The organism is Aeromonas sp. s9 (genome assembly GCF_040907765.1).
GTDB lineage: Bacteria > Pseudomonadota > Gammaproteobacteria > Enterobacterales > Aeromonadaceae > Aeromonas > Aeromonas caviae.
On the sequence record NZ_JBFOCK010000036.1, the window covers coordinates 1 to 54,801 of the forward strand.

At 64.0% G+C, this 54,801-nt stretch carries 53 protein-coding genes, 1 rRNA gene and 1 pseudogene (1 of these 55 only partly in view); 27 read left to right on the forward strand and 28 right to left on the reverse strand.

Features of this window, described 5'->3' with window-relative positions; all coding sequences use genetic code 11:
* Positions 1–185: 185 nt before the first annotated feature.
* From rrf to AB5Y54_RS06595, 3 genes are all read left to right on the forward strand, one after another.
* Positions 186–300 (forward strand): 5S ribosomal RNA (gene rrf / locus AB5Y54_RS06585).
* Positions 301–676: 376 nt separating this feature from the next.
* Positions 677–994 carry a PTS system regulator TmaR gene (gene tmaR, locus AB5Y54_RS06590; protein ID WP_010672687.1) on the forward strand — a complete coding sequence of 106 codons (318 nt, stop codon included), beginning with the start codon at positions 677–679 and terminating at the stop codon, positions 992–994.
* 213 nt (positions 995–1,207) lie between these two features.
* Positions 1,208–4,291, forward strand: a complete 3,084-nt coding sequence (locus tag AB5Y54_RS06595) for a transglycosylase domain-containing protein (RefSeq protein ID WP_290437919.1) — start codon at positions 1,208–1,210, stop codon at positions 4,289–4,291.
* An 86-nt stretch (positions 4,292–4,377) separates the two neighbouring features.
* Here the strand turns inward: AB5Y54_RS06595 and yjgA are convergent, their stop codons facing one another.
* The gene (yjgA, locus tag AB5Y54_RS06600; protein WP_010672689.1) at positions 4,378–4,902 is read right to left on the reverse strand and encodes a ribosome biogenesis factor YjgA; all 525 of its coding nucleotides are present in this window, start codon (positions 4,900–4,902) and stop codon (positions 4,378–4,380) included.
* A gap of 114 nt (positions 4,903–5,016) precedes the next feature.
* Between yjgA and pmbA the strand changes: the two genes are divergently transcribed.
* Entirely contained in the window at positions 5,017–6,360 is a 1,344-nt protein-coding gene (gene pmbA / locus AB5Y54_RS06605) for a metalloprotease PmbA (protein WP_109112262.1), read from the forward strand.
* A 74-nt stretch (positions 6,361–6,434) separates the two neighbouring features.
* On the opposite strand, the pseudogene AB5Y54_RS06610 reads toward pmbA, so the two are convergent.
* The 6 genes and pseudogenes from AB5Y54_RS06610 to hemC all read right to left on the reverse strand — a co-directional run.
* Positions 6,435–6,829: pseudogene (locus AB5Y54_RS06610) on the reverse strand (DDE-type integrase/transposase/recombinase); the annotation flags it as partial.
* Positions 6,811–6,945 carry a hypothetical protein gene (locus AB5Y54_RS06615; RefSeq protein WP_010672691.1) on the reverse strand — a complete coding sequence of 45 codons (135 nt, stop codon included), beginning with the start codon at positions 6,943–6,945 and terminating at the stop codon, positions 6,811–6,813. The gene AB5Y54_RS06615 and the pseudogene AB5Y54_RS06610, both read right to left, overlap by 19 nt.
* Before the next feature lie 58 nt (positions 6,946–7,003).
* The gene (locus tag AB5Y54_RS06620; protein ID WP_069785406.1) at positions 7,004–8,167 is read right to left on the reverse strand and encodes a heme biosynthesis HemY N-terminal domain-containing protein; all 1,164 of its coding nucleotides are present in this window, start codon (positions 8,165–8,167) and stop codon (positions 7,004–7,006) included.
* Positions 8,168–8,177: 10 nt separating this feature from the next.
* The gene (locus AB5Y54_RS06625; protein WP_368153396.1) at positions 8,178–9,254 is read right to left on the reverse strand and encodes a uroporphyrinogen-III C-methyltransferase; all 1,077 of its coding nucleotides are present in this window, start codon (positions 9,252–9,254) and stop codon (positions 8,178–8,180) included.
* Positions 9,251–9,985, reverse strand: coding sequence for a uroporphyrinogen-III synthase (locus tag AB5Y54_RS06630; protein ID WP_201984881.1), 735 nt, complete (start codon positions 9,983–9,985; stop codon positions 9,251–9,253). The genes AB5Y54_RS06625 and AB5Y54_RS06630 overlap by 4 nt, the downstream gene beginning before the upstream one ends.
* Positions 9,986–10,031: 46 nt before the next feature.
* A complete protein-coding gene (gene hemC / locus AB5Y54_RS06635) occupies positions 10,032–10,961 on the reverse strand; it encodes a hydroxymethylbilane synthase (RefSeq protein WP_151027241.1) in 930 nt (309 codons plus the stop codon).
* Positions 10,962–11,283: 322 nt separating this feature from the next.
* On the opposite strand from hemC, the gene AB5Y54_RS06640 reads away from it, so the two are divergent.
* A complete protein-coding gene (locus AB5Y54_RS06640; RefSeq protein WP_042879398.1) occupies positions 11,284–13,803 on the forward strand; it encodes a class I adenylate cyclase in 2,520 nt (839 codons plus the stop codon).
* Positions 13,804–13,990: 187 nt separating this feature from the next.
* On the opposite strand, the gene AB5Y54_RS06645 is transcribed toward AB5Y54_RS06640, so the two are convergent.
* Together AB5Y54_RS06645 and cyaY are read right to left on the reverse strand one after the other, a co-directional pair.
* Positions 13,991–14,644 (reverse strand): alpha/beta hydrolase, encoded by a 654-nt coding sequence (locus AB5Y54_RS06645; protein WP_103858869.1) that lies wholly within the window; start codon positions 14,642–14,644, stop codon positions 13,991–13,993.
* Positions 14,641–14,955 carry an iron donor protein CyaY gene (cyaY, locus tag AB5Y54_RS06650; protein ID WP_010672698.1) on the reverse strand — a complete coding sequence of 105 codons (315 nt, stop codon included), beginning with the start codon at positions 14,953–14,955 and terminating at the stop codon, positions 14,641–14,643. Before cyaY ends, AB5Y54_RS06645 begins: the two co-directional genes overlap by 4 nt.
* Positions 14,956–15,028: 73 nt before the next feature.
* Here cyaY and AB5Y54_RS06655 point away from each other — a divergent pair, with 73 nt between their 5' ends.
* The 7 genes from AB5Y54_RS06655 to AB5Y54_RS06685 all read left to right on the forward strand — a co-directional run bounded on the left by AB5Y54_RS06655 (position 15,029) and on the right by AB5Y54_RS06685 (position 20,405).
* On the forward strand, positions 15,029–15,229 hold the full coding sequence (locus AB5Y54_RS06655) for a lipoprotein (RefSeq protein WP_010672699.1): 201 nt from the start codon (positions 15,029–15,031) through the stop codon (positions 15,227–15,229).
* A gap of 20 nt (positions 15,230–15,249) precedes the next feature.
* Positions 15,250–16,500, forward strand: coding sequence for a diaminopimelate decarboxylase (lysA, locus tag AB5Y54_RS06660; protein WP_039039806.1), 1,251 nt, complete (start codon positions 15,250–15,252; stop codon positions 16,498–16,500).
* A 62-nt stretch (positions 16,501–16,562) separates the two neighbouring features.
* Positions 16,563–17,393, forward strand: coding sequence for a diaminopimelate epimerase (gene dapF / locus AB5Y54_RS06665; RefSeq protein WP_029313578.1), 831 nt, complete (start codon positions 16,563–16,565; stop codon positions 17,391–17,393).
* 79 nt (positions 17,394–17,472) lie between these two features.
* Positions 17,473–18,153: a DUF484 family protein gene (locus tag AB5Y54_RS06670; RefSeq protein WP_041212252.1), complete on the forward strand. Its 681-nt coding sequence runs from the start codon at positions 17,473–17,475 to the stop codon at positions 18,151–18,153.
* Positions 18,146–19,123 carry a tyrosine recombinase XerC gene (gene xerC / locus AB5Y54_RS06675; RefSeq protein ID WP_041212253.1) on the forward strand — a complete coding sequence of 326 codons (978 nt, stop codon included), beginning with the start codon at positions 18,146–18,148 and terminating at the stop codon, positions 19,121–19,123. Before AB5Y54_RS06670 ends, xerC begins: the two co-directional genes overlap by 8 nt.
* Before the next feature lie 95 nt (positions 19,124–19,218).
* Positions 19,219–19,929 (forward strand): HAD-IA family hydrolase, encoded by a 711-nt coding sequence (locus AB5Y54_RS06680; RefSeq protein WP_201890455.1) that lies wholly within the window; start codon positions 19,219–19,221, stop codon positions 19,927–19,929.
* Positions 19,930–20,000: 71 nt separating this feature from the next.
* Complete coding sequence (locus tag AB5Y54_RS06685) at positions 20,001–20,405, forward strand: hypothetical protein (RefSeq protein WP_042880976.1); 405 nt, start codon at positions 20,001–20,003, stop codon at positions 20,403–20,405.
* A 150-nt stretch (positions 20,406–20,555) separates the two neighbouring features.
* Here AB5Y54_RS06685 and AB5Y54_RS06690 read toward each other — a convergent pair whose 3' ends face one another.
* From AB5Y54_RS06690 to AB5Y54_RS06700, 3 genes are all read right to left on the reverse strand, one after another.
* Positions 20,556–21,326: a gamma-glutamyl-gamma-aminobutyrate hydrolase family protein gene (locus AB5Y54_RS06690; protein ID WP_368153397.1), complete on the reverse strand. Its 771-nt coding sequence runs from the start codon at positions 21,324–21,326 to the stop codon at positions 20,556–20,558.
* Positions 21,327–21,689: 363 nt separating this feature from the next.
* Complete coding sequence (yidA, locus tag AB5Y54_RS06695) at positions 21,690–22,499, reverse strand: sugar-phosphatase (protein WP_201920794.1); 810 nt, start codon at positions 22,497–22,499, stop codon at positions 21,690–21,692.
* Between the two features lie 113 nt (positions 22,500–22,612).
* Entirely contained in the window at positions 22,613–24,277 is a 1,665-nt protein-coding gene (locus AB5Y54_RS06700; RefSeq protein ID WP_042864529.1) for a DUF342 domain-containing protein, read from the reverse strand.
* A 394-nt stretch (positions 24,278–24,671) separates the two neighbouring features.
* On the opposite strand from AB5Y54_RS06700, the gene AB5Y54_RS06705 reads away from it, so the two are divergent.
* Complete coding sequence (locus AB5Y54_RS06705) at positions 24,672–25,187, forward strand: metal-dependent hydrolase (protein ID WP_010672710.1); 516 nt, start codon at positions 24,672–24,674, stop codon at positions 25,185–25,187.
* Here the strand turns inward: AB5Y54_RS06705 and AB5Y54_RS06710 are convergent.
* Positions 25,184–26,359, reverse strand: a complete 1,176-nt coding sequence (locus AB5Y54_RS06710; RefSeq protein ID WP_216944976.1) for a CinA family nicotinamide mononucleotide deamidase-related protein — start codon at positions 26,357–26,359, stop codon at positions 25,184–25,186. The two genes, AB5Y54_RS06705 and AB5Y54_RS06710, sit on opposite strands and share 4 nt — an antisense overlap.
* 28 nt (positions 26,360–26,387) lie before the next feature.
* Positions 26,388–27,632, reverse strand: a complete 1,245-nt coding sequence (locus AB5Y54_RS06715) for an HD-GYP domain-containing protein (protein WP_029313584.1) — start codon at positions 27,630–27,632, stop codon at positions 26,388–26,390.
* A gap of 144 nt (positions 27,633–27,776) precedes the next feature.
* Between AB5Y54_RS06715 and metA the strand changes: the two genes are divergently transcribed.
* Positions 27,777–28,724 (forward strand): homoserine O-succinyltransferase, encoded by a 948-nt coding sequence (gene metA / locus AB5Y54_RS06720; RefSeq protein WP_010672713.1) that lies wholly within the window; start codon positions 27,777–27,779, stop codon positions 28,722–28,724.
* Positions 28,725–28,730: 6 nt separating this feature from the next.
* Here metA and AB5Y54_RS06725 read toward each other — a convergent pair whose 3' ends face one another.
* Entirely contained in the window at positions 28,731–29,249 is a 519-nt protein-coding gene (locus AB5Y54_RS06725) for a tyrosine-protein phosphatase (protein WP_223945520.1), read from the reverse strand.
* A 149-nt stretch (positions 29,250–29,398) separates the two neighbouring features.
* On the opposite strand from AB5Y54_RS06725, the gene AB5Y54_RS06730 reads away from it, so the two are divergent.
* Positions 29,399–29,869 (forward strand): Lrp/AsnC family transcriptional regulator, encoded by a 471-nt coding sequence (locus tag AB5Y54_RS06730; RefSeq protein WP_010672715.1) that lies wholly within the window; start codon positions 29,399–29,401, stop codon positions 29,867–29,869.
* 55 nt (positions 29,870–29,924) lie between these two features.
* Here AB5Y54_RS06730 and AB5Y54_RS06735 read toward each other — a convergent pair whose 3' ends face one another.
* Complete coding sequence (locus tag AB5Y54_RS06735; RefSeq protein ID WP_216944978.1) at positions 29,925–31,889, reverse strand: LTA synthase family protein; 1,965 nt, start codon at positions 31,887–31,889, stop codon at positions 29,925–29,927.
* A 258-nt stretch (positions 31,890–32,147) separates the two neighbouring features.
* Here AB5Y54_RS06735 and AB5Y54_RS06740 point away from each other — a divergent pair, with 258 nt between their 5' ends.
* Positions 32,148–32,426, forward strand: coding sequence for a DUF2442 domain-containing protein (locus tag AB5Y54_RS06740; protein WP_041214353.1), 279 nt, complete (start codon positions 32,148–32,150; stop codon positions 32,424–32,426).
* A gap of 117 nt (positions 32,427–32,543) precedes the next feature.
* Positions 32,544–34,160 (forward strand): alpha-amylase family protein, encoded by a 1,617-nt coding sequence (locus AB5Y54_RS06745; RefSeq protein WP_216944979.1) that lies wholly within the window; start codon positions 32,544–32,546, stop codon positions 34,158–34,160.
* Positions 34,161–34,215: 55 nt separating this feature from the next.
* Here AB5Y54_RS06745 and AB5Y54_RS06750 read toward each other — a convergent pair whose 3' ends face one another.
* Positions 34,216–34,746, reverse strand: coding sequence for an MgtC/SapB family protein (locus AB5Y54_RS06750; protein WP_216944980.1), 531 nt, complete (start codon positions 34,744–34,746; stop codon positions 34,216–34,218).
* Between the two features lie 24 nt (positions 34,747–34,770).
* Positions 34,771–36,213, reverse strand: coding sequence for a RimK family alpha-L-glutamate ligase (locus tag AB5Y54_RS06755; protein ID WP_010672720.1), 1,443 nt, complete (start codon positions 36,211–36,213; stop codon positions 34,771–34,773).
* A gap of 187 nt (positions 36,214–36,400) precedes the next feature.
* Between AB5Y54_RS06755 and AB5Y54_RS06760 the strand changes: the two genes are divergently transcribed.
* From AB5Y54_RS06760 to AB5Y54_RS06775, 4 genes are all read left to right on the forward strand, one after another.
* Positions 36,401–36,874, forward strand: a complete 474-nt coding sequence (locus AB5Y54_RS06760; RefSeq protein WP_042864525.1) for a GNAT family N-acetyltransferase — start codon at positions 36,401–36,403, stop codon at positions 36,872–36,874.
* Positions 36,871–37,107 carry a DUF3624 domain-containing protein gene (locus AB5Y54_RS06765; protein WP_039039791.1) on the forward strand — a complete coding sequence of 79 codons (237 nt, stop codon included), beginning with the start codon at positions 36,871–36,873 and terminating at the stop codon, positions 37,105–37,107. Before AB5Y54_RS06760 ends, AB5Y54_RS06765 begins: the two co-directional genes overlap by 4 nt.
* A gap of 42 nt (positions 37,108–37,149) precedes the next feature.
* On the forward strand, positions 37,150–37,896 hold the full coding sequence (locus AB5Y54_RS06770; RefSeq protein ID WP_041212266.1) for an SDR family oxidoreductase: 747 nt from the start codon (positions 37,150–37,152) through the stop codon (positions 37,894–37,896).
* Between the two features lie 225 nt (positions 37,897–38,121).
* A complete protein-coding gene (locus tag AB5Y54_RS06775; protein WP_216944981.1) occupies positions 38,122–38,547 on the forward strand; it encodes a hypothetical protein in 426 nt (141 codons plus the stop codon).
* 100 nt (positions 38,548–38,647) lie between these two features.
* On the opposite strand, the gene AB5Y54_RS06780 is transcribed toward AB5Y54_RS06775, so the two are convergent.
* On the reverse strand, positions 38,648–39,232 hold the full coding sequence (locus AB5Y54_RS06780) for a hypothetical protein (protein ID WP_368153398.1): 585 nt from the start codon (positions 39,230–39,232) through the stop codon (positions 38,648–38,650).
* Between the two features lie 186 nt (positions 39,233–39,418).
* Here AB5Y54_RS06780 and AB5Y54_RS06785 point away from each other — a divergent pair, with 186 nt between their 5' ends.
* On the forward strand, positions 39,419–40,594 hold the full coding sequence (locus AB5Y54_RS06785; RefSeq protein WP_236275943.1) for an iron-containing alcohol dehydrogenase: 1,176 nt from the start codon (positions 39,419–39,421) through the stop codon (positions 40,592–40,594).
* A gap of 124 nt (positions 40,595–40,718) precedes the next feature.
* Here AB5Y54_RS06785 and AB5Y54_RS06790 read toward each other — a convergent pair whose 3' ends face one another.
* From AB5Y54_RS06790 to AB5Y54_RS06800, 3 genes are all read right to left on the reverse strand, one after another.
* Positions 40,719–41,348 (reverse strand): glutathione S-transferase family protein, encoded by a 630-nt coding sequence (locus tag AB5Y54_RS06790; RefSeq protein WP_160836805.1) that lies wholly within the window; start codon positions 41,346–41,348, stop codon positions 40,719–40,721.
* A 108-nt stretch (positions 41,349–41,456) separates the two neighbouring features.
* On the reverse strand, positions 41,457–42,725 hold the full coding sequence (locus AB5Y54_RS06795; RefSeq protein ID WP_201956627.1) for an O-acetylhomoserine aminocarboxypropyltransferase/cysteine synthase family protein: 1,269 nt from the start codon (positions 42,723–42,725) through the stop codon (positions 41,457–41,459).
* A gap of 139 nt (positions 42,726–42,864) precedes the next feature.
* Positions 42,865–43,041, reverse strand: coding sequence for a hypothetical protein (locus tag AB5Y54_RS06800; RefSeq protein ID WP_080988754.1), 177 nt, complete (start codon positions 43,039–43,041; stop codon positions 42,865–42,867).
* A gap of 101 nt (positions 43,042–43,142) precedes the next feature.
* Between AB5Y54_RS06800 and sgrR the strand changes: the two genes are divergently transcribed.
* Genes sgrR through AB5Y54_RS06815 form a run of 3 tightly spaced genes read left to right on the forward strand, consistent with a single transcriptional unit; the run spans position 43,143 to position 46,072 of the window.
* Positions 43,143–44,897, forward strand: coding sequence for an HTH-type transcriptional regulator SgrR (gene sgrR, locus AB5Y54_RS06805; protein ID WP_266139944.1), 1,755 nt, complete (start codon positions 43,143–43,145; stop codon positions 44,895–44,897).
* A 35-nt stretch (positions 44,898–44,932) separates the two neighbouring features.
* Positions 44,933–45,328 (forward strand): thioesterase family protein, encoded by a 396-nt coding sequence (locus tag AB5Y54_RS06810; RefSeq protein WP_010672731.1) that lies wholly within the window; start codon positions 44,933–44,935, stop codon positions 45,326–45,328.
* 30 nt (positions 45,329–45,358) lie between these two features.
* Positions 45,359–46,072 (forward strand): hypothetical protein, encoded by a 714-nt coding sequence (locus tag AB5Y54_RS06815; protein WP_010672732.1) that lies wholly within the window; start codon positions 45,359–45,361, stop codon positions 46,070–46,072.
* Between the two features lie 54 nt (positions 46,073–46,126).
* Here the strand turns inward: AB5Y54_RS06815 and AB5Y54_RS06820 are convergent, their stop codons facing one another.
* Together AB5Y54_RS06820 and AB5Y54_RS06825 are read right to left on the reverse strand one after the other, a co-directional pair.
* Entirely contained in the window at positions 46,127–46,867 is a 741-nt protein-coding gene (locus AB5Y54_RS06820) for a lipase secretion chaperone (protein ID WP_368153399.1), read from the reverse strand.
* Positions 46,864–47,775 (reverse strand): triacylglycerol lipase, encoded by a 912-nt coding sequence (locus AB5Y54_RS06825; protein WP_199769585.1) that lies wholly within the window; start codon positions 47,773–47,775, stop codon positions 46,864–46,866. The genes AB5Y54_RS06820 and AB5Y54_RS06825 overlap by 4 nt, the downstream gene beginning before the upstream one ends.
* Positions 47,776–48,080: 305 nt before the next feature.
* Here AB5Y54_RS06825 and AB5Y54_RS06830 point away from each other — a divergent pair, with 305 nt between their 5' ends.
* Both AB5Y54_RS06830 and AB5Y54_RS06835 read left to right on the forward strand, forming a co-directional pair.
* Positions 48,081–48,506, forward strand: coding sequence for a hypothetical protein (locus AB5Y54_RS06830; protein ID WP_104456048.1), 426 nt, complete (start codon positions 48,081–48,083; stop codon positions 48,504–48,506).
* 23 nt (positions 48,507–48,529) lie between these two features.
* A complete protein-coding gene (locus AB5Y54_RS06835) occupies positions 48,530–49,144 on the forward strand; it encodes a superoxide dismutase (protein WP_041212366.1) in 615 nt (204 codons plus the stop codon).
* Positions 49,145–49,197: 53 nt separating this feature from the next.
* On the opposite strand, the gene AB5Y54_RS06840 is transcribed toward AB5Y54_RS06835, so the two are convergent.
* The 4 genes from AB5Y54_RS06840 to menC form a co-directional block, all read right to left on the reverse strand.
* Complete coding sequence (locus tag AB5Y54_RS06840; protein ID WP_274798887.1) at positions 49,198–50,136, reverse strand: vancomycin high temperature exclusion protein; 939 nt, start codon at positions 50,134–50,136, stop codon at positions 49,198–49,200.
* 156 nt (positions 50,137–50,292) lie between these two features.
* Positions 50,293–53,040, reverse strand: a complete 2,748-nt coding sequence (locus tag AB5Y54_RS06845) for a collagenase (RefSeq protein WP_368153400.1) — start codon at positions 53,038–53,040, stop codon at positions 50,293–50,295.
* A gap of 176 nt (positions 53,041–53,216) precedes the next feature.
* Positions 53,217–54,617, reverse strand: a complete 1,401-nt coding sequence (menE, locus tag AB5Y54_RS06850) for an o-succinylbenzoate--CoA ligase (protein WP_223924555.1) — start codon at positions 54,615–54,617, stop codon at positions 53,217–53,219.
* 3 nt (positions 54,618–54,620) lie between these two features.
* Positions 54,621–54,801, reverse strand: the final stretch of a protein-coding gene (menC, locus tag AB5Y54_RS06855) for an o-succinylbenzoate synthase (RefSeq protein WP_368153401.1). The gene runs 749 nt beyond the window's last position; the window shows 181 of its 930 coding nt (coding positions 750–930); the start codon falls outside the window, past its right edge; it ends in the stop codon at positions 54,621–54,623.

Here is a 54,801-nt window from a genome sequence, read left to right on the forward strand (position 1 = left end):
GGTGTGTAAGCGTAGCGATACGTTGAGCTAACCCATACTAATTACCCGTGAGGCTTAACCATACAACACCCAAGAAGTGTTTCTGGCCTTGTAGCAAGTGTGAGACTACTTACCTAATTCAGTGATAATGACAAGCAACTAGCAAAGTTGTTATTCACGTCAGCTTTCCAAGATTGAAGAATTTGCCTGGCGGCAATAGCGCAGTGGAACCACCTGACCCCATGCCGAACTCAGAAGTGAAACGCTGTAGCGCCGATGGTAGTGTGGCATTCGCCATGCGAGAGTAGGACACTGCCAGGCACCCAATACAAGAAACCCCGCTCACTCGAACGGGGTTTTTTATTGCCTGAAATTCAGCCCTCACTGGAGGGCAAGCGGGCACTATGGTGCTGTTCGTCGTTCACGTTCACTTGTTGCCCGTACCGGAAAAGTTGCGCCTGCTCTGGTCACATTGAACCCACATGTTGGCTCTCTCCGTTTTCATCATTTTTAGCGTAATAACCCAGTCGGAGCCGTTCTGTCTAAACCCGCCGCCCGCGCTGCGATTGGGGTTGTATCTGAATCATAACTCGGTAGAGTAAGGGGCATTCCGGGTTTGCCCGTGCCATGGTTTCGGTTTTTTTCTGGTATGGGACTCTCCGCCTGTTTTCATTCACCTTCACTCAGTGGTACCGATATGGAACAAGTAAACAAGTCAACCTTCAACGATGTGCTGGAATATGTGCGTATGTCCCGTCGTCAGAACAAGCTCAAGCGTGAAATTGCGGACAACGAGAAAAAGATCCGTGACAACCAGAAGCGGGTACTGTTGCTCGACAACCTGAGTGACTATATCAAGCCCGGCATGAGCATTGACGAGGTTCAGGCCATCATCGCCAACATGCGGACCGACTATGAAGAGCGCGTAGATGACCATATCATCAAAAATGCCGAGCTTTCCAAGGAGCGCAAGGAGCTGAGTACCAAGCTGAAGAGTATGAGCACCAGCAAATAATCCCGCCCCGCTCTCGTCAACACCGGCCTCTGGCCGGTGTTTCATTTTCATGCCGCAGCTCGGATCTCTTGCCGCGTTGCAACAATCGGCTCCCATTTTCACAATCGCCCTGTTAACATCGCTGCAAAGCGGTCAATAGATTTCAAGCCCTTGACTTGAAACGACTAAGCTTGATTGAAAGACAATAAATTGCGCAACCATGGTGGGGCTGATATGGGCGCATCAAAACAGACGGATTCAAATAAAGTGGCATCTCAGGATTCATCCGTACCTAATGCGGACGGGCAACAACAGCGTAAACGCCGACCCTGGTGGCGCTGGTTGTTCTGTTTTATCTTCTTGCTTTGTCTGGCTGCCGTGATCGCCCTGGTGGGTTATGAAATGAAGACCTCCCGACTGCAGTCACAGGAGATCTCCCGCTATGCGGCCACCCTGACCTATCAGATCGAACCCGGCCCCAGCAAGCAAATTGCCTTCCCCGACGACGGCCCGTTCGACAAGCGACTCGGTTATGTGCTGATGCCCATGATCCAGGAACGTCTCGTTCAGCGTGGCTACCTGGTGAGCGAACAGGTCCGTTTTTCCGATGCGCTCTACAACTACGCCAGCCACGGTTTCTTCGTGCCTTATACCGAGAAGGTCCAGGCAGGATTGACACTCTATGACTGCCGTGCAGAACCTTTCTACCAGTACAAGTATCCGACTCATTACTATCCGGATTTCAATGCCATACCGCCCTTGGTCATCCAGTCTCTGCTGTTTATCGAGAACCGTGAACTCCTGAGCAACAAGGAACCGCTGGCCAACCCGGCCGTAGACTGGCCGCGATTTGCCAAGGCGGCGCTGTCTCAGGTGGGCAAGGCGCTGGATATGCAGGATCAATCTGCTGGCGGCAGCACCCTGGCGACCCAGGTGGAAAAGTATCGTCATTCTCCCGATGGACTGACCGTTTCGCCGACCGAGAAGATCCGCCAAATGGTCTCGGCCAGCGTTCGTGCCTATCGGCTGGGGCCCGAGACCCTGGAGGCCCGCAAGCTGGTTGCCTGGGCCTACCTCAACTCGGTCCCGCTCTCTGCGGCGCCCGGTTATGGCGAGGTGCACGGTCTAGGTGATGGCCTCTGGGTCTGGTTTGGCGCCAATGTCGATGAGGTGAATCGACTGCTGGATCCCGCTCGCAACCAGGATTCTACCCTGGCCGAGCAGGGCCTTGCCTTGCGCCAGGTTGTCTCCCTGATGATCGCCCACCGCCGTCCTTCCTATTACCTGGCGCAGGGCAGAGAAGCACTGTCTACCCTGACAGACAGCTATCTGCGACTCTTCGTGCAGGAGGGAATGATCACGCCCCCCCTGATGGAGTCGGCTCTCAAGGCCAAGCTGGTCTTCCGCGATTTCCTGCAGGCACCTGCCATCACTCGAGTCAACAACAACAAGGGACTGCAGGTGGCTCGCACTCGTCTCAGTCGTCAGCTCGGGGTGCAGCTTTATGATCTGGACCGCATGGATCTGACGGCCAACACCACCCTCAATATGCCGTTGCAGAACGAGGTGTCACGGTATCTGCAGCAACTGGCAGACCCTGCATTCGCAGCCCAGGTGGGCCTGTTTGGTGAGCGCCTGCTCTCGCCGGAGAAAACGGGTGATGTGAAGTACAGCTTTACCCTGTTCGAGAAGACGCCGGAAGGGGTCAAGGTGAGGGTGCAGACCGACAACACGGACCAGCCGTTCGACATCAATGAGGGCAGCAAGCTTGAACTGGGATCCACCGCCAAGTTGCGGGTGCTGACGACCTATCTCGAGATTGTCACCGAGTTGCATGACAGCTACGGCAATATGCCGGTGGAGAGCCTGCGAAAGATCGAAGTGTCCGATCAGGACAACATCAGCCGCTGGGCCATCGCCTATCTGATGAGCGCCAAGGACAGAAGCCTGCCGGTGATGCTGGAGGCCGCACTGGACCGCAAGTATTCCGCAAGTCCCTATGAAGGCTTCTTTACCGGCGGTGGTATGCACACCTTCAACAACTTCCGCAAGGAAGACAACGGTCGCATCCCGCCCATTCGCGATGCGCTGCGGGAATCCATCAACCTGCCCTTCGTGCGCTTGATGCGGGACATTGTCCGCTACAGCCTCTACAAGGAGGGAAATCGTGCCCAGTTGCTGAAAGATGACAGGGATCCTCGCCGTACCGAGTACCTGGCCAAGTTTGCCGACAAGGAGGGCCAGACCTATCTGCTGAGGTTCTGGCGCAAATATCGTGGCAAGAGTGCAGAAGAGCAGCTCGATACCTTCCTCGATGGTCTCAAACCCAGCGCGGTGCGTCTCGCCGCCGTGCATCGCTATCTGATGCCGGAAGCCTCCCAGGCCGACTTTGCCGCTTTCCTGGCCAAGCGCCTGCCGCGGGAGAAATTGACCGAGAAGCGCATAGAGCAGCTCTATACCAATTACGGCCCTGGCAAATATTCTCTGCCGGATCAAGGTTATATCGCACGGGTGCATCCACTTGAGCTGTGGTTGCTTGCCTATCTCAAGGAGTTTGACAAGGCCACCTTTACCGATGCGGTAACCGCCAGCCGTGACGAGCGTCAGGAGGTCTACAGCTGGCTGTTCAAGACCCGTCATCGCAGTGCCCGGGATAGCCGGATCCGCACCATGCTGGAGGTTGAGGCCTTCCTCGACATCCATCAGCGCTGGGCTCGCCTGGGCTACCCGTTCGATCACCTGGTTCCGTCCCTGGCGACCGCACTGGGCAGCTCGGGCGATCGTCCTGCTGCGTTGGCCGAGCTGATGGGGATCATCCAGAACGGCGGCATTCGTGCGCCGACCCTGCGCATCGAGCACCTCTCCTTTGCCAAGGGGACCCCCTTCGCCACCGTCTTTGAGCCGGCGAACACCCAGGGGGCACGGGTGATGCCTGCCGAGGTGGCCAACGCCTTGCGCAATGCACTCTCCAAGGTGGTGGAAGGGGGGACGGCGCGGCGCATCGCCGGGGCCTTCGCCTTGCAGGATGGTACTGTCCTGGCCCTGGGGGGCAAGACGGGGACCGGGGACAACCGGATCGAGACGGTGGGTCGCTACGGCAATGTGACCAGTTCACTGGCTCGCAACCGGACTGCGACTTTCGTCTTCTACATCGGGGATGATCACTTCGGCACGCTGACGGCCTATGTACCCGGCAGCCAGTCCGACAAGTTCCGCTTCACGTCGGCGCTGCCTGTACAGGTGCTCAAGGGGATGGCCCCCCTGCTGGTCCCCTATCTGCAACCCGCTACTCACACCCAGTGCGTGGCGGGCAGCTGAGCGGATAGCGTATGAAAAAACGGGGCCATTGCGGCCCCGTTTGATTGTGTACTGCACGCGGCCCTGAGGCGGACGTGAGTCATCACTTACAACAGATCTTCAATTTCACCGCGCAGGTACTGGTACATCTCGCGATAGGCTACCGGCGGCTTGTTCAGCTCCCGTTCCTTGTTGGCGGTGCGGATCAGCTGACGCAGCTTCTGGCGATCCAGCTCGTGGAACTGGGACATCAGCTCGTTAAGGGCGCTGTCGCCTTCGGTGATCAGCCGCTCGCGCCACTGTTCGAGGCGGTGCAGGCGGGCGTTCACGGTGGAGTGACGCATCTTGATGATGGAGAGGGCCTCTTCAATGGGGGCCACATCGCGGCTACGCATCAGACGGCCGATGAACTGGAGATGGCGACGGAAGGACTCATCCTTCTTCGGCTTGAGCTTGCGACCCAGCTCGACCGCTTCGGCGAGCTCTTCATCCAGGGGGATCTTCTCCAGCTCGCTGTGACTTAGGGAGACGATCTCTTCCCCCATCTTCTGCAAGGCCTCGGCATCACGCTTGAGCTGGCTCTTGCTGGGGCCCCAGTCTTCCCACTCGTTGTCGTCTTGATATTGACTCATCGGTCTCTGTATTCCTGTCATTCACGTTTGGCGGATATGTTACCAGCTTCTCCCGCTGGGCGCAGGGGTCTGATATGCTTAGCCCCTTTCCTTCCCTTCATACAGATGTGAGTTATGGACCAGCAAGATCAAATCCGCCAGGATCAATCCCATCTCGAGGCCGTGGTCGCCGAGGCCCTTGAGATAGCGAAAGGGCTGGGCGCCGGGCTTGCCGAAGTCTCCATCAGCAAACAGACCGGCCTCTCGGTGAACACCCGGGGCTGCGAGCTGGAAAGCATCGAATTCAACAAGGATGGCGCACTCGGCATCGCCGTCTATCGCGATGGTTGCAAGGGGTCCTCCTCCACCACGGATCTGACCAAGCCGGCCATTCGCGCCGCCGTGGAAGCGGCCATGGAGATCGCCCGCCACACCTCTCCCGATGACTGCGCCGGTCTTGCGGATGCGGATCTGCTGGCCTGGGATGCCCCGGACCTGCAACTGTGCCACCAAATCGAGCTGGATCCCCAGCGTGGCATCGCGCTGGCCATCGAGTGCGAGCGGCTGGCCCTGGGACGGGATGCCCGCATCAAGCACTCTGACGGAGCCAGTTTCTCCAGCCACCTGGGCGTCAAGGTTTATGGCAACAGCCACGGCTTCGTCAAAGGCTATGCTGCATCGCGCAACTCCCTGAGCTGCGTACTGATCGGCGAGCAGGATGGCGACATGCAGCGCGACTACGGCTACTCCTCCAGCCGCTCCCTGGACGGGCTGTGGAGCCCCCAGCGCATCGCTGACGAGGCGGTGGAGCGCACTGTTTCCCGCCTGGGGGCTCGCAAGATCAGCACCCGCCATGCCCCTGTGCTGTTCCACCCCGATACCGCTGCCGGTCTGTGGGGCCATCTGGTGATGGCCATCAGCGGGGGCAACCTCTATCGCAAGTCGAGCTTCCTGCTGGACAAACTGGGCAAGCAGATCCTGCCCGAGTGGCTCACCATCCAGGAGTTCCCCCACTTGCCGGGAGGACATGCCAGCACCCCGTTCGACGGGGAAGGGGTTCGCACCCGCGACATGGACATCATCCGCAACGGCGAGCTGATGAGCTGGCTGCTCACCTCCTACTCCGCCCGCAAACTGGGCCTGACCACCACGGGCCATGCCGGGGGTATCCATAACTGGCAGGTTTCCAATACCGGCCAGGACTTCCAGGGCATGCTCAAGGAGATGGGTACCGGCCTGCTGGTGACCGAGCTGATGGGGCAGGGGGTCAACATCGTCAATGGTGATTACTCCCGCGGCGCAGCCGGTTTCTGGGTTGAAAATGGCGAGATCCTCTATCCGGTGGAGGAGATCACCATTGCTGGCAATCTGGCCGACATGTTCAGCCATATCGTGGCGGTGGGTAGTGATGAGGATGAGCGTTCCAGCCTCAAGACCGGCTCCGTACTGGTCGAGCAGATGAAACTGGCGGGGCACTGATCCCCTCCGTCCGATCTGGACTATGGTGTCTAGTCCTGAGATAGGTCTACACATTTTCAGCTAGCTTTTAGCACTCAGAACCCCCGATGCGTCACATCAGGGGTTCTGTATTTCAATGCCTGATGCGGTTGCTCCAGGTTATAAGTATCCACTGCCTTTCGCACTTTTCCCCGCCTGCGCCAGCCTCTGCAGGCTTTGCAGCAGTGACTCTCTTTTCAAGATCTCAGTGCATTTTGGTGACAGTTATGAGTATCTGTCATCAAGCATTTGACCCCGTGTTGTTCATGCAATGACTGATACAACCCCGAACAATACTGCACCTGGTGGTCCGAATGATGAATAAGCTTTCCGTGGTCACGTTGTTGCTTCAGTGTTTTCTCGATCACCATCGACTCGGCATTCATCTCTTAGTTGCCACTATTTTGCGTGAGCAGGTGTCCGTCACCTAGCTCAGGTAGAGCGGCCCTGAGTGTCATAACGCGTCTGCGTCTGTTTATAGGTGAGCTTGCCTTCTTCAATCTGCTCGACCAGGGCCAGTTTAAAAATCAGAGTAATTGTGTTGTGTTCGTTTACGCCCTGTCCCATCGAGATCTCCATCTATTCGGAGGAGAAGATGCAAACCATATTCAGGCAGATGCGCCGATCAGACGTCGGCCAGCTGCAATGCCTGGCGGTAGTACTCGTTGGCCTTGTTGGTCAGGCGGCGCTTGTCCATCACCTGGCCGAGGGCGTGGTAGAGGGCGGCATCCGGCGCCTTCGCCACTTCCTGCTCCAGCAGGCGCTGGGCGTCGTCCAGCTGACCGGCCAGCAGGCAGACCCGGGCCAGCGCGGCTTCGGCGCCAGGCTGATCCTGGATCTTTCTGAGCAGGGTCAGCATGGGCTGGTAGTCGTCCAGTTTGAGCTTGGGCAGGCGGGCGAACAGCTCGGGGGAGGGATCCTTGCGCAGGGCCTCCAGCCAGAGATCGGCGGCTTCGGCATCGGCCCCCAATCGGCGCAGGCGATCCCCGTAACTGGCCAGCAGCACGGGATCCTGGCGCTGTTTGCGGGGCAGACCCTGCCAGACCGTGCGCAGGGTGTCGAGGGAGCCGCTGGCGGCCTCCAGACGACCGCACCACGCCTGGTGCAGCAGGGTCTCTTCCTGCTGGGCGGTCAGCTTGCCCACCTTGCGCAGGGCAGGGGCGAGATCGATGAGGGCCGCCCAGTCTTCACGGGCCAGATACACCTGACGCAGCTGATCCAGCACCATGGGGTGGCGCGGGTTGAGGGCATAGATGGACTCGAGGCGACCGAGGGCGCTGTCGTACTGGCCCTGCTCAATCTGCAACTGGGTCTGGATCAGGGTCAGTGCCAGCTCTGCCTTGGGGTTCTCTTCCTGAGCTTTCTGCAGGTAGTGATCCCGGCGCACGTCATCGCCCCGGGCCTGGGCCACCCGGGCGGCGCTCAGGTAGTTGAGCAGCGGGGTGTCGCTGTTGTCGGCGCCCTTGATGAGGAGCTTCTCGGCCTGGTTGTAGTGCCCCTCTGCCATGGCCAGGGTGGCATTGACGGTTTGCAGGTTGGCCTTGCGGCGGCGGCGGGAGCCGAACCAGCCCTGGGTCTTGCGGCGCAGGCCGAACAGGCGGGCCAGCACCCATTCCACGATGAGCAGGGCGCCGTAGAACAGCACCGCCAGGATCACCGCGCTGGTGACCGAGGATTCCACCGTGTAGTTGCCCAGCGAGATGAGCACATAACCCTTGTTGCCGGAGGCTTCGGGACCGAAGATGAGGCCCGCCACCATCACGGCGACTATGACGATCAGACGAATCATGGTCTCCTCCTCAGTTGCCGGCCAGGATGCGTTGCAGGCGTTCGGTCAGCACCTGTTCCAGCATGGTCTGGGTCTTGAACTGATCCGGGTAGTCAAACTGGATCTGCTCGCCTTTGAGCTTGTCGAGCTCGGACTGCATGTACTGGGTGGCGCTGTTGTCGGCATCGAAATACTGGGTCAGCCAGCGCTTGGCCTTCTCCAGGCTGTCGATATAGAGGGACTGCTGTTCACGATAGACGGCGAGCTGGGCCTGCAGCAGCTTGGTCTTGAGGTTCTCCCGCAGGAAGATCTCCTGCTGCGGGGAGAGCAGGGCTTCCACGGCGCCATCCCGGCGACGGATGGTGATGAAGTTTTCGGTGAACTTGACCCAGTTCTTCTTGAGGTTGCTCTGCCACTCGTCCGGGTTGGTGCTGACGGTCTGGTCGGGCTCGCTCTTGGCTTCCGGCATGCTGACAGTGGAGAGGGGCAGCAGCTCGATCTGGTCCGAGAGGGCGGCCAGCTTCAGGGTCAACCCCTCGCGATCGACTCGCGGCATCCCCTTGAGCTTGGCGATGTCTTCCGCCAGCGCCTTGCGAATGGGCATCAGGCTGGGGTCGTTGAGCGCCTTGATGCGCTCGTCGGCGTTGCCGAGCAATGTGATGGCGGAGACGATGTCGTGTTCGAGCCACAGCTTGCGGCCCGCCATGCGCACCAGGTATTCGGATTCGGCCAGCATCCAGTCATTGGGGCGCTTGTCGTCCAGATCCAGCACCTTGGTCTGCAAGGCGTCCAGCGCCTCCTGCAACTGCTGCTGGCTCTTGCCGAGGGCACCGATCTGTTCGGCATCCTTGCTGCTGCCCTGATCAATCCTGGTCATGGCGTCGGCCAGTTGCTGCTTGAGGGCTACCAGTTCGGCCTGCTGGACAACGGCGTTCTGGTGTCCGTGCACATAGAGACCACCGGCCAGCCCCAGGGCCAGCAGGATGGCGATGCCGCCAAGCACGGTGCCAGAGCTGCCCTTCTTGCTCCCTGTCGTTCCGGGCGCGGGCTTGTTGTTGTCGGCCACGGTGGCCGCGGCACTCGGCTGGACTTCTTGCTGTTCAGTCATTCCATCTTCCTCAGTTCCAGGGCGGCCACCAGAGCCTGGTTGGATGCACCTTGGGCAATCACGATACGGGTAAAACCAGCCCCTTCTGCCATCTCGGCCACCCGGGGACTGGGCACCACCAGCAGGCGGTCATAAAGCCAGGGGTGCTGCGGGCCGGGCACCAGGGCCAGCAACCGCTGCAACAGTTCGCCACTGGTGATGAGCAGGCTGTCGAGCCCGGCTGCCTGCCAGTGGCGGGTCAATGCGTCCCCGTCAAGATCGGGGTAGTGGCGCTCGTAGGTGGCACAATAGTGCACCAGTGCGCCCCGTGAGGCCAGCGTCCGGGCGATGAGATCCCGCCCGTCATTGCCGCGCAGGATCAGCACCCGGCGGCCACTCACCCCTTGCAGTGCCGGCAGGGCCAGCAGCCCTTCACTGCGGGGATCGGCCGGGCACAGGGCCTGGATGTCCGCCTCGGCGAAGGCATCCGCACTCGCCTGGCCGACTGCAAAGTAATCAATATGTGGCCAGGTCTGACCAGTTTGCAACAGAAAATGATGTGCAAAATGAATGGCATGCATGCTGACGGCGATAACGAGGTCCGCCTCTTGCAGCATGTCACCCAGGTGAGGGAGGTCGCATCCCGGCCGGGTTTCCAGCAACGGACAGCAGAGCGGTGCATGACCCAACTGGTGCAGCATCTGCACCAGCTGGTTGGCCTGGGCGGCCGGGCGCACCACCAAGGGGACCATCAGGGGGCGCTCCGGGCAGATGACCGCGAACCTGGCTGTGCTGTACTCATGCCCGGTAGACCTCGGCCAGGATGACGTCGGCGCCGGCGGCCAGCAGGCGCTGGGCCAGGGTGTGGCCCAGAGCCTCGCCCTCTGCCAGGGGGCCGCGGATCTCGTCGCGAATGACGCGGGCACCGTCCGGGCTGCCCACCAGGCCACGCAGCCATACCTCTTCTCCCTGTACCAGGGCATAGGCCCCGATAGGCACCTGACAGCCCCCTTGCAGGGCACGGTTCATGGCGCGCTCGGTCAGCACCCGGATGCGGGTCTCGGGGTGTTCGAGCGGCGCCAGCAGGGCGTGCAGCTCGTGATCGTCGAGGCGGCATTCGATGCCGACCGCCCCCTGGCCGTTGGCGGGCAGGCTCTGCTCGGGCTCGATGAAGGCGGCGATGCGATGGGCCATCTCCAGTCGTTTCAGGCCGGCGGCGGCCAGGATGATGGCGTCATATTCACCGGCATCCAGCTTGGCGAGGCGGGTGTTGACGTTGCCGCGCAGGTCGCGGATCACGAGATCAGGGCGGGCAGCGCGCAGCTGGCACTGACGGCGCAGGCTGGAGGTGCCGACCACGGCCCCTTGAGGCAGCTCGTCTATCTGGTTGAAATGGTTGGAAACAAAGGCATCACGCGGGTCTTCGCGCTCACAGATGGTGTGCAGGCCGAGTCCATCGGGGAACTCCACCGGTACGTCTTTCATGGAGTGGACAGCGATGTCGGCACGCCCTTCCAGCATGGCAGTCTCCAGCTCCTTGACGAACAACCCCTTGCCGCCGACCTTGGCGAGGGGGGTGTCGAGGATCTTGTCACCCTGGGTGCTCATGGGCACCAGTTCGACCTGCAGATCCGGATGGAGTGCCTCCAGCCGATCTTTCACAAAATTGGCCTGCCACAGGGCCAGTGGGCTCTTTCGAGTGGCAATTTTCAGGGTTCGGGCTGCCATATCAATCAGTTGTTTCATCTTTTGAGAGGAAAACGATCTTACCACCCTTTGCAGGGGCTTTCATGGCGCAGCCCGCAAAAGCGGGGCCAAGCTCAAAAACGGGGGCGGAAAATTATTTTCATTCAGCCAGCAATTGATTTTAAGTTATTGAAAATATGCGGCTTTATTGCTTTCCTCTGATACCGTTACGAACGGGGTCAGAAATAATCCGGTGATTGTGTGCGGGCTTGTTTACCACTGCTGTTTGCATTGTTAACATGATCACACTTTTTTGACGTCTCCCCGTTTTGGTGCGTCATTTCTCTTCCCCATAGGTAGGGCATTGCTGGTTAAACTCGACACGCTGGTGGCGCGCTACGACGAACTCAATCGTCTCAAGACGCAACGAGCGCTGGATCTCATGAGTCGCTACGGGCAGCAGGTTTTCCACTTGCTGCCTGTCATGCTGCACTTCAATCACCCCCTGTTGCCCGGTTATGTGGCAGGGGATGTGCCTCATGGTATCTGGAGTTTTGTCGCCAACGAGGCCCAGCAGGCCTTCATCCAGGATCTCTGCCAGAACGCCAACTGCCAGGGCGGTCTCAGTACCCACGACAAGTCCATCCAGGGCCTCTACTCCATGGGGAGCACCTCCTCCATCGGTCAGTGCTGCCACTCGGATCTCGACATCTGGGTCTGCCACGTGGCCGGTCTGTCGAGCGAGCGCCTCGCCCTGCTGGAACAGAAGTGCCAGCACCTCTCCATGTGGGCGGAGCAGCGGGGGGTCGATCTCAACTTCTTCCTGATCCCCGAAGACAAGTTCCGTCAGCGCAACGATGCCCAGATGCAGGGGGAGAGCTGCGGCAGCGCCCAGCACCTGCTGCTGCTCGACGAGTTCTACCGCAGCGCCATGCACATCGCCGGCAAGCGGCTGCTCTGGTATCTGGTGCCTGCCGAATATGACGATCACTACGACGACTACGTCAACGGCCTGTTTGCCCACGGCAAGTTGAGCCAGGATGACTGGCTCGATCTGGGGGGTTTTGATCGCATACCTGCCGAGGAGTATTTCGGCTCCGCCCTGTGGCAGCTCTACAAGGGAATCGACTCCCCCTACAAGGCGGTGCTCAAGTCGGTGCTGATGGAGGCCTACTCCCACGAGTATCCCAACACCCGGCTGCTGTCGGTGACCAGTCGCGACTGGTTCCAGCACAACGAGGGGATGCACTACCGCCTCGACAACTACTGCCTGATGCTGGACAAGGTGACCAACTACCTCAAGTCCATCGGCGACATGCAGCGCCTCGATCTGGTGCGTCGCTGTTTCTATCTGAAGGTGTGCGACGGGCTGAGCCATCCCAAGGAAGATCACTCCCCGGACTGGCGCCGGGAGCAGATGGCCCAGCTGGTAGCCTACTGGGGCTGGAGTCCGGAGCGCCTTTACCACCTTGATCACCGCCAGGAGTGGAAGGTCGAGGACGTCAAGGTGGCCTACGCCGAGTTGCTGGAGGCTCTGATGCAGAGCTACCGCAACCTCATCCAGTTCGCCCGGCGCAACAACATCAGCGAGTCCATCAACCCGGAAGACATCGGCATCCTGTCGCGCAAGCTCTATGCCGCATTCGAGAGCCTGCCGGGCAAGGTGCAGCGCATCAACCTCAAGATTGCGCCGGATCTCGGCGAGCCGGATCTCAGCCTGGTACAGGTACCTCACGGCCGCCTGAATCGCGCCGGCTGGTATCTCTACAAGCATTCCCTCGAACCCGCCGACATCATCGGCCGGGCGCCGCTCGAATATAACGGCTACATCAGCAAGCTGGTGGCCTGGGCCTATTTCAACGGCCTGCTGACGCCCCAGTCCCGGGTGCATCTGTTCAACCAGGGCTCGGATCTGCACATCGACAACCTGCATCAGTTCTGTCGCGATCTCTCCGGCACCTTCCCGGTCAAGTATCCCCGCGCGACCAACCTGGCCCTGAGCCGGCCGTGCGAGATCCGCCAGCTCTCCATCTTCCTGAACCTGGAGACGGACCCGTCCAGCCACTGGGTGGGGCAGGTGATCGAGTTCGATGCCAACGCCGCCGATGTCTTCTCGTTCGGTCGCAACCAGGAGTGTCTGGTGGGATCCGTGGATCTCGTCTATCGCAACTCCTGGAGCGAGATTCGCACCCTGCACTTCGAGGGGGAGGAAGCCGTGGTGGACGCCCTCACCACCATCCTCGGCAAGATGCACCAGGACGCTGCGGCCCCCGAGATGATCGAGGTGTTCTGCTACAGCCAGCACTTCCGCTCCCTGGTGCGCACCCGCTTCCAGCAGCTTGTGGCTGAATGCATCGAGTTGCGCCTGGCCCGGGACAAGCAGCAGCTGGTCAAGACGCTGGCGCTCGGCAAGGAAAAGTACGGCATCTTCTTCGAGCGGCGCGGGGTGTCGGTCAAAAAGCTGGAGAACGCCATCGACTTCTACCGCCACATCTCCCACAACAAGCTGGATCACCTGCCGCTGCGCCTCGACAAGACTCACAGCCAGCACCTGCCCGGCATCGTCGACGCCTACGCCAGCGAAGGGCTGGTGCAGTTCTTCTTCGATACCCGGGATGCAGGCACCAACATCTATATCCTGGACGAGGCGAACCGGGTGGAGATCTACCAGCACTTCGCCGGCAACAAGGACGAACTGGTACAGGGGGTGAATCGGTTCTACACCTCGGGTCACGAGCGATTCAGCAATGCGGGTCAGTTCAGCAACTTCAACCTGCCCCAGTACTACGAAATCGTGCAGGTGGGTGACAAACTCGATGTGATCCCCTACCGCAGCCAGAGCCCGCAGCGGGACACCCCAGGAGCGGCGCGGGAAGTAGGATGATGTGCTGATAACCGCACCGGCAAGATGGCAAACGGCCTGCATGATGCAGGCCGTTGTCCTATCCGTGGTACGGGAATCTGGTGTGGAGGGGGCAGCGGCCAGTGGGGGATGCCGTCGAGCATCGCCGTCAGGGATGAAAGCAAACGGCCTGCTGATGCAGGCCGTTGTCTTACCCGTTATCCGACAATCAGGCGCCGAGGCGGGCCAGCAACCAGCTGCGAATGTCGCCCAGCTGGGGGCGGCAGATCTCGTGGCGCATGGGGTATTCGTGCCACTCGGGGCTGAGTCCCGCCGCTTCCAGCCGGTTCTTGGCGTCCCAGCCCATGGAGAGGTTCACCACGTCGTCATAGATGCCGTGCATGTAGCAGATGGGCAGGGCGCGGGCCGCCTCGCTCATCTCGCCGGGCAGGGCATCGGGTACCGCCAGGTAGGTGGACATGCAGAGCAGGCCTGCCAGTGGCACCGGATGGCGCAGGGCGGTGAAGGAGGCGATGACGCCCCCCTGGGAGAAGCCGGCCAGCACGATGCGCTCGGGGGCGAAACCCTCGGCCACCAACTGTTCAATCAGCGCGGCGATACGGGCCGCTGACTCCCTGACATGGGACTCCACGGCGCGATCCGCCGGATCCTCGAAGCTCTTGATGTCGTACCAGCCGCGCATCCGGTAGCCCATGTTGATGGTGATGGGGCGCTCGGGCGCATCCGGCAGCAGATGGCGGACGGGCAGGTCGGCGGGCAGGTCCAGCGCCTCCACCAGGGGGGCGAGGCCGGCGCCGGAGTCCCCCAGCCCGTGCAGCCAGATCACCGCATGGCGGGCACCTTCGGGATGCAGATCCGTCATGAGAAGACCACGGGCTCGCCGGCCTGGGTGGTGCAGGCCCGGGTCAGCAGGGCCTTGAGCTCGTCGCCGAAGCGGTTGTCGATCCAGCTGTCACCGCGCAGCTCGAAGTGGAAGCCGTTCTCCCGGGTAGCGACCCAGATCTGGTGCAGGGGCTCCTGCTTGTTGATGATGACCTTGGTCTTGTTCTCGAAGCTCAAGGTCAGCACCCCGCCTGCGCGTTCGCAGTCGATATCCGGATACCCCTCGTCGATGGTGTCTTCCACATACTGGAAAAAGGCGTCGGTCAGGGCGTGATACTCGTGATCCTTCATCGGTTTATCCTGTTGCTTTTAACAATGTGAGTGCGATTATAGAGGGCCAAAAATTTTTTCGCAGCGAACCATTATGATTACCCAGTTCACCAAGTGCCTGTTTGCCGCGTCGCTGTCGCTCGGGTTGGCCGCCTGTGGCCTGACGGGGCCGCTCTACATGCCACCGGCCGAACAGCCCGCACCTGCAGAGCAGACACAGCCCAAGACAGAGAGTACACCGCAAGCCGCCTCGCCTGCGACCGCTACACCGGCCTCAGAGGCCGCGCCGCAATAATCTAGGAAGGAACCGCCCCCTTGGATCACTTTAACTACGACGCAGACGGTCAGCTTCAGGCCGAACAGCTTCCCCTGCAACAGCTTGCCGACCAGTACGGCACTCCGCTCTATGTCTACTCCCGCGCCACCCTGGAACGCCACTGGCATGCCTTCGACCAGGCGGCGGGCGACATTCCCCACCTGATCTGCTACGCGGTCAAGGCCAACTCCAACCTGGCCCTGCTCAATCTGCTGGCACGCCTTGGTTCGGGCTTTGACATCGTCTCCGGCGGCGAGCTGTCCCGGGTGCTGGCGGCGGGCGGTGATCCGGCCAAGGTGGTCTTCTCCGGCGTCGCCAAGAGTGAAGCCGAGATGCGCCTTGCGCTGGAAAAAGAGATCCTCTGCTTCAACCTGGAGTCCGAAGCCGAGCTGGAGCGCCTGAACCGGGTCGCAGGCAGCATGGGCAAGAAGGCGCGGGTCTCGGTGCGGGTCAACCCGGACATCGACGCAGGCACGCACCCCTATATCTCCACCGGCCTCAAGCAGAACAAGTTCGGCATCCCCATCGAACAGGCGCCCGCCATCTACCGCAAGGCAGCGGCCATGGCCCATATCGAGATCAAGGGGGTGGATTGCCACATCGGCTCGCAACTCACTGAATTGAATCCCTTTATGGAGGCGGCTGACAAGCTGCTCAAGCTCATCGACGAGCTGGCGGCGGAAGGCATCCACATCCATCACCTGGACGTGGGCGGCGGCCTGGGGGTCAACTACGGCGCCGAGCAGCCGCCGCACCCCACCGAGTATGCCGAGGCGCTCAAGCAGAAGCTGGCGGGCCGGGATCTGACCCTCTTGTTCGAACCGGGCCGCGCCATCGTCGCCAACGCCGGTGTGCTGCTTACCCGGGTCGAGTTCCTCAAACCCGGCGAGACCCGCAACTTCGCCCTGATCGACGCCGGCATGAACGATCTGCTGCGCCCCTCCCTTTACGGCGCCTGGATGAACATCATCGAGGTGGACAGCCGCGCGACCCACGAGAAGGCACTCTATGACGTGGTGGGCCCGGTGTGCGAGACCGGTGACTTCCTCGGCAAGGAGCGTACCCTGGCGATTGCCGAGGGCTCCCTGCTGGCGGTGCGTTCCGCTGGCGCCTACGGCTTTACCATGTCCTCCAACTACAACACCCGACCCCGTGCGGCCGAGGTGCTGGTGGACGGTGACCAGGCGCACCTCATCCGTGAGCGGGAGCAGTTGGCGGATCTCTGGCGTGGCGAGCACCTGCTGCCGTGATGGATGGATTTTCAGCGTTCCTCCATGTGAGAGCGTGATTAACGGTGAGACAGGAACGCGCGATGTTGATTGAGTTTTCCAAAATGCACGGCCTCGGTAACGACTTCATGGTGGTGGATGGCGTCACCCAGAAGGTGTTCTTCAGCAACGACATCATCAAGAAGCTGGCGGATCGTCACTTCGGTATCGGCTTCGACCAGCTGTTGCTGGTGGAGCCGCCCTATGACCCCGAGCTCGACTTCCACTACCGCATCTTCAATGCCGACGGCAGCGAGGTGGAACAGTGCGGCAACGGGGCCCGTTGCTTCGCCCGTTTCGTGCGTCTCAAGGGGCTGGTCAACCGGGATCGCATCGCGGTCAGCACCGCCCGGGGCCGCATCACCCTGCAGCTGGAAGGGGAGAACCAGGTCACGGTCAACATGGGGGTGCCCCAGTTCGAGCCGGGCAAGATCCCGTTCCGTGCCCAGAAGGCGGAGAAGACGTATCTGCTGCGGGCCCAGGATCACACCGTGATGTGCGGTGCCGTCTCCATGGGCAACCCTCACTGCGTCATCGAGGTGCCCTCGGTGGCCGATGCGCCGGTGGAGACCCTGGGACCCATCATGGAGCGCCACGAGCGCTTCCCCGAGCGGGTCAACGTCGGCTTCATGGAGATGGTCAACGCCAGCGAGATCAAGCTGCGGGTCTTCGAGCGCGGGGTGGGCGAGACCCTGGCCTGCGGGACCGGGGCCTGTGCGGCCGTGGTGATAGGCATCAGCCAGGGCAAGCTCAAGGAGCGGGTCACCGTCACCCTGCCGGGTGGCAAGCTGACCATCGCCTGGAAGGGACCGGGTCAGCCCGTCTACATGACGGGGCCGGCCGAGCACGTCTTTGACGGCCAGATAGAGTTGTAGACAAGGAGCGGGTGATCCCGCTCCATCAACGGATCATATCGGGGCCCTTGGCCCCTTTTTCGGATGGATCAACCAAGTTATGAGCGAACTCAAACGGCAGGAATCACTGGTGGATGAAGCCACAGTGCTGGAGTACCTGGCCCGTTATCCCGAGTTTTTCCTGCGTCACGGGGCCATGCTGGACAAGATCCGCATTCCCCATGGGCAAAAGGGCACCATCTCCCTGGTGGAGCGCCAGCTGGACAGACAGCGGGAGCGCATCGAGCAGCTGGAGCAGGAGATCACCGAACTGATGGGGGTCGCCAGCGAGAACGAGCGGATCTTTCGGGTTTACGCGGATCTCTACGGGGAGATCTACGGTTGCCAGACCCTGTTCGAGCTGAGCGCCGTGATGGGCAAGGCCTTCGTCCAGCGGCTGCGACTCACCGGCCTGCGGCTCTGGCTCAATCCCAGGCATTTCCAGCTGAGCGGCCCCGAGCAGCGTTTCCTGGCGCAGGGCAAACAGCTCGAACAACTGCTGGGCCAGCGCCTGCCCGGCACGGACTACTATTTCGGTCGCCTCAACCAGAGCGAGAAGCAGGCGCTGTTTGGCAATGATGTGCTGGTCAACTCGGTGGCCCTGATGCGGCTCGGGGAGCTAGGCGTGCTGGCCTTCGCGAGCTCGGATCCCAGCCACTTCACCCCCCACAACGACACCCTGCTGCTGGGTCAGCTGGGGCGTCTGCTGCAACTGCGTCTGCCCGAGCTGGCCCGTGGCTAAGGCAACGACCCGATCCCCTGCCAGGACGCCCCCTGCTGCCGACCCCCTGCCGGTCGCACTGGCGGGGGAGCTGGACGCCTTTATCGAATACCTGAGGGTCGAGCGCCAGCTCAGCCCCCATACCCGCAGCAACTATCAGGCCCACCTGGAAGCCATGACCGCCGAGCTGGTGAAGCTCGGGGTCGACGACTGGGCCCGGCTCGAGGCGAGCCAGGTGCGCAGCCTGGTGACCCGGATGCACAAGGGGGGGCTGGCGCCCCGTTCCCTTGCCACCAAGGTGTCGGCCCTGCGCAGCTTCTGCGACTGGCAGGTGCGCCAGGGGCGGCTCACCGCCAACCCGGCGCGGGGCATCGTCACCCCCAAGCAGGGGCGGCCCCTGCCCAAGAATCTGGACGTGGACGAAATGTACCAGCTGCTCAACATCACCGACGAGCAGGATCCGCTGGCGGTGCGGGATCGCGCCATCATGGAGCTGATGTACTCCTCCGGCCTGCGCCTTGCCGAGCTGGTGGGGCTCAACCTCGCGGACGTGAAGCTCGACGAGCGCCAGCTCAGGGTGATCGGCAAGGGCTCGCGGGAGCGGGTGCTGCCCATCGGGCGGATGGCGGTGGAGTGGTTGCACAAGTGGCTCAAGGTACGCCCCCTGCTGGCCGGTGACGAGGGGGAGGCATTGTTCGTCTCCAAGCGCAGGCAGCGGCTCTCGGCCCGCTCGGTACAGGAGCGGCTCGACGGCTGGGGCAACAAGCAGGCGCTCAATGCCCACGTGCACCCCCACAAGCTGCGCCACAGCTTCGCCACCCACATGCTGGAATCCTCCGGCGATCTGCGGGCGGTGCAGGAGCTGCTGGGGCATGCGGATCTCTCCACCACCCAGATCTATACCCACCTCGACTTCCAGCATCTGGCAAAGGTATATGACAGTGCCCACCCGCGGGCGAAGCGGGATCCGGAAACGCCGGAGGATGAGTGATGTGGTGTGCGATCTGCGGGGATGACAATCTCCACGTCGCCCGGGTCAGGCGGGAGCTCGCAACGCCAGAGGATGAGGAGTAAAGAGGAACAGCCATGCAGTTTTACCGTCGCTGGCAGCCGGTGGCCGCCATCTCGTTCGATCTGGACGACACCCTCTATGACAACGGCCCCGCCATCGTGCGGGCGGAACAGTGGATGCTGGACCACCTGCGCAGCGAATACCTGGCTACCGCCATGCTGGACAAGCCGCGTTGGCTCGCGCTCAAGCGCCAGTTGCTGCTGGACCACCCGGCGCTGAGCCACGACGTCAGCCTGGCGCGCCAGCGGGGCATTCGCGAGGCCCTGGTGCAGGGGGGCATGGAGCCCGGGCTGGCGGAGCAGCAGGCTCGGGCGGTGTTCACCGGCTTCATGGCCGAACGCTCGAAGATAGAGGTGAGCGAGGCGACTCACGCCCTGCTGGCTCGTCTGGCGGCGCGCTACCCGCTGGCGGTGATCACCAACGGCAACCTGGATCTGGAGCAGGCGGGTCTGGCTGGCTACTTCACCCTGGTCTGCAAGGCGGGAGCGGGAGCCAGAATGAAACCGGCGCCCGACATGTTCGTGCAGGTGCAAGAGGCCCTGGGGCTGGCCCCCGGCCGCATCCTTCATGTGGGGGATCACCCGGTGACCGACGTGCTGGGGGCCAGGCTGCACGGCTTTCGGGCCGCCTGGCTCAACGAGAGCGGTCAGTCCTGGCAGTCGCTGTCGCTGCTGCCGGATGTGGAGCTGGGGCAGTTGCAGGATCTGGCCACCCTGCTGCTCTGAGCTGGGGGTGAGGGACTGATTCCGTGATCTATATCTGGCAATAACAACAAGGGAGCAAGGGCGTGAAGGGAATGAAGGGTGTCATCTGGCTGGCGATCCCCATGGTGCTGGCGGGATGCGATCTGGTGCAAGACCGTTACCGGATGGAGTTCAGGGACGGATCCTGGCGGGAGATCGCCATCTCCCCGTTTTCCGACGAGGCGCGCTGGCGCGAAGGGTGTGCCACCGGCGAGATCCAGGTGGACATGACCCTGCCCCTGAAACGGGGCAAGGTGGTGAATGGCCGGGAGCAACTGCTCATCGGCGGCGAGCTGTTCGAGCTGGAGGATGCCCGTCTCTATCGCGGCAACGGCATGGTGCTCGGGCAGGCCCCGGACCATATCCAGCGGGGCCTCAAGGGGCTGGATGTCTGCCGAACCCTGCGCCCTGATCGCGGAGCCCTGCCCAAGCTCAAGGGCAAGGGATTCGGCGACTAGCCCGTCTGCTGCCTGAACGGGCAGGAGGCGTCGCCGAAGGCAGTGAACAGTTTGATGGCGTGGGGGGTCACAGGCCCGTCACGCCGTATGCCTCTGGGCAGCCCCCGATGCACGGGGCCCTGCCCAGGCTCAAGGGCAAGGGGTCGGCGACTAGCCGACCTGCTGCCTGAACCGGCGGCAGGCGTCGCCAAAGGCGGTGAAGAGCTTGATGGAGTGGGGGTTCTCGCTGGCCTTCCACTCCGGGTGCCACTGCACCGCCAGCAGGAAGGGGGAGAGGGCGGGAGCGTGGATCGCCTCGATCAGCCCGTCTTCGGCATGGGCCAGGGGGGCCAGCCCCTTGGCCAGCGTCTTGATCCCCTGCCCATGGAGGGAGTTGACCGGAATCGACGGCTGCCCCATCAGCTCGGCCAGCCAGGTACCGGGCACCAGCTCGACCTGATGGCTCTCGCCATACTGCTCATCCACCGGGTCATCCGCGTCCTCCCGATGATCGTCATAACCCGGCTCGCAATAGACCTTCTGGTGAATGTCGCCCCCCAGGGCCACGTTGATCTCCTGCATGCCTCGGCAGATCCCGAGGAGCGGCAGGCCACGGTCGAGGGCGGCGCGCACCAGGGGAATATCGAACAGATCCCTGTCCCTGTCCTGGGGCTTCTCCGGGGTGAGGTTCTCCTGGCCATAGAGGGAAGGATCGATGTTGGATCCGGCACCGCTCAGATAGACCCCGTCGGCGAGGTCCAGATACTGCTCCAGATCCTCGGTGCCACAGCAGGTGGGCACCAGCAGCGGCACGCAGCCGCTGATCTCCACCAGAGGCTTGATGTATTTGTGGGTCATGACCTGGTAGGCGTGGCCACTGCGGGTCTGGGCCCCCATGGTCATCAGCACGACGGGTTTGTTATGGGCACTGAGGTTGGGCATAGGTCACCTTGGCTATCCTTGGCGGTCTCATCCTGCGCCTTGGGAAGGCCCTTGCCGCCTCGGCTCGCAAGGGCATGCCTCAAGGCATGGTCGTGGGATCAGGGTCGCGCCAGCGTGCCAGAATCGTCGGTCAGCCTTGGCAACGACAGCCTGGATCCTGTCTCCAGTCTGCCAAGGCCGTTCAATATGTCAAACAAAATGATGCAATTATGTTAACCATTGATGTCGAGATACGGCTGCGAGTCCCATTTAAAGGGACTTGAGGGGGGGGGCCTGGTGCGGTGAGAAATTTCATGGTGGATATATTAAACATCTGGCCGGGCGGCCGGATAGCAGAAGGGGCCCACAGGGCCCCTTGTCGACTCAGGCGTTCAGGATGAAACGTTCGATCACCTGGGCGACCCCGTCTTCATCGTTGCGCCCCGTGGTGTGCTGTGCCAGCGCCTTGATCTCGTCGGTGGCGTTGCCCATGGCGACCCCGAGTCCGGCGTAGGCGATCATGTGGTGATCGTTGCCCGCATCCCCCACCGCGATCACCTGGGAGGCATCCAGCCCCAGGTGCTCGGCCAGGGCGGCGACGCCGGTGCCCTTGTTGCTGCGCTTGTTCATGAACTCGAGGAAGTAGGGGGCGCTGCGCACCACGGTATAGCGCTCGTGGAGTTCGACGGGCAGCTGGGCGATGGCACGGGAGAGCAGGGGCTCTGGGTCAATCATCATCACCTTCATGATCTGCTCGTCGTCGGGCAGGGTGGCGAAGTTCACCAGGTTGATGGGTTGACCGATGAGGCGGGATTCGTGCTCGGTGTAGGGGCTGATCCTGGGGCTGATGAGCCCCTGGCGGACGGAGAAGCCGTGGATGTTCACCCCCAGCTCACAGGCCAGGTGGGCGATGGCACGGGCATCGCTGCCGGTCAGCAACTGGCTGCGGATGATGCGTTGCTCGGATACCTGCTGCACCAGGGCGCCGTTGTAGCAGATGACGTAGTCATCCTGGCCGGTGAGGCCCAGCTCGGTCAGGGCGGAGGTCATGCCTTCCAGCGGGCGGCCGGAGGCCAGCACCACGGTCACGCCCCTGGCGCGGGCTGCCGCGATGGCGGCCTGGGTGCGGGGGGAGATTCGGCCCTCTGGGGTCAGCAGGGTGCCATCCATATCCAATGCGATCAGCTTGTACATCTTCTCACTACCTGAGTCTGGCCGGCCCGCCCGATGGGGCCATGGGGAGGCCGAGTGTAGCGAAAATCGCCGCCGGGATCACGCCGCCTGCCGACGCGGGGGCACGTTGCCCCTCAGCGCTGGCCCTGGTAGGGGGTCAGTTGCAGCTGATCTTCCCGGATGGCGAAGTGGATGGGGCCGTGCTCGATGTCGACCCTGTTGTGGTGATGGGCCATCTCTACCTCGACGCCGGGGAAGAGGCGCTGGGTGGCGATGATGTCCATGTTGGCCATGAGCGCCTGCAGCTCCCGCTGCGCCTCGGCGAGCTGCTCGTCCAGGCTCTTGCTCTCGTCGAACTGGCGGGTGCGCAGCGCCTTGATCTTCTGCAGGGTCTCGGGATTGCGCTTGTCACGGGGCAGTTGCAGCAGCCGCAGGATGAGATCCTGCAGCTTGTCTATCTGCTCGGCGCAGGTCTGTTTGCGCTGGCGCAGCGCCAGCTCCTGCTCCTTCTGGCTGAAATAGCCACCGAGGATCTGCAACCGGGTCCGGTTGGCCGCCGAGGCTCCGAGCACCGGGGCCATGATGAGCCGGTTGGCGATGTTGATGCCGCCGATGAGGTGCCCCTTGCGCATGGCGCTGTCCCCCACCTTGAGATCCTGGCCGCTGCGGCAATAGCAGTGGCTGAGCTGGCTCAGGATATGGATGTCGCCATCGGCCTCCAGCCTGGCGTACTGGGCATAGCTGGCGTGGATCTCCCCCCCGGCGTTGAGGTGGCAGAGGTATTCGTCGTCCGCCAGCTTGCGCCCTATGATGCCGTTGCGCACCGTGATGGTGCCGCCGGATTCGATGTAGCCGCCCTCGACGAAGCCGCCGATCACCACGTCCCCGCTGGTCTTGACGCGCATGCCGGGCATGACGTCCCCGGTGACCAGCAGCGATCCCTCGAACTCGACGTGGCCGTGGCGGATGTCGACCTGCTTGACGTTGAGCACCTCGTCGACCCGCATCCCGGCACGCTCCTGACAGGGGAGCCCCGGGCGTGTCGCCAGCAGCAGGTCCGGATCCTCGGGGGAGAGGCAGGTGCCGTCACCCGGCGTCATGGCGCTCTCCTTGCCGTGGCGGGCGGTCAGGGTCTGGCCCGTCACGGTGAAGCCGTCGATGCCCTGGGTGGCGGGGTGCCTGCGCATCAGCAACGCCCCCGCCTTGACGGTGAGCAGGGTGCCGAGGTCGCGCATGTCCACCTTGCCGTGATCCCGCTCCTGGGGTTTGAGGATCCGCTCGGCTGCGGTCTCCACCAGCCGCTCCAGGCGGGTATCCAGGCCGTGCCTGGCGGCCTTGCCGAGGGCGATGACGGGATTGAGCTGGGCACCGGGGGCCGCCTCACCCGCCGCCTGGATGGCGGCGGCAAGCAGTCGCTCACTCACCCCCTGCTTGACCGTGCTGGCCGCCAGGGCCTCCTGCAACCGGGCCAGGGTCAGGGGCTGGCCGCCCCAGTCTGCGGTGATCTGCGCCCTGGCGCTCATCTGGTCCTTGTCCACCTGGATGAGCAGCCTGGCATCCTGGCGCCGGGCAATGGGGACTGGTGGATGCGCGGGGGCATCCGGCTCTGCGATGAGGGCGTTGAGCAGGGTGACGGCTTCGCGGATCCCCTCGCCGAGGGGTTCGTAGCGCCGACAGTTGGAGAGTCGCAGCAGGGCCAGGACGTCGCTTTCCTGGATGGGCTCGGTGAGGCCCGGGGTGATGCGCAGGCAGACATAGCTCATGTCGGCCGAGAGCTGAAACCACGCTTTGCTTAACACCGGGCCCTCCTTCGTTGTCCCTGTCCGGTTTGCCCCATGCCGGGGCCTCTCCTTGCCGGCATCCAATGCCGCCGGGGCGGATCCAACGCGCAGTATTCGGGTATTTTTCCTTCCGGGTCAACGATCTGAATGCAAATGGGTGAGCCGGGTTGAGGAAATATCGGCTGACGGGAGAGGGGCGGAGCCGGCCATGCCATGGGCTCCATTGCAGTTTTTTAGCGCAATATGCTGACTTTTTATGCTTTCTCTATCCAGAGTGTCAACCACGTTGAAGTTGGCGATGCAAATCACCTTGCCAGGAAGGAAGAGAAGGATTTTAATCTGCCGCCGCCCCAGGGCGAGGACCCTGGTCGCCACCGATCAGCCCCTTTTTCTGTCCAATCGAACGAGCCCCATGACCGCCCAAGGCCACCTGCTGTTTTCCGTCACTTGCGTCCTGCTTGCCCACAAGGTCGAACTGACTCCGGCCCTGGCCGATGCCAGCCTGTGGCACATCGTCCCCATGGCCCTGGCGAGCGCCCTGCTGCCGGATCTCGATCACCCCCGCTCCCTGCTCGGGCGGCAACTGCCCTGGATCTCGGGACCGCTCTCCCGGCTGTTCGGCCATCGCGGTTTCACCCACAGCCTGCTGGCGGTGGGGATGGGGGTCTGGGGGCTGGCCCAGGTGGAAGCCCCCTGGTTGCTGTCGGGGGCGGTGAAGGATGCCCTCATCGTGGGCTATCTCAGCCATCTGCTGGGGGACTGGCTCACCCCCATGGGCATTCCCCTGCTCTGGCCCTGGCGTCGGCGCTTTCGCCTGCCCGGCCTGCCCCTCAAGAGCGGCGGGGGCTACGAGAGGGCCTTCTGCCTGCTGACCCTGGCGCTCGCCGGGTACTGGGTCCATGGCGGCGCAGGCTTGGCTCACTTCTAGCCCCGGGCGCCCTTCTGGCATCTGGCCGTTCGGGTCAGGGTGAGGTAATCGGCGAGCACCGGCAGCCCCAGCAGGTGGCGGCGCAGCATGTCGAGGGCGGCGAAGGCGAGGATCCGGCGACCGCTCGCGGGATCCGGGTGGCTGACCTTGAGCGTCTGGCCGTGCAGTTGCCCGTCGGCGCAGAGCAGCAGCGGCACGCCGTCCGGCCCGGCACGGCCTATGGTGAGGCTCAGGGGGGCGGCGGGCACCGCCAGTTGAGTCAGATCGTCGCTCAGGGTGTGGCTGAAACCGGCGGTCAGGGCCGGGTGCCCGTGACACATGGCCAGCAGGGCGCCCCGGCTCTCCCCTTCCTGCAGGTGCAGCGACCGCTCCCCCAGCAGGGCCAGGATCTGGCTGGCAGGCGTCTCGTTGCCACGCCCCACCAGCCAGGGGGCGATGGCCGCAAGCAGCCTCGCCTCGGCGGCGTCCATGTCGGCGGTGCTGGCACCGTGACCGATGAGCTTGAGCTCGATGAGGGGCATGGAGGAGCGGTAGCCCAGCTCGATGCCGGCAGGCCAGGGGGCCGCATCCAGCATGTCGCTGAGGGCGGACTCCGAGACGCCGAAGGTGTAGAAACGGCGCAGCTCGGTGTCGGTCTCTTCCCCGGCCAGCGCCCTGAGGCGGGGCATGATCTGTTCGCGCACCATCTGCTTGAACTCGAACGGCACGCCCGGGGTGAAGAAGAGCCGGCTCTGGCCGTGGCTGGCCGGGTGGCAGACCACAAAGCCGCAGGCGGTGCCCACCGGGTTGTCGAGGATCTCGCAGTCCCGGGGCAGCCAGGCCTGCTTGGTGTTGCTCCGGGCCATGGTGCGGCCCCGGCTGGCATAGCGTTCGGCCATGGTGGCGAGCCAGTCCGGGAACAGGGTCAGGGGCTGGTCAAACGCTTCGGCCGCGGCCTGGGCGGTGAGGTCGTCCGCCGTGGGGCCGAGCCCCCCGCACACCAGTACCACCTCGGCGCGGTTGGCGCTCTCCTGCAGCACGGCTGTCAGATCCGCGAGGTTGTCCCCCACGGTGGCGCGGCGGCGCACCTGCCAGCCCTGCTCCAGCAAGAGGGCGCTGAGCCAGGCGGCATTGGTGTCCACCACCAGGCCGGTCACTATCTCGTCGCCTGTGCTGATGATCTCGATGCGCATGGGGACTCCTTGGGTGGGGCCAGCCCTCTCAGGGCTTGCCGTGTTCGAAGTAGTAGCTGATCCGGGTGCGGGGGTTGAGGTATTCGAACACCGCCGGGGGCAGGCGTTTGGGCTGGATCACTTTGGCGATGGTCAGCCCGGCCGCGTCGAGGTCGATGATGGCCGCCTCCTGGCGCGGAATGCGGGGGTCGTATACCAGCACGGCGGGGTAGAGCAGGCGGGAGGCGTTGACCGACATCACCAGCCCCACCTGGCCGTTGGAGAGCTGCACCACGCTGCCCGGGGGATAGACCCCCATCAGCCGGATCAGCATGCCGAGGTGATCGGCGTTGAACTGGGACTTGCGCTGCTTGTAGAGGCTGCCGAGGGCCGCGTAGGGCACCTTGGCCTCCAGGTGGCAGAGGTTGTCGTACTCGTTGATGAGGGAGACGATCTGGGTGAGGGGATCGAGCTGATCGCCCTTGAGCCCCTGGGGGCCGGTGCCGTCCAGGTACTCGTGGTGGTTCTGCACTATCTGCTTGGCTGCTTCCGGAAAATCACTGACGAGCCCCAGCAGTTCCAGGCCGTAGCGGGGATGCTGGGCCATCAGGTTCTGCTCCGGCTTGGTCAGCGGCTCCGTTTTGCGCAGGATCTGGCTCGGGATCCTCAGCTTGCCGATGTCGTGGAACAGGGCCCCCATGCCGACCTGGCGGATCGCCTCGGCCGGCAACTTGCACTCCCGGGCGAGCAGCATGCTGAGCACGCTGACGTTGAGGGAGTGAAACTGCAGGCTGTTGCCATCATCGCTGTCGGAGACCAGGTGCAGCACCATCTCGTCCACCGAGAGGAGCTGCTCCGTCATGGCGTTGATCAGCTCCTGGGCCTCGCTGATGGCGTTGAGGGGGCGGGACTGGATCTTGCCCATCAGGTTGCGCACCTGGGCCAGGGATTGGCGGAACTGTTTCTCGCACTGCTGCAGGTCGCGGCGATAGCGCTGCAACTGCTCGATGCGCCGCAGTTTCTCCTGCTGCATCTCCTCCTGGCGGGCGACGAGACCCTCCCCCTCAACCTCATCTGCCTGGGGCTGGGTCTGGCCGAGGGGCTTGGGCGGCGTGTCGCTCTTGTCGGGAATGATGGTCACCAGCTTGAGGCCAAGGCGACGAATGAGCTCGATCTCCTCCTCGCTCTTGAGCTTGAAGCTGGAGAACAGAAACGGGTGCTCACGCCATCCCAAAGGCAGGGAGACATAATTGCCGACTTGCAGCCGTTCTACGGAGATCTTGATTCCTGTCATGGGGTTGGGCACGAGGGACACACTGAGCCGTATGCTAGTCAAAGGGCGGGGTGAATACAAAAGGTATCTGATGACAGCGGGAGCGCTTTATTATAGGCTTCTAGATGTCCAGACATATTTACCGATGCAGTACAGGGAGTCAGCATGCCGATCAAGATCCCGGACCAGTTGCCCGCCGCCGAAGTGCTGGGGCAGGAGAACATCTTCGTGATGACGGAATCCCGGGCCGTCACCCAGAACATCCGCCCGCTGCGGGTGCTCATCCTCAATCTGATGCCCAAGAAGATAGAAACCGAGATCCAGCTGATGCGGATGCTCTCCAACTCGCCCTTGCAGGTGGACGTGGATCTGTTGCGCATCGACGATCGGGAGTCGAAAAACACGCCCCAGGCGCACCTGGAGAACTTCTATCACGACTTCGAGCAGGTGAGAGGCAACAACTACGACGGCATGATCATCACGGGGGCGCCGCTCGGGCTGGTGGAGTTCGAGGAGGTGGTCTATTGGCCCCGCATCGTCGAGATCATCGAGTGGTCCCATCAGCATGTCACCTCCACCCTCTTCCTCTGCTGGGCGGTGCAGGCGGCGCTGAAAGCCTTGTACGGCATGGAAAAGCAGACCCACGGCGAGAAGCTCTCCGGGGTCTATCGCCACCACCGCCTCGACGAGCACGAGGCGCTGCTGCGCGGCTTCGATGATGAATTCGTGGCGCCCCACTCCCGCTATGCGGCCTTCGACGGGGATCTCATCCGCGCCCACACCGATCTGCAGATCTTCGCCGAGTCGGAAGAGGCGGGCGTCTATCTGGCCGCCACCAAGGATTGTCGCCAGGTGTTCGTCACCGGCCACCCGGAATATGACGCCCTGACCCTGGATGGGGAATACCGGCGGGATCTGGCGGCCGGGCTCACCCCCGTCATTCCGGTCAACTATTACCCGAACAACGACCCAAGCCAGACCCCGCGCGCCACCTGGCGCAGCCACGGTCACCTGCTGTTTTCCAACTGGCTCAACTATTACGTCTACCAGTTGACCAGCTACAAGGTGGAAGACATCGGCAAGGTGTTTACCTACCAGCAGCCCAAGGGATAGAGCCCATCAGTCCGCCCCGGCCAGCAGCCGTCCACGGGTATCGAGCCAGTGACGGTGGCAGGCCAGGGTGAAGGCCCGTGGCCGTCTGGCCCGGATGAGGGTCATGGCCTCCTGCTGGGGCAGCCCCTGGGTCATCAGCAGCAGGGCGGCCGCCAGCCCGGTACGCCCGCTTCCTCCGTGGCAGTGAATGGCAAGGTGCCGTCCCTCGCGTAGCAGGGCGAGCAGTCGGGGTTGCACCCCGGGCCAGGCCTGTTCGAAGGCGGCATCCGGTGCCTCGTCATCCGCAATGGGCAGATGGAACCAGCTCATGCCTCTGGCCTGCACCAGCTGCCCGAGAGAGAGGGGCCCGCACAGGGCCAGCTCCTCCACCGTCATCAGGGTCAGCACCCCGCCGGCACCGGCCAACTGCAACTGGGCAAGGGCGTCGGCCATGGGGACCTGCTGGCTGCCGGGGCAGGGGGTGAGCAGGAGCTGGCCGTCGAGCCGTGGAACGTCCAGGCTCCAGAAGGGATGGGCACTGAGCATGGGGTTCCTCGTGGTGGTCGGGGTCAACGGGATCGGCATCCCGCGGGTGCGGCACAGCATAGAGGGGCCGGAGGCGATGTCAATCTGCGTTGTGTTCGGCCCGGTTTACGGGCAGAGTCTAAAAAAATCGAGCGATGCAAGGAGTAAAGATGAGAAACCTGGATCAACTGGACTTGGACATCCTGGCCCATCTGTTTCGCGATGCGGGCATGACCAACAAGGATTTGGCGGCCCTGGTCGGGGTGGCGCCGTCCACCTGTCTGGAGCGGGTGCGCAAGCTGCAGCAGGATGGCGTGCTCAAGGGGGCGCACTGCGAGGTGGATTACCAGGCCCTGGGCGGTCACATCCAGGCCATGGTCTCCCTGCAACTGGCCCGTCACAGCCGCCAGATCATCGATGCGTTTCGCGACGCCATCCTGGCCCTGCCCGAGGTGATCAGCCTGTTCCACATGGGCGGCAAGGATGATTTCCTGGTGCACCTGTGCGTCTCCGATACCGAACACCTGCGCAATTTCGTCTTCGATCACTTCACCTCCCGGGAAGAGGTGGTGCACCTCGAGACCTCCCTGGTGTTCGAGCACAGGTTCAGCCGCTCGCTTCCCTGCTTCCCCCACCCCTGACGGGGCTAGCCGCAAGAAAAAACCGCCCGAGGGCGGTTTTTTTGTGGGCGGTTCCTCAGTTGAGAGCCAGCCGGCTGTCCTGCGCCGTCCGGTAGAGCCCCTGCTGATAGGCCAGGCTGCCCCACAGGACCAGCCCCAGGGCGGCATCTTTCATGGCGCCTGGCTGCTGCGCCGGGGTGAGCGTTTCGGTCGCATCCTCGTAGATGAAGCCTTCCGGCGCCCGCTCGGGCTGCAGGATCACCACGTCCTTGCCGCGCATCAGGGCGAAGTTCTTGTCGTACTGCATAATGGCGCGTCCCGGCCAGTCGGCGGGCATGCGGGTGAGATCCTTGCCCAGCATGGGGTAGTCGGCACTGATGCCCATGAGGGAGAGCAGGGTCGGGGCCATGTCGATCTGGCTGACGATGCGGGGGTCCTTTCTCGGTGCTATGCCGTCCCCCAGGATGACCCCCGGGATGTGGAAGCGGGGGATGGGCACCAGGCTGGCTCCCCCGACCCGGCTGTCGTGATCGGCGATGACCAGGAACAGGGTGTCCTTCCAGTAGTCCGATGCCCTGGCCTTCTTGAAGAACTCGCCGACGGCGTAGTCCGCGTACTTGGCGGCGTTGTTGCGGGTCTGCTTGGGCTGCTCGTACAGGGCGATGCGGTTGTCGGGGAATTCGAAGGGATCGTGGTTGCTGGAGCTGAACACCAGGCTGAAGAAGGGTTTGCCCTCCTTGTGCAGCGCCGCGAAGGTCTCGTTGGCCTTGGCCATCAGATCTTCATCCGAGGCGCCCCAGGATCCCTCGAACACCGGGTTCTTGAAGTCCTTCTGCTCGACGATGGTGGTGAAGCCATTGCCGAGGAAGAAGCTGCGCATGTTGTCGAAGTGGCTCTCGCCACCATAGATGAAGCTGGTGTCATAGCCTCGCTGCTTGAGCAGGTCGGCGATGGTGAAGAAGTTGGTCTGGCTCTTGCCGAGCTTGACCACGGCCTGGGCCGGGGTCGGCGTGAAGCCGGTGAGCACCGCCTCGATGCCGCGTACCGAACGGGTACCGGTGGCGTAGAGCTGCTCGAACGCCCAACCCTCTTTCGACAAGGCATCGATGTTCGGGGTGAGCGGCAGGCCGCCGAGGGAGCCGACGAACTGGGCCCCCAGACTCTCTTGCAGCAGGATCACCAGGTTTTTGGGCTTGCCCTGGTAGCTGGCCGTGTTGAAGGTCTGGCTCGGCAGATCGGCAGAGGTAAAATCGCCGAGAGGGCGACCGCTCTCCTGGCGGACTATGTCGAGTACCTGATGGTCAGCCATCTTGCCGTAAAACTGGCTGGCATCCTCCTCGGCCCCCATCTGCTTGATGGCAAAGAAGAGGGAGTAGGCGGAGTTGACGGTGAGGGCGTTGACCAGGGGATCGTCGGCAAAGGCCACCATGGCCGGATTCAGGGCGCGATGGCCGAGACTGGAGCGGGCGCCGAGGAAGCCGACGGCGAGGATCAGCAGGGCGAAGGCGGGGCGCCAGTACCAGCGGGGGAAGCTTAGGTCACGCACCAGGCGGCCGCTCAGCCACCAGCCACCGCCCAGCACGGCGCCGCTGAAGATCACGGCCAGCAGCAGCTCGCCCTTGCGGCCAGCCCACAGCATGGAGAGCACCTCCTTCGGATAGATGAGGTACTCCACATAGAGACGGTTGGGGCGCACCCCGTATTCGGTGACGAAGGCGGGAGTGGAGATCTCGAGAAAGAGCATCAGCCAGAGCCCCAGGGTGAGCCAGATCCGGATAAGCTGCATCCAGAGCCGCCCCGGCGCGTGGGGTCCGGCCAGCAACTGGGTCAAGACGGCGGGTACGCCCCAGACCCAGCAGAGGGTGGCGACGTCGACGCGAATGCCTTGCAGCAGCATCTCCTGCCAGCCAGAGACGGCATCCACCCGTTCCAGTTGCCAGAGCCCCAGGCCAAGGCGGCTGACGGTCAGGGAGATGAGCGCGATCAATGAAAAGACGGCGATGGGCCAAACCGGTCCCAGCCATTGTCTGATGGTGGTCATATTGTTCCTGCAAACCTGTTTGCGCCCAGTCCCCGGACGCATTGTTGTTATGGTGCAGGAGTATGACAGTGGCGCCTGGCAAAGGTTGCATGGGGGGGAGGTATAAATGGAGAAGCTGGCACGTTTTATGATTTTTTTGTGACGGGATGCAGGGTTCGAAGAGAGCATAAAACGCTGGGGAAACTGTGATCCTGCTGGCACATCGAGACAATGGTCGTGCCTATAATGGCGCCGGATTTCTCAATCGGAGCCGAAGGGATGCCGGTCTTCATCGATGTGGAATATATGCAGGGCTGGTCTTTGTTCGTGGTGCTCTCCGACGGCACCACAGGCGTGCTGGATCTCACCCCCTGGCGCGGCCAGCCGCTGTTTGCGGCCATGGAGACCGAGCGTCGCTTCGCCCGTGTCTTCATCGATGATCGCCATCAACTGGCGTGGCCCACGGGCTTCACCCTGGCGGCCCACGAGGTCTACCACCTGATCCTGCCCATCGACGAGCGCGCCGCCTTCCCCGATCGCAACATGCATCGATTCTGACATGCTAACTCGTTGAGTCAGGTAACGTTTTCAGTCACAGACCCGCGTCGGTCAGGTCGATATCATGACCCCAGTGCGGCGCTTTGGGCGCCCATCCACCACAGCGGGAACATAACAATGAAACAAGGAACGTTGCGTCGTGGCGGCCTCATCGGGGCCGCCCTGTTACTGACGGCTTGCGGCAGCGGGGGAGGCGGTGGCAGCAGTGACCCCCAGCCCCCGGTGGTCAATCCGCCCCCCGCGTCGGCCAGCCGCGCCTGCTACGGCAATGATCAGCCAGCCTGCAACCTGCGCACCTACCAGGTGATGGTGGAGTCCTTCGTTGACGGCGACGGCAGCGCCAACTACGGCGTCGGCTACGGCCCCTCCCGGCACAACGGCGATCTGCAGGGGATCATCGACAGCCTCGACCACATCAAGAGCCTCAACGTCAACGCCATCTGGCTCACGCCGGTGTTTGACTCCTGCGCCGGCCAGGCCGGGGACGACCGGCTGGATGCCACCGGCTACTTCGCCTGCGACTTCTTCAACGTGGATCCCAACTTCGGCAGCAACGCCCAGCTCAAGCAACTGGTGGACGGGGCGCACCAGCGCGGGCTCTATGTCTTCCTCGACGGGGTGTTCGGCCACGTCAACAAGGTGGGGGTGAGCAAGCCTTCACCAGAGGGGCGGCTGCCAGCACTCAAGAGCGGCGGCGCAGGCTACCCGGGTCAACTGGTGGATTACGGCCAGCCCGAGAGTCTGGCCTACTTCAAGGAGGTGGCCCGTTACTGGGTCGAGCAGTACGGCATCGACGGCTGGCGCCTCGATCAGGCTTATCAGTTGGGGCTGGATGACTGGCGCGCCATTCGCAGCGAGGTGGCCCAGGCCAGCGCGGCGCGCAAGGCCGCCGGCCAGCAGTGGGGCACCCTCGGCTACATGGTGGGGGAAGTGTGGAAGGGCGCTGACGAGATCCGCGCCCAGGCCTATGGCCCGAGCGACAACCCGGCGCTCTCTTCGGCGTTCGACTTCCCCCTGCGCTACGGCCTGGTACAGGCGCTGGCGGTGGAAGAGTCCGGCAAAGGCGGGCAGGGGGCCAGCGTGCTCGACGCCAGCTGGAACAAGGTGGAGAACTACCCGGACCATGCCATGCCCAACCTGATGCTGGGCAACCACGATCTGGTGCGCTTCGGCGATCTGCTGGAGCGGGGCAACTTCAATGGGGCGGACTACTGGCAGCGCCACAAGGCGGCCTTCAGCTTCATGGCCGCCCGCTCCGGTCCCATTACCTTCTACTATGGCGAGGAGTTTGGCGACGAGGTGCCTGGCTTTGCCACTCAGGTGGGGGGCGACTGTGCGGCCCAGGGGCTCTGCGATGATCACGTGGCCCGCAGCGATGGCAAGGTCCCCGGTGTCACCGGCTTCGTGCCGAGCAGCGAGCAGGCCGAGCTCAAGCAGTGGCTGAGCGACCTGCTGGCCTTGCGCGCCGCCCACCCCGCCCTCTATCAGGGGGAGCGGGTCAAGCTGGTGGCCGAGGGGAGCGTCTATGGCGACATCAAGCAGACGGCGGGCGAGCAAGTAGTCTACCTGCTCAACGTCTCCACCACGCCCCAGAGCTACGCCGTGCCGGTCGGCAAGCTGCGCAGCGGCAGCGCCCTGGTGGATCTGCAGAGCGGCGAGAATCTGGCCATCGGTGGCAGCAGCGTGACGGTGGACTTGCCGCCCCTCACCGGCCGCTTCCTGCTGGTGCGCTGAGGGAGGCGGGCAACAAAAAGGGCTCCATGATGGAGCCCTTTTTCATGGTGGCGGCTTACTTCTCGATGCCGCTGCCCAGATCGTCCCGGCGGGAAGAGACCGAGGGCTCGGCCCCGTGGCGCCAGTGTTCCAGCCGGTTGTGCACCCCGCGGCGCAGGCTCTTGAAGCTGGCTTCCAGGTAGTCCACCCCCACCAGGATGGAGAGGGTGACGACGGTGAGCAGCAGCGCCTGATGCAGCATGTCCATGCCGATGAGGGCGCCGAGGGCGGCCAGCATCCAGATGGCGGCGGCGGAGGTCACCCCCAGCACCTGGCCATCCCGGGTCATCATGACCCCGGCCCCGAGAAAGCCGACCCCGGTGATGAGCTGACCCAGCACCCGCGCCTGATCGGCGCCCTGAGGACTGACGGCGGCGCCGATGGCGAGAAAACAGTAGGTGCCGAGCACGATGAGGGAAGAGGTGCGGATCCCCACCGGCTTGCCGCGAAGCTGCCGCTCCAGCCCCACCAGGGTGCCACACATCAGACAGACCAGGATGTTCTCCCAGCCAAGGGGCGCGATGTCCCACCACTGCATTGTCATCATATCCACCTCTGCTCGCGATGCTTGTTATCCTGTCGCGCTCTGCCCCCGGTTCTCCAGCCGCTGGCGGAAGGCCCGGGCGAGGCGCTCGTAGAGGTCCTTTGCCTCCCTGTCTTCAATATCGCCACGTATCCAGGGGTTGTCGATGATTTCCAGCAACACGCAGCCCTGACCCTGCTGGCGCAGATCCACCCCGAACAGGCCGTTGCCGAGCTGGTGCACGGCGCGGCGGGCGGTTTGCAGCACCCGCTCCGGCACGTCGCTGAGGGGCAGCGCTTCGATGCGGCTCATGTCGAGGGGGTGTTTGCGGCGACGGATGCGGTTGCCGGGTTCGGGTCGGTAGCGGCGGCAGGCGAACAGCGGCGAGCCGTCGAGAAAGCCGATGCGCCAGTCGAACTCGGCAGGGATCCGGCTCTGGACCAGCAGCAGGGCGGAGCGGGCCAGCCCCTCGTCCAGCAGGCGGGCGAGCTGGATGTCATCGCTGGCCATGGCGAGGTCGCGCCCCTGGGCGCCGTCGGGGATCTTCACCATCAGCGGCAGACCCAAGCGCTGCACCAGTTCGTCCACATGCTGGCGGCCGCGGCGGGTCACGACGGTGGTGGGGGGCATGGGCACGCCGCTGCGCACCATCAGCTCGTAGAGATAGAGCTTGTTGCTGCAGGCGAGGATGGCACGGGAGCTGTCGATGACCGGCATCTTGAGCTGCTCGGCACGGCGGGCAAATTCGAAGGTGTAGTGGCCGACCGCGGTCTCGGCGCGCAGCCAGAGGGTGTCGAACTCCGGCAACCGCTCGATGGCCGAGGGAGGCAGGATCTCGGCCTGGATCCCCTGGGCAGCGGCCGCCTTGATGAAACGCTCCAGCGCCAGGGCATCGCTGCTGGCGCGGCCGTCGTTGGGGTCGACCAGGATGGCGAGCTGGTAGCGTGGCGCCGTCTGCTCCTCGTCCCCCGTGCCCACCAGCGCCTGGGCGTGCTGCACCATCAGCGCCTTCTCGCTCGGGCTCAGCGCCAGCGGTGACAGGCTCTCCTGCTGGCGCACCGACCAGCCGTGGCGACCGCGCTTGAGGGTCAGCTCCTGCAGCGGCAACTGGCTCAGGCCGTAGTAATAGCGGGCGAGCCCCGCCAGCTCGCTCTGTTCGCACTGGCCGAAGATGGCGCGCACCCGGATCCTGTCTTCGCTCTGCTGGGCCAGCCAGCCCTGCAATTTGCGCCACAGCTTGGCGGGAGGCTGCTGGGGTTGCAGCCGGCTGATGGCCTGCAATCCCGGCAGGCAGTGGTGGCCGCGGGCCTGGGCCAGCAGGGAGCAGTAATAACCGGCCCCCAGGTGTTCCAGGCTGCGGCAGAGGTTGATGATGCGCGGACGCCCCCCTGTGGTGGGCAGACCGTGTTGCAGGTAGGTGCGGGCGGTCAGCAGATAGTCGGCATGGCAGGGCCAGTCGCCCGGCTCCTCGACGATGACATAGGTACTCATATTTTCAGGCTCCACAGAAAGGACTGCCAGAAACGGCAGGATCCCCAGTGGGCTTCGATGCACCGACAAGCACGACAATGGCGCGAGGGGAAACAAGAGGTTACAGTGCCTAATATTCTGCCTTGGTAACTTGTGATACAAGTCGCATTTCTGGTGCTGAGGATAAATAACCGAACAAGGACTCCCCGTGTTGACCGTGCGCGCCGCCCGAGCCGATGATTTGGGCGCCATCGTGAAGCTGGAACGCTACTGTTTTCCCCCCGAGGTCGCCTTCGGCCGCAGCCGCTGGCACTATCTGCTCAATCAGGCCAAGGGGCGCACCCTGCTGCTGCAAGACGAGAAGGCGCAGGTGATGGGCTATTTGAGCGTGCTGGAGCACAAAGGCTGGGATCGTCTCATCATCCAGACCCTCGCCATCCGCTGGACCGTCCGCCGTCAGGGGTGGGCACGCCGCCTGCTGGAGCAGGTGATCCGTGAAGGGCGCGAGGCCGGCTGGGGGGCGATTCGCCTCGAGGTCGCCGACGCCAACCCAGAAGCCAGGACCCTCTATCAGGGGCTGGGGTTTCGCCCCGGGGTACGGCTGCCCGATTATTACGGGCCCGGCCAGCATGCCCACCGCCTGGTGCTGGCGCTGGAGGATGAGCGGCAGGCGCCATCATGAGTTGCGAGGATTGCCTGGCCACGGCCATCAGGGCCAAGCTCGGGCGCTGCCCGGTCTGCGCCGCCCAGACCTTTCTCATCGGGGCCGTCGGCTGGCTGGTCTGGTGGTGGTGCGGCGCCGATACCTCGGTCAACGCCCTGACCGGCCTGCTGTTTGCGCTGGGGGGCTCGGGTCTTTTCCTGCTGCATCTGGCGGTGTTCGCATGGCGAAAGCTGGGCAAACGCGACATATAACGTGCTGATTTTTCAAGAAGACAAATAACAATGGAGGTTCACATGATTGCAATGGTAACGGGCGCCTCGTCCGGCTTTGGTGAGGCCATCAGCCGCCTGCTGGTGAGCGCTGGCCACCGGGTGATCGGCACCGGGCGCCGCGCCGAACGGCTGGCCGCCCTGTCCGAGGAGCTGGGCGAGCAGTTCCTGCCTCTGGTGTTCGACGTCCAGGACAAGGCTGCCACCCGCGCCGCCATCGAGGGGCTGCCGACCGAATGGCAACAGGTGGACCTGCTGGTGAACAACGCCGGCCTGGCTCTGGGGCTGGAGCCTGCCCACAAGGCGGATCTGGAAGACTGGGAGCAGATGATCGCAACCAACATCAGCGGCTTGACCCTGATCACCCGGTTGCTGCTGCCGGGCATGGTGGCGCGCAACCGTGGCCACGTCATCAACATCGGCTCCATCGCAGGGACCTACCCCTATCCGGGCGGCAACGTCTACGGCGCGACCAAGGCGTTCGTGAAGCAGTTCAGCCTCAACCTGCGTGCGGATCTGGCGGGCACGGCCATCCGCGTCACCAACGTGGAGCCCGGCCTGTGTGGCGGCACCGAGTTCTCCAACGTGCGCTTCCACGGCGACGACGCCAAGGCGGCCACCGTCTATCAGGGGGTGCAGGCCATCCTGCCGGAAGACATCGCCAATACCGTACTCTGGATCAGCGAGCAGCCTGCCCACGTCAACATCAACAGCATCGAGATCATGCCGGTGGCCCAGACCTTCGGTCCGCTCCACATCAGCCGTCGCTGATGTCATGACGAGCCGACTTCTGTCCACAAGAGGCGCCTTCGGGCGCCTTTTTTTGATGGGTCTGGTCGCACTCGTCATGGAGTGCAGGAGGAGGCGTGTTGCGACCCCGTGCTGAACCGTCGAAAGAGGGGGGTACTCAAGTTGGCCTGCATTTTGCTGTCTCCGGCCCATGGCGGGGAACCCATCCCCGGAGCCGGCGAGGCCGGCAGTGAGCGTGGAGCCTTCATGGATATCAAACCCTATGGTCATCAACTTGCCCAGAGCGCGTCCCAGAACCGTGCCCTGGCGACCCTCAGCGACAGCGACGACAAGCAGAGCGGCTGGTCTCAGCAGGTCAGCCTCTCCAGTCAGGTGCTGACCGGCAAGGCGCAGCAGGCGCTGACCTACGAGCATCTGGCCAGGAACGGCAAGAACACAGTCCTGACCGGTGGCGTCAAGGATGCGCGGGTGCAGCAGATGGTGGACAAGGCCCTGGGCTTTGATCGCAAAAAATTTGACGATCTCGAGCGTCAGCTCAAGGGGATAGCGGATGACAAGACGCTCTCTGCCGAGGAGAGCGAAACGCAGAGCAAGGACCTGGCCGCGCAGCGCGATGCCATGCTCAAGGAGGCCATGGATCGCCTCACCGGCAAATCCGCCTCCCAGGCATGATGTGATTCAAACGGCAATCCTTGGGCGTTAAAGGCAAGGGGTTGCCCCCTTGCCACGGGGCCGGCAGGCCGTGGGAGGCACGGCCTGCCGTGGTCAGGGCTCAGGGACTCTGGGGGGCGATCCCGATGGCGATGGCGGTGGTCTGCACGGCCTTGATCTGATCCCCCTTGGCGATGAGGGCGAACTGGGCCGGATCCTGCACCTTGAGGGTCAGGGTATGGTCAACCCCCTTGACCCGGATGGTCTGGTGCGCCTTGTCCACGTCGATGACATCGGCATAGATGGTTACCTGCATGCCGACGCCGGCTGCGGGTTTCTCCCCGGCGGCCGCCTTGCCCCCTTCTACTTCCACCACCCGTTTTCTCACCCCGGCGGTGCCCTTAAGCAGGGTCAGGTCCAGCAGTTGCAGATATCTCAAGGCCACGACATCTCCCACCTTGAGCTGGGGAAGGTTGGTCACCTCCTCCCCGGCGATCAGATCCAGGGTCTGCCCTTCGGCATTTTTCAGGCTGACCTTGCGGGTGGCCAGGTCGATGGCGGTGACGGTTGCCCTGGCCGTCAGTTCTTCGGCCAGACTGGCTTGTCCGGGGGCCACGGCCACATGGGTGGTGACCTCGGCGGCATAGAGCAGGGGAGGGGCACAGAGGGTGAGGGCACCCGCAATCCAGGCGTGCTTCAGTTTCATGATAGAGACCCAGTGAGTGGGAAAGGGACCCCGGGAGGGGCTTGAGGGGGCGACGAGCGCGTCTTCCCGCTATCACCATAGCAAAGCCGGGCAGGAGCGCCCGGCATCGGCAAGCTGGCATCGTATTTTTGACGACAGGATCCCGTTTTTTGACCTGATGGCACGGCAGGCGCACAATTCCCCTGCATGCAATCAACCGAGGGCTCTGCCGTGTACAACTTCCAATATGCCAATCCCACCCGCATCTGCTTTGGTGAAGGCCAGATCGCCAGGCTGCCCGAGCTCATCCCGGCCGGCAGCCGTCTGCTGGTGCTCTACGGGGGGGGCAGCATCAAGAAGAACGGGGTCTATGAGCAGTTGACCCAGGCGCTGGCGGGCCGGGAGTGGCTGGAGTTTCCCGGCATCGGCGCCAACCCCCAGTACGATCAGCTGATGGAGGCGGTGGCCCTGGTCAAGCGCGAGCGCATCGACTTCCTGCTGGCGGTGGGTGGCGGCTCCGTGGTGGATGGCACCAAGTTCGTGGCCGCCGCTGCCTGCTTCGAGGGGGACGATCCCTGGGAGATCCTGCGGGACAAGGCCCCCATCAAGGCAGCGCTGCCGCTGGGCTGCGTGTTGACCCTGCCGGCCACCGGCTCGGAGAGCAACCCCGCCGCCGTGGTGAGCCGGGGGGAGGCCAAGCTCTCCTTCTACAATCCGCTGGTGCAACCGGTGTTTGCGGTGCTGGATCCCGCCACCACCTACAGCCTTCCACCGCGCCAGGTGGGCAATGGCGTAGTGGATGCCTTCGTCCACATCCTCGAGCAGTACCTCACCTTCCCGGTGGGGGGCGAGGTGCAGGACCGGCTGGCGGAAGGGCTGCTGCAGGTGCTGGTGGACAACGGTCCGCGCGCGCTGGCGGAGCCCACCAACTACCAGGTGCGCGCCAACCTGATGTGGGCGGCCAGCCTGGCGCTCAACGGCCTCATCGGTCGCGGCGTGCCCCAGGACTGGTCCACCCACGCCATCGGTCACCAGCTCACCGCCCTGCACGGGCTGGATCATGCCCAGAGCCTGGCTGTGGTGTTGCCCTCCCTGCTGCGGGAGCAATCGGCCCAGAAGCAGGAGAAGCTGGCGCAGTTCGCCGAGCGGGTATGGCACTCCAGCCGCGAGGACAAGGCACTGCGGATCGAGGAGGCCATCATCCGCACCGAGCAGTTCTTCCAGCAGATGGGGGTGGGTACCCGGCTTGCCGACTACGGGCTGAGCGAGAGCTGCATCCCCGGTATCTGCTCCAACCTCAAGCGTTTCGGGCTGACCGCCCTCGGGGAGCAGCAGGACATTGATCCCGACAAGGTAGCCAGGATCCTGTCCCACGCGCTGTAAGTCATCCTGGCAACCATAGTGGCGCGGATCCTTTCCCTCGCCCTCTGATCACCGGCTGGCCAACGGAAAAGAGAACGCCCCGATCATCGGGGCGTTTTGCAGGGTGTCACCGGGGCACTGCCGTTTATTCGGCGCTGCGGTCCAGCTCGCGCTCCAGCGCTGCCGCCTTCTGGCGGGCCGGATGGGTATTGAGGCGCTGCCAGTAGGCTTGCAGATGCGGGAACTGGGCCAGCTGGCCGCTCTGGGCCAGCAGATCCACCAGGAAGGAGTTCAGGATGTCGGCGCCGGTGAGGCGATCGGCCACCAGGTAGTGGCGGCTTGCCAGCACCTCATCGAGGTAGCCCAGCACCTTGGTACACTCGGCTTTGGCGTAGTCCGGCAGGAAGCGCATCGGGCTGCCATCCTTGCGCACGAACATATCGAGCAGCAGCGGCAGAATACCGGAGCTCTCGGCGAAGTGGAGCCACTGCAGGTATTCGGGATACTCCGGGCTGTCAGTGGCCGGTGCCAGCCGTTCCGGAGCGTGGCGGGCGATCAGGTATTCGGTGATGGCACCGGATTCCGCCAGCACCCGGCCGTCAAACTCGATGACCGGCGACTTGCCGAGGGGGTGGACGGCCTTGAGCTCGGGCGGCGCCAGGAAGGTGGCGGCATCGCGCTGGTAGGCCTTGATCTGGTAGGGCAGGCCCAGCTCTTCAAGCAGCCAGATGATGCGCTGGGAGCGGGATTTGTTCAGGTGGTGCAGGACTATCATGAAAACCTCGACGCAGTGACGGAAGGCGGTGATACGCAGCGCCCCGGCAGCAGGTTCACTTATGGATGAAAAAGAGCGGGCGTGGTGCCCGCTCCTTCGTCGATTGACTCAGGCCTCCAGCGCCTGATCCAGATCCGCCAGTATGTCCTCGATGGCTTCGATCCCCACCGACAGCCGGATCATCTCAGGTTTCACTCCAGCCTTGGCCTGCTCCTCTTCGCTCAACTGGCGATGGGTGGTGGAGGCGGGGTGGCAGGCCAGGGACTTGGCGTCGCCGATGTTGACCAGCCGCTTGAAGATCTTGAGTGCATCGTAGAAGCGCACGCCCGCCTCGTAGCCCCCCTTCAGGCCGAAGGAGAGGATGGCCGAGGGGCGACCGGCCATGTACTTCTCCGCCAGCGGGTAGTGGGGGTGACCCGGCAGACCGGCGTAGCTGACCCAGGCCACCTTGGGGTGATGCCTGAGGTGATGGGCGACCCGCAGGGCGTTGTCCACGTGGCGCTCCATGCGCAGGCTCAGGGTCTCCAGCCCCTGCAGCAGCAGGAAGGCGTTCATCGGCGCCAGCGCCGCGCCGGTATTGCGCAGCGGCACGGTGCGCACCCGGCCGATGAAGGCCGCCGGGCCGAAGGCCTCGGTGTAGACCACCCCGTGATAAGAAGGCTCGGGTTGGGTCAGTTGGGGGAAGCGCTCGGCGTGATCCGCCCAGGGGAACTTGCCCGAGTCGACGATGACGCCTCCCAGGGAGTTGCCGTGGCCGCCGACATATTTGGTCAGGCTGTGCACCACGATGTCGGCGCCGTGTTCGATGGGTTTGCACAAGACCGGAGTGGCGACCGTGTTGTCGACGATGAGCGGCACGCCGCGGGCGTGGGCGGCCTTGGCCAGGGCGGCGATGTCGACGATGTTGCCGGCCGGGTTGCCGATGCTCTCGCAGTAGACCGCCTTGGTTTTGTCATCGATGAGGGCGGCGATGGCCTCGGCGCTGTCATCCTTGGCGAAGCGTACCTCGACCCCGAAGCTCGGCAGCATGTGGGCGAACAAGGTGTAGGTGCCGCCATAGAGTTGGGGGGTGGAGACGATGTTGTCACCGGCGGCGGTCAGCGCCTGGATGGCGTAGGTGATGGCGGCGGAGCCCGCCGAGACCACCAGGCCGGCGATGCCCCCTTCCAGCGCGGCCATCCGCTGCTCCAGCACATCGTTGGTGGGGTTCATGATGCGGGTGTAGATGTTCCCCGGCACCGCCAGATTGAACAAGTCCGCCCCGTGCTGGGCGCTCTCGAACTCGTAGGCCACCGTCTGGTAGATGGGCACGGCAACGGCCTTGGTGGTGGGGTCGTTGGCAAAGCCGTGGTGCAGGGCCAGGGTCGCATCTTTCATCACACACTCCTTGTTGGATGTCACCATTATGGATGGATAGACGTCCAATCTATCAGGCCCAGCGCCGATGTAAACCACCCAATCCGGCAAAGCAATGCCGGGGGATGGCGGTGACCGGATGGCGCCTGTGACGGCGACCTCAGAGACGGCGGCGATACTCCCTGTCGTCTATCTGGTGCATGTCCCACTGCATCAGGCGGTTGAGCTGCACCATGGGATCTTCGACCAGCGTCAGAGGGCGGGGCAGGATCCTCAGGAAGTAGCGACGAAGGGTTTGCTGGATCCGGTTCGGTTTGAGGGGGTTGGCGTGGCTCATGATGGTGCTCCTGTGCAGTGGTTCTCACGTTCGCCAGCAGTATTGAGCTAAAATGCGGAAGTAAAAAACTGATGACTTTCAGAGACAGGATTTCCTCTTTTATGCCTACTAGCCGCCTTTATCAGCAATTTCAACGGCTCGCCCAGCAGCTTGGCTGCGACGAGCGGGAAATCAGCCTCGCCGAGGTGGCGGACCTGCTCTGCTGCACCACGCGCAATGCACGCCTGCTGCTGCGCCGCATGGAAGGGCAGGGCTGGCTGTGCTGGACGGCGGAGGCAGGGCGGGGGCGGCGCTCCCGCCTCACCATGCTGGACAACCAGGAGAGCCTGACCCGGCGCCGGCTGCGGGATCTGCTGAGTCAGGGCCAGCTGGCGCAGGCGGTGCGGCTGGCCGAAGATCGCCTGGATCTGCTCACCCCGCTGCTTATCGAGCAGCTCGGCCAGGCCACCCGGGAGGGGCGCCAGATCCTGCGGGTGCCCTACTACCGGCCCCTGCCCGGTCTGTTGCCCACCGCGCCCTTGCGTCGCTCCGAAATTCACCTGAGCCGCCAGATCTTCAACGGTCTGACCCGGCGAAACGAGGAAAATGGGGAAATCGAGGGGGATCTCGCCCACTACTGGGAGTGTCTGGCCCCCTGTCACTGGCGCTTCTATCTGCGCCCCGTGGTGCGTTTTCACCATGGCCGCGAACTGGTGGTGGAGGATGTGATGGAGAGCCTGCAGGCCTTGCGGGATCGCCCGCTGTTCGCCCATCTGGCACGGCTGGAGAGCCGCTGGCCGCGCACCCTGGACATCCATCTCGACAGCCCGGATCCTCTGCTGCCGCACCTGCTGGCCGAGCCGGTGGCGGCCATCCTGCCACGGGAGCTCAAGGGGGAGGCGAATTTCGCCCTGCAGCCGGTGGGCACCGGCCCCTATCGGGTGAGCGCCAACGATCCCCTGCACCTGTGCCTCGAAGCATTTGACGACTACTTCGGGCTCCGGGCCCTGCTCGACGAGATCGACATCTGGATGCTGCCGGAGCTGGCGGAGCGGCTGGAGAGCCACGTCAGGCTGGGCAGCGACACCCCGGAGCTTGGCTCCATGCGCGGGGAGTCCGAACTCGAGTCCGGCTGCTACTTCCTGCTGCAGGACGACAGATCGGCCCCCCTGCAGGACCCGGCCCTGCGCCAGTGGCTGACCCGGCTGCTCAACCCCATCGCCCTGATGGCCCGGGTGGCGCCCGAGCTGCAGCGGGGCTGGACCAGCGCGCTGGGTCTCCTGCCCCACTGGCGCGAGAGCCTGCCTCTTCCCGAGTCCGGCCCGGTCAGCCTGCCAGCGCGGCTGGTACTGGCCTGCTTCAACCAGCATCTGGAGTTCAACGAGTGCGCCAGCGCCATGAGCAGCCTGCTGGCAGAGCAGGGGATCCAGCTCGAGGTGCGTACCCTGGACTACGGGCGCTGGGTGAGCGGGGAGGATGAAGATGTGGATCTCTGGTTCGGCACCCTCAACCTGGAGCATGAGCACGCCTTCGCCCCTTACGCCTGGCTTCAGGGCACCCCCTTGCTGCGCCGGGTGTGGGGCGGCCAGCAGGCCCTGTGGCAGGGATTGACGCAGTGGCGCGCCCATGGTGAAGAGCCCGGCCCCCGCGCCCTGCTGGCCGAGGTGCAGCGCCAGAGCTGGTTCGTGCCGCTGTTTCATCACTGGCTGGAGCTGGAGAGCCGGGTCGGCGTGCACGGTGTGCGCATGACGGCCCTTGGCTGGTTCGATTTTCGCTGCGCCTGGTTAAAGCCCGAGCAGGTGGCGCAGGAGCCGGAAACTGGCGGTGGCTCTCACCCCCAGGCAGGGACGCTTGAGTCGGACGGGTTGGCGCGCTAGCCTGTGCGCGGTCCTACGACAAGGAGTCGACATCCATGCTGGAAATGCAGATCCAACCCCGTTTTCAAGAGACGGACGCCCTCGGCCACATCAACAACACGGTGCCGGCGGTCTGGTTTGAATCGGCCCGTGATCCCCTGTTTCGCCTCTTCTCGCCTGAGCTGGATGTGCATGACTGGCATCTGATCATCGCGGGCTACACGGTGCAATTCAAACGGGAGCTGTTCTATGGCCAGATGGTGTCGATCAAGACCGGCGTGCGGCGTATCGGTACCAGCTCCTTCACGCTCTGGCAGGAAGCCTGGCAGGGCGGCGAGCTGGCGGTGACCGCCGAGACGACCCTGATCCATTTTGACTACCGGACCCGGCAGTCCATCCCTTTGAGCGAGGCTCACCGGGAGGGACTGAGGGTCTGGCTGGTAGAGAGTTAATCCGGCCTTCGGGCCCACCACAGGACACTTATGCGCACAACCGCGATCGCCCTGAGCCTCGGCTTGGGACTGGGACTCTGCTCCCTGCCTTCATTCGCCGCCTCCCTGGCCGAGCAGTTCACCCTGATGGAGAAGGGGGCCGACAGCGCCCTCGATACCCGCTTGTTCAGCCACGATGGCGTTGACATCAAGGCCTGGGTCGACGGCACGCCCGTCATCATCGCCGTGCCCATCCTGAACGAGCAGGGCAAACAGGAAGGGGAGAGCCGTTACTACTTCAAGGGCGGCAAGCTGTTCGGGGTGAAGGAGCCCGCCGCTCAGTTCGCCTTCGATGACAGTGGCAAGCTGACCCAATGGCTGGACGACAAGGGGCAGCCTGCGGAGTTTGTCAGCAAGATGAGCATGCAGCAGCGGGAAGCCTGGCTGACCAGACGGGCGGCCGAGCTGGGCGGGTTGTTTGCACCGAGCACCGCCGAGGAGAAGGCTGACAAGGGGGGCGTCAAGCTCAAGGGGGCCGAGCTCGCCCAGTGGCTCTGCAATGGCAAGCTGATGGCGCTTGCCGGAGGTGACAAGGTGACCTTCGAGCCGGCCAAACTCAAGAGGAGTGCAGAGGGCATCAAGGGAGAAGTTTCCCTGCGCCAGGAGAAGGGGTGGCAGGATCTCTGCCTCACCTGCGAGGTGCAGGGCAACCGGGTGACTCGCCTCACCTGGCAGCCGCTGCCGGGGGCCAACAAGCCGCAGTAAGGGCGGCAGCGTCAAAGAATGGGGGCCCACTTGCGGGCCCCTTTTTCATGCCGGTTACTGCTCGCCCAGGGTGAGCCGGGTGAGGGCCTCCACCCGTCGCCACTGACCGGGCTCGAACCAGCGTGCCAGGATCTCCGGCTGCTGGCTGGCACGGGCCTCGGCAGGCAGGGGCCTGATCTCGGCCAGATAGCCGGCCAACTGCTGCTCGAACCCCTGCTGGCTCTCTGCCAGCTGGTGCAACCGGTCTGCCGCCTCCGGTCCCAACTGTTCGCGCAGTGCGGCGTCACGCCCTACTGCGGGGAGTTGCTCCAGAGCCTGCAGATCGCCGAGCAGGCGGCTGTTGGCCTCCGCCTCCCGAAACCACTGGGGCTGCTCCGCCAGCCAGAGCTCCAGCTCGCTCGCCAGCAGCGGCTTGTCGGCATCGCTGGACTCCGCCAGCGCCTTGCAGCGCAGGGTCCACTGCTCCATCAGCCTGTCCTCGGCAAACAGCTGCTCCTGCTCGACCGGGGTGAAACGCTGCCTGCGCAACTGTTCGCGCTCGTCGAACAGCTTCTGCAAGCTGGCGAGGCCCGGATCCGCCGGCACCGTCAGGCTGCCCTCGGCCCCGAGAAAGGCTTCATGGCGGGCCTGCAGCGAGGACTTATCCGACGGCGGTGCGGCCTGCCTGACCAGAGGGGAAGCGGGCCCTGCATGTTGCGGCGAAGGGGCGGTTGCGTCAGCGGAGGTCCAATACTGCCAGCCCCCCAGCAGCAGGGCCGCCGCCAGCGGAGCAGCCATCAGCCATGCCCTGTTCATAGTCCCAGCCTCTGCAGGCGGTTGGCGTGCTGGCGATAGAGGTTGACCGGGTCGGTCTCGAACAGGTGGCGAATGCCGAACGACTGGTTCACCTCGTCCAGATGGTTCATGCGGTAGTGGGTGCCGATCACCTTGCCGAGGTGGCTGCTGCATACTCCGACCAGGCCATCGTTGGGCTCCTTGAAGAAGCTGCCGGTCAGCGCCAGCGCCGGATCCACCGGATCCAGGATGTTGGTCATGGTGCCGCGTCCGCTCCAGGAGAAGTAGTAGACCCCGTTGGCGGCCTGCATGGGCCCTTCACCGCAATGCTGGCTCGGCAGCCCTTCCGGATAGCGCTGGTTGAAGCGCTGGGCGCCGGTGCTGGTGAGGGCGTCGAGGGCTGCGAGGGGATCCTGCGGCAGCTGGCTGCCCCCGGAGAGCAGCGAGATGACCCCGGACAGGGCCGAGGCGGCGGCCACCGCCAGACCTTCGGCCGCCGAGCCCGGCGTCACCTTGGCCCGCACCAGGTCGGCGATCTCCGAGCCATGGTTGACCCCGCCCACGCTGGTGGCGGAAGCGACCAACTCGGGGGCGACCGAAGCGACGTAGCGAATGGTGGGGCCACCGTGAGAGTGGCCGATGAGGTTCACCTTCTCCGCCCCCGTGATGGCGAGCACCTGCTGCACCTGCTTGAGCAGCTGTTCACCGCGCAGCTCCGAGCTCTGGGTGGCGGAGACCTGGGCCACGTAAACCTTGGCGCCATCCCGGGTCAGGGCCTGGGGGATGCCGTAGAAGTAATCGACTCCGAGCAGCTTGTCGAAACCGAACAGACCGTGCACCAGCACTATGGGGTAGCGGGTCTGGGTATAACCGGCCCCCTGACCCAGCATGGGCAGGGCGCACAACAGCATCAATAGCCATCTTTTCATCTTCACCGTCCTTGTGAAAAAACCGGCTGCACTCTGGTCGTCACCGGGGGTCGTCACCGGGCAGCCACCGGCCTCATGCCAGTACCGGCAGCATGGTGGCTGAACTCAAATGTATCTGTGGATGGGATCACTAAACCGGGGATTGCAGAAAAACCCTACCCATATGGGCAAAAAAGGCGGCACCAACTATTCCTTGTGTCTGCTCATCAAATAAGTTAAATAATAATTATTATCATTTGAGTGGTAGAGTCATGACGGGAACCTGGGTGAAGGGGTGGGTCGGTACCACCGGAGCGGACAGCAGCATGGCGCACTGGAAGGCGCAGACCCTGAGTGGCAACCGCCATTTCGATGCGGGGGAGTACGCCAGGGCGCTCGACTGCTATCAGCAGGCGCTGTGGCTTGCCCGCCAGCAGTTTGCCGAGTGGCACGATGCCGACGAAGCGGTGGCGGCCCTGGTGGTGGCCCATCACAACCTGGCGGATCTGCTGGTGGCCATGACCCTGCCGGATCGGGCCGCCGACCTGCTGTGTCACATCCATGATTGCCTGCTGGCCACCAGCCAGTCCCCCACCAGTTCCGCTGCCCTGCGGGAGGCGGCTGTTCGCCACGCCCGCAGCACCCGTACCGAGCTGCTCGCCTTTCTGGGCAAACACGGTCATCACGACGGCATCCAGCGCAGCCTGGGTCAATGTCTGTGTCAGACCGGCTCTGCCCATCAACTGCATTGAGCCCAACAGGAGAGACAATGAACATGAGCCATACCCTGCCAGCCCTTCCTTACGCCTATGACGCGCTGGAACCCCATATCGATGCAAAGACCATGGAGATCCATCACAGCCGTCACCATCAGACTTATGTCACCAACCTCAATGCCGCCCTGGCCGATCTGCCGGAGCTGGCTGCCCTGCCGCTGGAGGCATTGCTTGCCCGTATCGACAGCCTGCCGGCCCAGGTGCAGGGGGCGGTGCGCAATCACGGCGGCGGTCACGCCAACCACAGCCTGTTCTGGCAGGTGATGAGTCCGCAGGGCGGCGGCGAGCCGGACGGCGAGCTGGCCGCAGCGATCGAGCGGGATCTGGGTGGGCTGGAATCCTTCAGACAGGCCTTTACCCAGGCGGCGTTGAGCCGTTTTGGCAGCGGCTGGGCCTGGCTGGTGGTCGATGGGCGCGGCAAGTTGCAGGTGGTGAGCAGCGCGAACCAGGACAGCCCCCTGATGGAGGGGCTCACCCCCATACTCGGGCTGGATGTGTGGGAGCATGCCTACTACCTCAAGTACCAGAACAAGCGTCCCGACTACATAGCCGCGTTTTACAACGTGATCGACTGGGACGAGGTGGCACGGCGTTACGTGGTGGCTCTGGCCTGATCGCCGGAAATACCGAGCCCAATGAAAGAGACCCGCCTGTTGGCGGGTCTCTGCTATTGAGGGGTCGGCGCGCTGCCGGTTGGCGGCGCCGCGCTGGTGGCAGCCGGATTATCCACGGGCGTTGCCTCGCTCGGCACGGCTGCGCTGGTGGCTGGTGCACCGCTGGTTGCAGCCGCTGCACTGGTGGCGGTTGCCGCGCTCACGGCCGCTGCCTGCTTGGCCTTCGGCTGATGAGGGGGCGGTGCAATGGGCAGGCAGGGCTGGCTCGCGCCTATGGTGCTCAACGCCTGGCAGGGGACCGGGCCGCCGATGACGATGGGCTCGCCGAGGAATTTGGGACCCTTGTCCAGCACGTAGAGGTCGAGCAGCCCCATCAGGCGGGCGAACACCTCGCGCACCCGGGTCTTGATGCCCTGATAGGCGCTGGGATCCACGGCGTTGAAGCCGACCGCCTCGATGCCGAAATGGCGGGCGATGAAGATGGCACGCTCGTTGTGAAAGGCCTGGGAGACCACGGTGAAGTGGGCCTGACCGAACACCTCCTTGGCACGCACGATGGAGTCCAGAGTCCGAAAGCCGGCGTAGTCGCTGTAGATGGCGTTGGCCGGGATGCCGGCCTGGATCAGGGCCCGCCGCATTTGGCGCGGTTCGTTGTACTGCACGGTGGCGTTGTCGCCGGAGACCAGGATGTAGTCCACCTTGCCGTTGTTGTAGAGCTCGGCGGCGGCCTTGATCCGGTATTTGAAGTAGTGGTTAGGGCTGCCGCCAATCAGGTATTTGGAGGTGCCGAGCACCAGGGCGACCCGGTTGTAGGGCACCGCGTTGACGTCGTCGTAGGTGTAGTGACGGGCGTCCGAGACGGTCCACTCGCTGTAGCCAAGCAGGGCGGCGATGGAGGCCAGCAACAGGCAGAGGCAGGCGAGCAGGATCTTGGCAAACTTCTTCATGCGCGGTGCGGTTCGGGTCTGAAGTAAGAGAAGACAGGGGGCCATTCTATTACAAGTTGTTGTGGCGCGTCAGGTTTGATGGCGGCGCAGGGTCTCACTCGGGCAGAGGTTGTCGCAGCGCGCGCCCCGATCCCGGGCTTATCAAACGGCGCCATAAACAAGGGGCGACCATGGCCGCCCCTTGTCATAGCCGTCTCGTCCTCAGTGGGAGGAGTCGTTGGCCTTGCACTCGTCAGAGTCCTTGTTGGCTTCCCACCAAGGCAGCAGCTCGCGGCCGAGCCACTGCTGGTAGGCCTCGCTGTCGCTTGCGATCAGCGCATCCAGCTCGGCTTCGAAGGCGCTCATCGCCTGCTGCTGATCCGGGTTGCGCAGGGCCCGGGCCATGGCCAGCCAGCTGGCGCCGCGACCCGTCTCGCTGAGGAAGCGGTGCACCGTGTAGGACCAGGAGTAGACCATCTCGCCGCCCTTGTCGTAATCCAGGTGCAGGATGTCGGCCAGGGCCGGACGGTCGCTGGCCGGGCGGCCGGCGACGTTGTCCAGACCGCGGGCGAAGCACTGACCGTGGGCGATGAATTCCGCCAGCCCTTCCGACCACCAGGTGGTGCGATTGAGCGGGTAGTGGCCGAAGCTGCCGTACTGGTTGAAGCGGCCGTCCAGGTAGTGCACATACTCGTGGCGCAGGTTCCACACCTGGAATGCAGGGCGCTTCCACTCCGCCTCATAGGCGAAGAAGCGGGTCTGGTTGCTGGGGCGAGCCGGATCCCCTTCGAGGTAGATGCCGCCGTTGTCGGTGGAGACGCCGCCAAACAGAGCACTGCCGTAGCGTTTCCAGTCGGCGGAGGAGTTGAAGACCACCAGTTCCAGCGCCTCGTTGTGATCATCCGCCACCGGCTGCCAGCCGGTCTCCATCTGCTGGTGGAACTGCTGCTCTTCGGCACCCAGTTCACGGCAGATCCCCTCGGCCTGGCTCATGGTCAGATCCTGGGCCCGCAGGCGCAGGGTCGGCGAGCAGGTGTGCTCGAAGGGCAGCACGTCCTCCACCCGGACAGGGGTACAGAGCCCGGCGAAGTCACCGCTGATGCAGGCTTCGCTGGTGCGGTCCGTGTAGGTCAGGTAGTAGGTGGAGAGGGTCAGCGACATGTCTTCCAGCAGGTCCTGGCTCTGCTGACCGCCCGGGATCAGATCGTGGTGGCGAACCAGTGCAATGACGGAGTCATCCAGCAGCTTGCGGTAGTCGTCGAGCTCGTCCGGGCGGGTATAGCGAGCGACCCGGTAGAGGCGGGTGTAGGCATCCAGCACGTTGTTGAGCAGGAACAGATCGGCGCCATCCCTTCCTTGCCACAACGCGAGCTCGCTCATGCTGAGGGCGTGCAGCTGCTTGCGCAGCTCGCCATCCTGCTGGCGGAAGTCGTTGGCGAAGGGATCGCTGTAGTCGCTGGCGAAGTCGAGGAAGTTGAGCAGATCGAACAGACCGGTCGCCCAGGCGTGCTGACCGTTGATCTCGCTGGCATGGCGGGTACTGTAGGCCAGCATCTGGTTGAATTCGCCGAGCAGGGTGCCAAAGCGGCTCTGCACTGCCGGGCTCTTGAACTGGCCGTGCAGAGCGATGCTCCAGGCTCCCATGACGGCGCCTACTTCGTCGCTGGCCTGCTCCGGGAAGAGCAGCGGATGGGCACCGAGTGCCGTCAATGCCTCGGCCAGCGCCTCAGCAGCAGCCGGGCCGTCTTCCTTGTGCTTGCCGTAGTTGTGGTAGTTGTGGGCACGCACGTATTCCAGCAGCAGCTTCATGGCCGGATGAGCCGGCTGATTGGCCGCCAGCAGGCTCTGGATGCCGCGCGACACGGCCAGCAGCTTGGTGTCATCGTGACCATAGTTCTCCTGCCAGACCGGCGCGGGCTGGCCACTGGCGTCCTGCACTATCTTGGCTGCGTCGGCGTCCAGCAGCTCGGTGCCCGGCAGATCCGGCTCGGAGCAGGCGCGGCCGTCGGCACGGCGACAGTCGAGCAGCTCTTCCTTGCTGGCCAGCACGATGGGGCGGTTGAGCACCCGGCTCTCCTGCCACTCGGTTGTCTCCGGCAGGGTCTGCCATTCGCTGCCCCCCACCGGGTATTGATAGCCGGTGTCCTTCAAGACCACCTGCACCTCGCTGCCGACGGGCAGGGTCTGACGGCACACCCGATAGCTGATGGTCTTGTCCCCTTCCTGACGGGTCTGGGGTTCATCGCACTCCTGTTGGGCCTTGATCTCGTCCAGCAACCAGGTGTACTGACGCCAGACGTGCAACTCGCTCACCTGCTTGGCGGCCTGGCTGCCCGCGATGGGCTGCAGGCGGAAGAAGATCTGCTCGAGGCGGCCATCCCGTTCATTGGGGGTCTCTTCCAGCACCTTCAATTGCTGCCAGTTTTGCGGCTGGTACTGCCATGCCTGCTCGGCGCAGCGACCTTCGGCGTTGAGCTCGCAGCGATCCAGCTCCTGCTCGCTGTGACCCAGGATGACCCGCTCAGCCAGCGGCAGACGATCCTGACGCGGCGCGGTCGGGGTGCCCGCCAGCGGCTCCCAGCGGCCCTGCTTCATGCCGTAGCCATAGTCATAGCTGCTGGCCGGGACGGCCTTGCCGGCCGGTACCACCTCTTCACAGCTGAGGTAGCGGATCTGCCAGCCCTGCTCGACCTTGAGCTGCGGCTCGCCGCACAGCTGCTCGGCCAGGGCCGCCAGGTTGGCGTCGCGCCAGTCGAAGCGGCGATACACCCTCAGCTGCTGATAGGGGGCGCCGGCGTCGCGGGCGCTCAGCTCGTAGGTCACTTCGGTGAGGCGATCCCCCAGCTGGCGGCTGGCTTCGCCGTTGAGTTGATACTGTTGCCAGTCGGAGGGGGAGTAGTTGGCCAGCGCCGAAGTGGCGAGCAGGCCTGGGGCTGCCAGGAGCAGCAGCCGGGGAGAGAGGTGCTTCATCATGATCCCTTTGGTGGATGGAGAGGCGTGGGGACCAGAGAGGTTATTGGGCTCCAAAGGAATATCAATTGGCCAGATGGCGCAGCGAAATGATGCATTCGGGAGCAAACAACATAAAAACAGCCCCAAAGGGGGCTGTGTTGATAGCAAGGACTCCGCCCCATATGGGGGAGGCGTCACTCCTTTTGTCGCAAGCTGCGGGCGAGCAGGGTGCGGGAGGGTTTCAGATTACCGCCGAGATCCGGCCAGGGATGCCACTGGTCCGGCACCATGAAGCCGGGTAACGACAGCCTGATCCAGGCGGCCAGCTCGGCAGATGGTGCCGGTTCGCCGTGCCAGTCGATGAAGGCGGCGGGCCTATGCCCCCACTCGTCGCTCGGCACCGGCACCACCAGGGCCTGGGCCACGGCAGGGTGATCCACCAGTCGCTGCTCTATGGTCTCGGGCTGGATGTTCTCCCCTCCCGAGATGAAGAGGTTGTCGAGCCGCCCCTCCACCACCAGATCGCCCCCCGGAGTGAGGCGGCCCTTGTCCCGGGTGTGGAACCAGCCCTCTTCATCGAGGGGGCGCACCAGCTCGCCCTCCCTGAAATAGCCGGCAAACAGGGTCTCACCGCGCACGCAGATCTCCCCCTGGCGAATGCAGACCTCCCGCCCCGGCAGCGGGCGACCCACCACGCCGGCGGCGCAGGGTTGCCCGGTGCAGACCTGGCTGCCCATCTCGGAGAGGCCATAGCTCACCTTGGGCTCCAGCCCCAGAGCGGTCAGCCGGTTGACCAGGGGCGCCGGGATGGCGGCGCCCCCGAGCAGCAGCTCTCGCACCCGGGTGCGGGATGGGTCGAACCCCTGTGCCAGCAGGCGCCAGAGCTGGGTCGGCACCAGCGAGAGGTGGGTGATGGGCTGATCCTCGAGCCGCGCCTTGAGGGGCCGGGTGCGATCGTCCAGCACCAGGGCGGCTCCCGCCAGGAAGACCCGAAACAGGATGGCGTAACCGCCGACGTGAAACAGTGGCAGGGAGAGCAGCCAGCCGCAGGCTTCGTCCAGGGGGATCAGGGTGGCGGAACCCCGGGCGGAGGCGAGGTGGTTGGCGAGGCGGTGGACCACCGCCTTGGGGGTACCGCTGGATCCCGAGGTGAGGATCATGTTGTTCGGCTGGTCGGGTACCAGCGGGGACTCCCCATCTGCGGCCAGCTCGCCCGTGAAGTCGAGGCTGAGGGCTTGCCAGTCGCCCGCCGGGATCTCGCCTGCCGACCAGAATGCCCGGGCCTCGAGCTGGCTCGCCAGTTCGCTGTGTCTGGTTGCCGGAAAGGCGGGATTGAGGGGGCAGAAGACGATGCCGCTGCGCACGCAGGCCCAGGCCAGCAACACATCCTCCAGGGCGCCGCGCACCACGGCGGCGAGATGATCTCCCCGTTCCAGCCCGGCCCGGGCGAGCTGATTGCACAGGCTGTTGAGGCGCAGGTCGAGGCGCTGGTAGCTAAGAGGCTCCCCACTGTGGATGGCAATACGATGAGGGGCCAGTGTCGCCCAGCGTCGTACCGGGCAGGTTTCCTGCCGTGGGATCTGACGGGTCACCATGGATCAGTCACGGTGAAACAGGGGGTCCATCCTGCCCGGATCGGGTTGTCCCTGCTTGTCCAGCAGATCCCTGGCCAGCCAGCGGCGGGTATCGAGGCCAGGGGCCTGATCCGGCGCCCACTCCCCTGCGAGGCGGGCGAGCTGGCCGAGGCCGAGACCGGACTCGAAACAGGAGGAGACGATC

What these genes read in the sequence shown, in the direction of transcription:
- AB5Y54_RS06845 (WP_368153400.1), bottom strand. Translation starts at nt 53,040, where the DNA reads ATGAAGCACCTCTCTCCCCGGCTGCTGCTCCTGGCAGCCCCAGGCCTG.
- AB5Y54_RS06680 (WP_201890455.1), top strand. Translation starts at nt 19,219, where the DNA reads ATGCAGTTTTACCGTCGCTGGCAGCCGGTGGCCGCCATCTCGTTCGAT.
- AB5Y54_RS06770 (WP_041212266.1), top strand. Translation starts at nt 37,150, where the DNA reads ATGATTGCAATGGTAACGGGCGCCTCGTCCGGCTTTGGTGAGGCCATC.
- tmaR (WP_010672687.1), top strand. Translation starts at nt 677, where the DNA reads ATGGAACAAGTAAACAAGTCAACCTTCAACGATGTGCTGGAATATGTG.
- hemC (WP_151027241.1), bottom strand. Translation starts at nt 10,961, where the DNA reads ATGGCAGCCCGAACCCTGAAAATTGCCACTCGAAAGAGCCCACTGGCC.
- AB5Y54_RS06730 (WP_010672715.1), top strand. Translation starts at nt 29,399, where the DNA reads ATGAGAAACCTGGATCAACTGGACTTGGACATCCTGGCCCATCTGTTT.
- dapF (WP_029313578.1), top strand. Translation starts at nt 16,563, where the DNA reads ATGTTGATTGAGTTTTCCAAAATGCACGGCCTCGGTAACGACTTCATG.
- AB5Y54_RS06775 (WP_216944981.1), top strand. Translation starts at nt 38,122, where the DNA reads ATGGATATCAAACCCTATGGTCATCAACTTGCCCAGAGCGCGTCCCAG.
- AB5Y54_RS06615 (WP_010672691.1), bottom strand. Translation starts at nt 6,945, where the DNA reads ATGGGACAGGGCGTAAACGAACACAACACAATTACTCTGATTTTTAAA.
- AB5Y54_RS06765 (WP_039039791.1), top strand. Translation starts at nt 36,871, where the DNA reads ATGAGTTGCGAGGATTGCCTGGCCACGGCCATCAGGGCCAAGCTCGGG.
- yjgA (WP_010672689.1), bottom strand. Translation starts at nt 4,902, where the DNA reads ATGAGTCAATATCAAGACGACAACGAGTGGGAAGACTGGGGCCCCAGC.
- cyaY (WP_010672698.1), bottom strand. Translation starts at nt 14,955, where the DNA reads ATGAAGGATCACGAGTATCACGCCCTGACCGACGCCTTTTTCCAGTAT.
- AB5Y54_RS06705 (WP_010672710.1), top strand. Translation starts at nt 24,672, where the DNA reads ATGACCGCCCAAGGCCACCTGCTGTTTTCCGTCACTTGCGTCCTGCTT.
- AB5Y54_RS06655 (WP_010672699.1), top strand. Translation starts at nt 15,029, where the DNA reads ATGATTACCCAGTTCACCAAGTGCCTGTTTGCCGCGTCGCTGTCGCTC.
- AB5Y54_RS06825 (WP_199769585.1), bottom strand. Translation starts at nt 47,775, where the DNA reads ATGAAAAGATGGCTATTGATGCTGTTGTGCGCCCTGCCCATGCTGGGT.
- AB5Y54_RS06795 (WP_201956627.1), bottom strand. Translation starts at nt 42,725, where the DNA reads ATGAAAGATGCGACCCTGGCCCTGCACCACGGCTTTGCCAACGACCCC.
- AB5Y54_RS06740 (WP_041214353.1), top strand. Translation starts at nt 32,148, where the DNA reads ATGCCGGTCTTCATCGATGTGGAATATATGCAGGGCTGGTCTTTGTTC.
- AB5Y54_RS06780 (WP_368153398.1), bottom strand. Translation starts at nt 39,232, where the DNA reads ATGAAACTGAAGCACGCCTGGATTGCGGGTGCCCTCACCCTCTGTGCC.
- AB5Y54_RS06625 (WP_368153396.1), bottom strand. Translation starts at nt 9,254, where the DNA reads ATGACTGAACAGCAAGAAGTCCAGCCGAGTGCCGCGGCCACCGTGGCC.
- AB5Y54_RS06800 (WP_080988754.1), bottom strand. Translation starts at nt 43,041, where the DNA reads ATGAGCCACGCCAACCCCCTCAAACCGAACCGGATCCAGCAAACCCTT.
- AB5Y54_RS06690 (WP_368153397.1), bottom strand. Translation starts at nt 21,326, where the DNA reads ATGCCCAACCTCAGTGCCCATAACAAACCCGTCGTGCTGATGACCATG.
- AB5Y54_RS06710 (WP_216944976.1), bottom strand. Translation starts at nt 26,359, where the DNA reads ATGCGCATCGAGATCATCAGCACAGGCGACGAGATAGTGACCGGCCTG.
- AB5Y54_RS06820 (WP_368153399.1), bottom strand. Translation starts at nt 46,867, where the DNA reads ATGAACAGGGCATGGCTGATGGCTGCTCCGCTGGCGGCGGCCCTGCTG.
- AB5Y54_RS06630 (WP_201984881.1), bottom strand. Translation starts at nt 9,985, where the DNA reads ATGGTCCCCTTGGTGGTGCGCCCGGCCGCCCAGGCCAACCAGCTGGTG.
- AB5Y54_RS06835 (WP_041212366.1), top strand. Translation starts at nt 48,530, where the DNA reads ATGAGCCATACCCTGCCAGCCCTTCCTTACGCCTATGACGCGCTGGAA.
- AB5Y54_RS06755 (WP_010672720.1), bottom strand. Translation starts at nt 36,213, where the DNA reads ATGAGTACCTATGTCATCGTCGAGGAGCCGGGCGACTGGCCCTGCCAT.
- pmbA (WP_109112262.1), top strand. Translation starts at nt 5,017, where the DNA reads ATGGACCAGCAAGATCAAATCCGCCAGGATCAATCCCATCTCGAGGCC.
- AB5Y54_RS06785 (WP_236275943.1), top strand. Translation starts at nt 39,419, where the DNA reads ATGCAATCAACCGAGGGCTCTGCCGTGTACAACTTCCAATATGCCAAT.
- metA (WP_010672713.1), top strand. Translation starts at nt 27,777, where the DNA reads ATGCCGATCAAGATCCCGGACCAGTTGCCCGCCGCCGAAGTGCTGGGG.
- AB5Y54_RS06725 (WP_223945520.1), bottom strand. Translation starts at nt 29,249, where the DNA reads ATGCTCAGTGCCCATCCCTTCTGGAGCCTGGACGTTCCACGGCTCGAC.
- AB5Y54_RS06810 (WP_010672731.1), top strand. Translation starts at nt 44,933, where the DNA reads ATGCTGGAAATGCAGATCCAACCCCGTTTTCAAGAGACGGACGCCCTC.
- AB5Y54_RS06620 (WP_069785406.1), bottom strand. Translation starts at nt 8,167, where the DNA reads ATGATTCGTCTGATCGTCATAGTCGCCGTGATGGTGGCGGGCCTCATC.
- menE (WP_223924555.1), bottom strand. Translation starts at nt 54,617, where the DNA reads ATGGTGACCCGTCAGATCCCACGGCAGGAAACCTGCCCGGTACGACGC.
- AB5Y54_RS06815 (WP_010672732.1), top strand. Translation starts at nt 45,359, where the DNA reads ATGCGCACAACCGCGATCGCCCTGAGCCTCGGCTTGGGACTGGGACTC.
- AB5Y54_RS06735 (WP_216944978.1), bottom strand. Translation starts at nt 31,889, where the DNA reads ATGACCACCATCAGACAATGGCTGGGACCGGTTTGGCCCATCGCCGTC.
- yidA (WP_201920794.1), bottom strand. Translation starts at nt 22,499, where the DNA reads ATGTACAAGCTGATCGCATTGGATATGGATGGCACCCTGCTGACCCCA.
- AB5Y54_RS06840 (WP_274798887.1), bottom strand. Translation starts at nt 50,136, where the DNA reads ATGGCCCCCTGTCTTCTCTTACTTCAGACCCGAACCGCACCGCGCATG.
- AB5Y54_RS06790 (WP_160836805.1), bottom strand. Translation starts at nt 41,348, where the DNA reads ATGATAGTCCTGCACCACCTGAACAAATCCCGCTCCCAGCGCATCATC.
- AB5Y54_RS06715 (WP_029313584.1), bottom strand. Translation starts at nt 27,632, where the DNA reads ATGACAGGAATCAAGATCTCCGTAGAACGGCTGCAAGTCGGCAATTAT.
- AB5Y54_RS06670 (WP_041212252.1), top strand. Translation starts at nt 17,473, where the DNA reads ATGAGCGAACTCAAACGGCAGGAATCACTGGTGGATGAAGCCACAGTG.
- AB5Y54_RS06750 (WP_216944980.1), bottom strand. Translation starts at nt 34,746, where the DNA reads ATGATGACAATGCAGTGGTGGGACATCGCGCCCCTTGGCTGGGAGAAC.
- sgrR (WP_266139944.1), top strand. Translation starts at nt 43,143, where the DNA reads ATGCCTACTAGCCGCCTTTATCAGCAATTTCAACGGCTCGCCCAGCAG.
- AB5Y54_RS06595 (WP_290437919.1), top strand. Translation starts at nt 1,208, where the DNA reads ATGGGCGCATCAAAACAGACGGATTCAAATAAAGTGGCATCTCAGGAT.
- AB5Y54_RS06645 (WP_103858869.1), bottom strand. Translation starts at nt 14,644, where the DNA reads ATGACGGATCTGCATCCCGAAGGTGCCCGCCATGCGGTGATCTGGCTG.
- AB5Y54_RS06685 (WP_042880976.1), top strand. Translation starts at nt 20,001, where the DNA reads ATGAAGGGTGTCATCTGGCTGGCGATCCCCATGGTGCTGGCGGGATGC.
- AB5Y54_RS06830 (WP_104456048.1), top strand. Translation starts at nt 48,081, where the DNA reads ATGGCGCACTGGAAGGCGCAGACCCTGAGTGGCAACCGCCATTTCGAT.
- AB5Y54_RS06745 (WP_216944979.1), top strand. Translation starts at nt 32,544, where the DNA reads ATGAAACAAGGAACGTTGCGTCGTGGCGGCCTCATCGGGGCCGCCCTG.